At 69.1% G+C, this 56,056-nt stretch carries 55 protein-coding genes, 4 tRNA genes and 1 pseudogene (1 of these 60 cut by a window edge); 17 read left to right on the forward strand and 43 right to left on the reverse strand.

What is annotated here, in order from left to right; all coding sequences use genetic code 11:
• The 3 genes in view from aspS to E9934_RS10295 are tightly spaced (each overlapping or abutting the next) and all read right to left on the reverse strand, a layout consistent with a single transcriptional unit that may run on beyond the window.
• On the reverse strand, nt 1–1,331 hold the 5' portion of the coding sequence (gene aspS / locus E9934_RS10285; protein WP_136562805.1) for an aspartate--tRNA ligase. It extends 436 nt beyond the left edge of the window; the window shows 1,331 of its 1,767 coding nt (coding positions 1–1,331); its start codon is at nt 1,329–1,331; its stop codon lies beyond the left edge, outside the window.
• Entirely contained in the window at nt 1,328–2,689 is a 1,362-nt protein-coding gene (gene hisS, locus E9934_RS10290; protein WP_136562806.1) for a histidine--tRNA ligase, read from the reverse strand. The genes aspS and hisS overlap by 4 nt, the downstream gene beginning before the upstream one ends.
• Nucleotides 2,689–3,411, reverse strand: coding sequence for an MBL fold metallo-hydrolase (locus E9934_RS10295; RefSeq protein ID WP_136562807.1), 723 nt, complete (start codon nt 3,409–3,411; stop codon nt 2,689–2,691). The genes hisS and E9934_RS10295 overlap by 1 nt, the downstream gene beginning before the upstream one ends.
• Before the next feature lie 67 nt (nt 3,412–3,478).
• On the opposite strand from E9934_RS10295, the gene E9934_RS10300 reads away from it, so the two are divergent.
• On the forward strand, nt 3,479–4,717 hold the full coding sequence (locus E9934_RS10300) for a DUF349 domain-containing protein (protein ID WP_136562808.1): 1,239 nt from the start codon (nt 3,479–3,481) through the stop codon (nt 4,715–4,717).
• Here the strand turns inward: E9934_RS10300 and E9934_RS10305 are convergent.
• The 21 genes from E9934_RS10305 to thrS all read right to left on the reverse strand — a co-directional run bounded on the left by E9934_RS10305 (nt 4,714) and on the right by thrS (nt 25,040).
• Nucleotides 4,714–7,053: a RelA/SpoT family protein gene (locus tag E9934_RS10305; protein ID WP_136562809.1), complete on the reverse strand. Its 2,340-nt coding sequence runs from the start codon at nt 7,051–7,053 to the stop codon at nt 4,714–4,716. The two genes, E9934_RS10300 and E9934_RS10305, sit on opposite strands and share 4 nt — an antisense overlap.
• 30 nt (nt 7,054–7,083) lie before the next feature.
• Complete coding sequence (locus E9934_RS10310; protein WP_136562810.1) at nt 7,084–7,641, reverse strand: adenine phosphoribosyltransferase; 558 nt, start codon at nt 7,639–7,641, stop codon at nt 7,084–7,086.
• Between the two features lie 7 nt (nt 7,642–7,648).
• The gene (gene secF / locus E9934_RS10315; RefSeq protein ID WP_136562811.1) at nt 7,649–8,920 is read right to left on the reverse strand and encodes a protein translocase subunit SecF; all 1,272 of its coding nucleotides are present in this window, start codon (nt 8,918–8,920) and stop codon (nt 7,649–7,651) included.
• A complete protein-coding gene (gene secD, locus E9934_RS10320) occupies nt 8,920–10,755 on the reverse strand; it encodes a protein translocase subunit SecD (RefSeq protein ID WP_136562812.1) in 1,836 nt (611 codons plus the stop codon). Before secD ends, secF begins: the two co-directional genes overlap by 1 nt.
• A gap of 3 nt (nt 10,756–10,758) precedes the next feature.
• On the reverse strand, nt 10,759–11,130 hold the full coding sequence (gene yajC, locus E9934_RS10325) for a preprotein translocase subunit YajC (protein ID WP_238694880.1): 372 nt from the start codon (nt 11,128–11,130) through the stop codon (nt 10,759–10,761).
• Between the two features lie 122 nt (nt 11,131–11,252).
• Complete coding sequence (ruvB, locus tag E9934_RS10330; protein ID WP_136562882.1) at nt 11,253–12,332, reverse strand: Holliday junction branch migration DNA helicase RuvB; 1,080 nt, start codon at nt 12,330–12,332, stop codon at nt 11,253–11,255.
• Nucleotides 12,333–12,334: 2 nt separating this feature from the next.
• Complete coding sequence (ruvA, locus tag E9934_RS10335) at nt 12,335–12,931, reverse strand: Holliday junction branch migration protein RuvA (protein WP_136562813.1); 597 nt, start codon at nt 12,929–12,931, stop codon at nt 12,335–12,337.
• A complete protein-coding gene (gene ruvC / locus E9934_RS10340; protein ID WP_136562814.1) occupies nt 12,928–13,485 on the reverse strand; it encodes a crossover junction endodeoxyribonuclease RuvC in 558 nt (185 codons plus the stop codon). The genes ruvA and ruvC overlap by 4 nt, the downstream gene beginning before the upstream one ends.
• Before the next feature lie 93 nt (nt 13,486–13,578).
• Entirely contained in the window at nt 13,579–14,346 is a 768-nt protein-coding gene (locus tag E9934_RS10345) for a YebC/PmpR family DNA-binding transcriptional regulator (RefSeq protein WP_136562815.1), read from the reverse strand.
• A gap of 56 nt (nt 14,347–14,402) precedes the next feature.
• The gene (gene pdxT, locus E9934_RS10350) at nt 14,403–14,978 is read right to left on the reverse strand and encodes a pyridoxal 5'-phosphate synthase glutaminase subunit PdxT (RefSeq protein WP_136562816.1); all 576 of its coding nucleotides are present in this window, start codon (nt 14,976–14,978) and stop codon (nt 14,403–14,405) included.
• Nucleotides 14,979–15,005: 27 nt separating this feature from the next.
• Entirely contained in the window at nt 15,006–16,382 is a 1,377-nt protein-coding gene (locus E9934_RS10355) for a signal peptidase I (RefSeq protein ID WP_136562817.1), read from the reverse strand.
• Complete coding sequence (locus E9934_RS10360) at nt 16,379–16,975, reverse strand: SipW-dependent-type signal peptide-containing protein (protein ID WP_136562818.1); 597 nt, start codon at nt 16,973–16,975, stop codon at nt 16,379–16,381. Before E9934_RS10360 ends, E9934_RS10355 begins: the two co-directional genes overlap by 4 nt.
• A complete protein-coding gene (locus E9934_RS10365; protein WP_136562819.1) occupies nt 16,968–17,657 on the reverse strand; it encodes a hypothetical protein in 690 nt (229 codons plus the stop codon). The genes E9934_RS10360 and E9934_RS10365 overlap by 8 nt, the downstream gene beginning before the upstream one ends.
• Nucleotides 17,658–17,695: 38 nt before the next feature.
• Complete coding sequence (locus E9934_RS10370; RefSeq protein ID WP_136562820.1) at nt 17,696–18,400, reverse strand: signal peptidase I; 705 nt, start codon at nt 18,398–18,400, stop codon at nt 17,696–17,698.
• A gap of 23 nt (nt 18,401–18,423) precedes the next feature.
• Nucleotides 18,424–18,948 (reverse strand): alternate-type signal peptide domain-containing protein, encoded by a 525-nt coding sequence (locus E9934_RS10375; protein WP_136562821.1) that lies wholly within the window; start codon nt 18,946–18,948, stop codon nt 18,424–18,426.
• A gap of 172 nt (nt 18,949–19,120) precedes the next feature.
• Complete coding sequence (gene pdxS, locus E9934_RS10380) at nt 19,121–20,047, reverse strand: pyridoxal 5'-phosphate synthase lyase subunit PdxS (RefSeq protein WP_136562822.1); 927 nt, start codon at nt 20,045–20,047, stop codon at nt 19,121–19,123.
• A gap of 31 nt (nt 20,048–20,078) precedes the next feature.
• Nucleotides 20,079–20,741 carry a phosphatidylinositol phosphate synthase gene (pgsA, locus tag E9934_RS10385; RefSeq protein ID WP_136562823.1) on the reverse strand — a complete coding sequence of 221 codons (663 nt, stop codon included), beginning with the start codon at nt 20,739–20,741 and terminating at the stop codon, nt 20,079–20,081.
• A gap of 22 nt (nt 20,742–20,763) precedes the next feature.
• Entirely contained in the window at nt 20,764–21,255 is a 492-nt protein-coding gene (locus tag E9934_RS10390; RefSeq protein ID WP_136562883.1) for an HIT family protein, read from the reverse strand.
• A 41-nt stretch (nt 21,256–21,296) separates the two neighbouring features.
• On the reverse strand, nt 21,297–22,025 hold the full coding sequence (locus tag E9934_RS10395; RefSeq protein WP_136562824.1) for a TetR/AcrR family transcriptional regulator: 729 nt from the start codon (nt 22,023–22,025) through the stop codon (nt 21,297–21,299).
• A gap of 35 nt (nt 22,026–22,060) precedes the next feature.
• Complete coding sequence (locus E9934_RS10400; RefSeq protein ID WP_136562825.1) at nt 22,061–23,056, reverse strand: glycoside hydrolase family 25 domain-containing protein; 996 nt, start codon at nt 23,054–23,056, stop codon at nt 22,061–22,063.
• Nucleotide 23,057: 1 nt separating this feature from the next.
• A complete protein-coding gene (thrS, locus tag E9934_RS10405) occupies nt 23,058–25,040 on the reverse strand; it encodes a threonine--tRNA ligase (RefSeq protein WP_136562826.1) in 1,983 nt (660 codons plus the stop codon).
• Between the two features lie 154 nt (nt 25,041–25,194).
• Here thrS and dps point away from each other — a divergent pair, with 154 nt between their 5' ends.
• Nucleotides 25,195–25,749 (forward strand): DNA starvation/stationary phase protection protein Dps, encoded by a 555-nt coding sequence (gene dps / locus E9934_RS10410; RefSeq protein WP_136562827.1) that lies wholly within the window; start codon nt 25,195–25,197, stop codon nt 25,747–25,749.
• 30 nt (nt 25,750–25,779) lie between these two features.
• Here dps and E9934_RS10415 read toward each other — a convergent pair whose 3' ends face one another.
• Nucleotides 25,780–26,475, reverse strand: coding sequence for a carboxypeptidase regulatory-like domain-containing protein (locus tag E9934_RS10415; protein WP_136562828.1), 696 nt, complete (start codon nt 26,473–26,475; stop codon nt 25,780–25,782).
• Nucleotides 26,476–26,540: 65 nt separating this feature from the next.
• Nucleotides 26,541–27,326 carry an HNH endonuclease family protein gene (locus tag E9934_RS10420; protein ID WP_136562829.1) on the reverse strand — a complete coding sequence of 262 codons (786 nt, stop codon included), beginning with the start codon at nt 27,324–27,326 and terminating at the stop codon, nt 26,541–26,543.
• A gap of 474 nt (nt 27,327–27,800) precedes the next feature.
• On the opposite strand from E9934_RS10420, the gene E9934_RS10425 reads away from it, so the two are divergent.
• The 11 genes from E9934_RS10425 to E9934_RS10465 all read left to right on the forward strand — a co-directional run bounded on the left by E9934_RS10425 (nt 27,801) and on the right by E9934_RS10465 (nt 36,531).
• Complete coding sequence (locus E9934_RS10425; protein WP_136562830.1) at nt 27,801–28,973, forward strand: tyrosine-type recombinase/integrase; 1,173 nt, start codon at nt 27,801–27,803, stop codon at nt 28,971–28,973.
• Nucleotides 28,970–29,215, forward strand: coding sequence for a hypothetical protein (locus E9934_RS10430; protein ID WP_136562831.1), 246 nt, complete (start codon nt 28,970–28,972; stop codon nt 29,213–29,215). The genes E9934_RS10425 and E9934_RS10430 overlap by 4 nt, the downstream gene beginning before the upstream one ends.
• Nucleotides 29,216–29,333: 118 nt before the next feature.
• Nucleotides 29,334–29,549, forward strand: a complete 216-nt coding sequence (locus tag E9934_RS10435) for an excisionase family DNA-binding protein (RefSeq protein WP_136562832.1) — start codon at nt 29,334–29,336, stop codon at nt 29,547–29,549.
• Entirely contained in the window at nt 29,546–29,986 is a 441-nt protein-coding gene (locus tag E9934_RS10440; RefSeq protein ID WP_136562833.1) for a hypothetical protein, read from the forward strand. Before E9934_RS10435 ends, E9934_RS10440 begins: the two co-directional genes overlap by 4 nt.
• Nucleotides 29,986–30,588 (forward strand): hypothetical protein, encoded by a 603-nt coding sequence (locus tag E9934_RS10445; protein ID WP_136562834.1) that lies wholly within the window; start codon nt 29,986–29,988, stop codon nt 30,586–30,588. The genes E9934_RS10440 and E9934_RS10445 overlap by 1 nt, the downstream gene beginning before the upstream one ends.
• The gene (locus E9934_RS10450) at nt 30,585–31,061 is read left to right on the forward strand and encodes a hypothetical protein (RefSeq protein ID WP_136562835.1); all 477 of its coding nucleotides are present in this window, start codon (nt 30,585–30,587) and stop codon (nt 31,059–31,061) included. The genes E9934_RS10445 and E9934_RS10450 overlap by 4 nt, the downstream gene beginning before the upstream one ends.
• Nucleotides 31,031–31,477 carry a helix-turn-helix domain-containing protein gene (locus E9934_RS20570; protein WP_379191656.1) on the forward strand — a complete coding sequence of 149 codons (447 nt, stop codon included), beginning with the start codon at nt 31,031–31,033 and terminating at the stop codon, nt 31,475–31,477. Before E9934_RS10450 ends, E9934_RS20570 begins: the two co-directional genes overlap by 31 nt.
• On the forward strand, nt 31,474–32,460 hold the full coding sequence (locus tag E9934_RS10455) for a hypothetical protein (protein WP_136562836.1): 987 nt from the start codon (nt 31,474–31,476) through the stop codon (nt 32,458–32,460). Before E9934_RS20570 ends, E9934_RS10455 begins: the two co-directional genes overlap by 4 nt.
• 1 nt (nt 32,461) lies before the next feature.
• Complete coding sequence (locus E9934_RS10460; RefSeq protein ID WP_136562837.1) at nt 32,462–32,977, forward strand: hypothetical protein; 516 nt, start codon at nt 32,462–32,464, stop codon at nt 32,975–32,977.
• The gene (locus E9934_RS20455; RefSeq protein WP_275106626.1) at nt 32,974–33,105 is read left to right on the forward strand and encodes a zinc finger domain-containing protein; all 132 of its coding nucleotides are present in this window, start codon (nt 32,974–32,976) and stop codon (nt 33,103–33,105) included. The genes E9934_RS10460 and E9934_RS20455 overlap by 4 nt, the downstream gene beginning before the upstream one ends.
• Nucleotides 33,106–33,108: 3 nt before the next feature.
• The gene (locus E9934_RS10465) at nt 33,109–36,531 is read left to right on the forward strand and encodes a phage tail tape measure protein (protein WP_136562838.1); all 3,423 of its coding nucleotides are present in this window, start codon (nt 33,109–33,111) and stop codon (nt 36,529–36,531) included.
• A gap of 149 nt (nt 36,532–36,680) precedes the next feature.
• Here the strand turns inward: E9934_RS10465 and E9934_RS10470 are convergent, their stop codons facing one another.
• From E9934_RS10470 to E9934_RS10480, 3 genes are all read right to left on the reverse strand, one after another.
• Complete coding sequence (locus E9934_RS10470; RefSeq protein WP_136562839.1) at nt 36,681–37,028, reverse strand: hypothetical protein; 348 nt, start codon at nt 37,026–37,028, stop codon at nt 36,681–36,683.
• A gap of 101 nt (nt 37,029–37,129) precedes the next feature.
• Nucleotides 37,130–37,201 (reverse strand) — tRNA-Val (locus E9934_RS10475).
• Between the two features lie 71 nt (nt 37,202–37,272).
• A complete protein-coding gene (locus tag E9934_RS10480) occupies nt 37,273–39,117 on the reverse strand; it encodes a flavin-containing monooxygenase (RefSeq protein WP_136562840.1) in 1,845 nt (614 codons plus the stop codon).
• A gap of 93 nt (nt 39,118–39,210) precedes the next feature.
• Here E9934_RS10480 and E9934_RS10485 point away from each other — a divergent pair, with 93 nt between their 5' ends.
• Nucleotides 39,211–40,434 carry a GAF domain-containing protein gene (locus E9934_RS10485; protein WP_136562841.1) on the forward strand — a complete coding sequence of 408 codons (1,224 nt, stop codon included), beginning with the start codon at nt 39,211–39,213 and terminating at the stop codon, nt 40,432–40,434.
• Here the strand turns inward: E9934_RS10485 and E9934_RS10490 are convergent.
• Nucleotides 40,415–41,242 (reverse strand): aminotransferase class IV, encoded by an 828-nt coding sequence (locus tag E9934_RS10490; protein WP_136562842.1) that lies wholly within the window; start codon nt 41,240–41,242, stop codon nt 40,415–40,417. The genes E9934_RS10485 and E9934_RS10490 overlap by 20 nt on opposite strands.
• Nucleotides 41,243–41,366: 124 nt before the next feature.
• On the opposite strand from E9934_RS10490, the gene E9934_RS10495 reads away from it, so the two are divergent.
• The 3 genes from E9934_RS10495 to E9934_RS10505 all read left to right on the forward strand — a co-directional run bounded on the left by E9934_RS10495 (nt 41,367) and on the right by E9934_RS10505 (nt 41,677).
• Nucleotides 41,367–41,439, forward strand: a tRNA-Gly gene (locus tag E9934_RS10495).
• A gap of 64 nt (nt 41,440–41,503) precedes the next feature.
• Nucleotides 41,504–41,577 (forward strand) — tRNA-Cys (locus E9934_RS10500).
• Nucleotides 41,578–41,602: 25 nt separating this feature from the next.
• Nucleotides 41,603–41,677 (forward strand) — tRNA-Val (locus tag E9934_RS10505).
• A 99-nt stretch (nt 41,678–41,776) separates the two neighbouring features.
• Here E9934_RS10505 and E9934_RS10510 read toward each other — a convergent pair.
• From E9934_RS10510 to E9934_RS10570, 13 genes and pseudogenes are all read right to left on the reverse strand, one after another.
• Nucleotides 41,777–41,974, reverse strand: a complete 198-nt coding sequence (locus tag E9934_RS10510) for a helix-turn-helix domain-containing protein (RefSeq protein WP_056756787.1) — start codon at nt 41,972–41,974, stop codon at nt 41,777–41,779.
• Nucleotides 41,967–42,263 (reverse strand): hypothetical protein, encoded by a 297-nt coding sequence (locus E9934_RS10515; RefSeq protein WP_136562843.1) that lies wholly within the window; start codon nt 42,261–42,263, stop codon nt 41,967–41,969. Before E9934_RS10515 ends, E9934_RS10510 begins: the two co-directional genes overlap by 8 nt.
• A 113-nt stretch (nt 42,264–42,376) precedes the next feature.
• Complete coding sequence (gene mobF / locus E9934_RS10520; protein ID WP_238694882.1) at nt 42,377–45,073, reverse strand: MobF family relaxase; 2,697 nt, start codon at nt 45,071–45,073, stop codon at nt 42,377–42,379.
• 862 nt (nt 45,074–45,935) lie between these two features.
• Nucleotides 45,936–46,601, reverse strand: a complete 666-nt coding sequence (locus E9934_RS10525) for a lysophospholipid acyltransferase family protein (RefSeq protein WP_238694883.1) — start codon at nt 46,599–46,601, stop codon at nt 45,936–45,938.
• Nucleotides 46,602–46,704: 103 nt separating this feature from the next.
• Nucleotides 46,705–47,280: a PaaI family thioesterase gene (locus E9934_RS10530; RefSeq protein ID WP_082606256.1), complete on the reverse strand. Its 576-nt coding sequence runs from the start codon at nt 47,278–47,280 to the stop codon at nt 46,705–46,707.
• Between the two features lie 74 nt (nt 47,281–47,354).
• Nucleotides 47,355–48,380: a BtrH N-terminal domain-containing protein gene (locus E9934_RS10535; protein ID WP_200958932.1), complete on the reverse strand. Its 1,026-nt coding sequence runs from the start codon at nt 48,378–48,380 to the stop codon at nt 47,355–47,357.
• An 84-nt stretch (nt 48,381–48,464) separates the two neighbouring features.
• Nucleotides 48,465–49,298, reverse strand: coding sequence for an SDR family oxidoreductase (locus tag E9934_RS10540; protein ID WP_110205675.1), 834 nt, complete (start codon nt 49,296–49,298; stop codon nt 48,465–48,467).
• Nucleotides 49,295–50,800, reverse strand: coding sequence for an aldehyde dehydrogenase family protein (locus E9934_RS10545; protein WP_238694884.1), 1,506 nt, complete (start codon nt 50,798–50,800; stop codon nt 49,295–49,297). Before E9934_RS10545 ends, E9934_RS10540 begins: the two co-directional genes overlap by 4 nt.
• Before the next feature lie 20 nt (nt 50,801–50,820).
• Nucleotides 50,821–51,543: a transglutaminase-like domain-containing protein gene (locus tag E9934_RS10550; RefSeq protein WP_136562845.1), complete on the reverse strand. Its 723-nt coding sequence runs from the start codon at nt 51,541–51,543 to the stop codon at nt 50,821–50,823.
• Nucleotides 51,540–52,940 (reverse strand): cytochrome P450, encoded by a 1,401-nt coding sequence (locus E9934_RS10555; protein WP_374587354.1) that lies wholly within the window; start codon nt 52,938–52,940, stop codon nt 51,540–51,542. The genes E9934_RS10550 and E9934_RS10555 overlap by 4 nt, the downstream gene beginning before the upstream one ends.
• 122 nt (nt 52,941–53,062) lie before the next feature.
• Nucleotides 53,063–54,280, reverse strand: a complete 1,218-nt coding sequence (locus E9934_RS10560; protein WP_056756823.1) for an NAD(P)/FAD-dependent oxidoreductase — start codon at nt 54,278–54,280, stop codon at nt 53,063–53,065.
• 11 nt (nt 54,281–54,291) lie between these two features.
• A pseudogene (locus tag E9934_RS10565) lies at nt 54,292–55,665 on the reverse strand (cytochrome P450); the annotation flags it as partial.
• 22 nt (nt 55,666–55,687) lie between these two features.
• Nucleotides 55,688–56,008 (reverse strand): 2Fe-2S iron-sulfur cluster-binding protein, encoded by a 321-nt coding sequence (locus tag E9934_RS10570; protein WP_056756828.1) that lies wholly within the window; start codon nt 56,006–56,008, stop codon nt 55,688–55,690.
• Nucleotides 56,009–56,056 lie beyond the last annotated feature (48 nt).

Below are 56,056 nucleotides of genomic sequence, written 5' to 3' on the forward strand. Positions count from 1 at the left end.
GTCCACGCGCCGGCGCCGACGGCGACGTCACCCGCGGCGGTCGCGTCGTCGGCCGGCTCGAAGAGCGGGGCGTCGACCACCCACAGGAAGCTCCAGGCCTCCTCGTCGAGCAGGCCGGTGCGGCGACCGATCTCGAGGCGCGCGGCACCGAGGAGCGCGCGACTGGACTTGACGGCGCCGGCGCCGAAGAAGACACAGTCGCCCGGCTGGGCGCCGACGTGGGCAGCCAGCCCGGCCTTCTCCTCGTCGGTGATGTTCTTGGCCACCGGGCCGGTGAGCTCGCCGTCCTCCTGGATCAGGACATAGGCGAGGCCACGGGCGCCGCGCTGCTTGGCCCACTCCTGCCACGCGTCGAGCTGCTTGCGCGGCTGACCCGCGCCGCCCGGCATCACGACGGCGCCCACGTAGGGCGCCTGGAACACGCGGAAGGGCGTGTCCTTGAAGTAGTCGGTGCAGTCGACGAGCTCCTGGCCCATCCGGAGGTCGGGCTTGTCCGAGCCGAACCGCGCCATGGCCTCGGCGTACGTCATCCGCGGGAAGGGCACCGGCAGCTCGACGCCGATCAGGCGCCACAGCGCCGCCGCGATCTCCTCACCCAGGGCGATGACGTCGTCCTGGGTCACGAAGCTCATCTCGATGTCGAGCTGGGTGAACTCGGGCTGGCGGTCGGCGCGGAAGTCCTCGTCGCGATAGCACCGAGCGATCTGGTAGTAGCGCTCCAGCCCGGCGACCATCAGCAGCTGCTTGAAGAGCTGCGGGCTCTGCGGCAGGGCGTACCAGCTTCCGGGCTGCAGCCGGGCCGGCACGAGGAAGTCGCGCGCGCCCTCCGGCGTGCTGCGGGTCAGGGTCGGCGTCTCGACCTCGATGAAGTCGTGCGCCGCGAGCACGTCGCGGGCCGCCTTGTTGACCTGGCTGCGCAGGCGCAGCGCGTTGCCGGGGGCGGTGCGGCGCAGGTCGAGGTAACGGTGCTTGAGCCGCACCTCCTCCCCCACGTCGACGTGGTCACTGATCGGGAACGGGAGCGGGGCCGCGGCGCTGAGCACCTCGACCTCGGACGCGACGACCTCGATCTCGCCCGTCGGGAGGTTGGGGTTGGCGTTGCCCTCGAGGCGTGCGATGACCTCGCCGACGACCTTGAGGCAGAACTCGGCACGCAACGAGTGGGCAACCGTCTCGTCGCGGATGACGACCTGGACGACGCCGCTGGCGTCACGCAGGTCGATGAACGCCACGCCACCGTGATCGCGCCGGTTGGCCACCCACCCGGTGAGGGTGACGGTCTGGCCGACGTGCTCGGCACGGAGGGTGCCGGAGCCATGGGTGCGGATCACGAGGATTTCCCTTCGGTGGTTTCGGTGTCGTTGCTGGTGATGACGACCTGCGGACGCAGGTCCTCAGTGGGAGGCTGCCATGTCGCCGGGTCAGCGGCGACCTGGTTTCCGGAGCGGATGTCCTTGACCTCGCTGCCGAACCAGACGTAGGGAATCCCACGGCGCTCGGCATGGCGGATCTGCTTGCCGAACTTCGCCGCGCTGGGAGCGACCTCGCACGGGATGCCGTTAGCACGCAGCGAGGTGGCGACGGCGTCCGCCTCAAAGCGGGTGTCCTCGTCGGCGACCGCTACGAGCACCACGCTCGGCACCGAGCGGTCGGCGCTGAGGACGCCGCGCTGTACGAGCGGGACCAGCACCCGGCTGACACCGAGTGAGATCCCCACCCCGGGGTATGTCGTGCGGCCGTCGGACGCGAGGGCGTCGTACCGGCCACCGGAGCAGATCGACCCCAGCGACTCGAAGCCGTCGAGCCGCGTCTCGAAGACCGTGCCCGTGTAGTAGTCGAGGCCGCGTGCGATCGACAGGTCCGCCTCGATCCGGACGGTGTCCGTCGCGAGCGGTCCGCAGGCGCGCACGAGGGTCGCGAGCTCATCCAGGCCCTCGTCGAGGAGCTCGTGCGTCACGTCGAGCGCGCGCACCTGCTCGACGAAGGTGTCGTCGGTTGTGCGGATGGTCGCGAGCGCGAGCGCCTTGTCGGCCTGCTCCTCGCTGACGCCGGCCTCGTCGAGCAGCAGCTGCCGCACCGTGGCCGGGTCGAGCTTGTCGAGCTTGTCGACCAGGCGCATGACCTCGTCGATGGCGTCGCCCGTGACGCCGAGCCCGGCATAGAAGCCCTGGATCAGCTTGCGGTTGTTGACCTGGAGGCGGAAGCCCGGCAGGAAGGTCAGCCGGGCGAGGGCCTCGAGCATGACGCGGGCGACCTCGACGTCGTGGTGGAACGGCAGGTCGTCGCGTCCGACGATGTCGATGTCGGCCTGGGTGAACTCGCGGAACCGACCCTCCTGCGGCCGCTCGCCGCGCCAGACCTTCTGGACCTGGTAGCGGCGGAACGGGAACTCGAGCTTGCCGGCGTTCTCCAGCACGTAGCGGGCGAAGGGCACCGTCAGGTCGAAGTGGAGGCCGATCCCGGCATCCTTGCCGCCGTCGATCTCCTGGAGCCTGCGCAGGACGTACACCTCCTTGGAGGTGTCCCCCTTGCGGAGCAGCTGGTCCATCGGCTCGACGGCGCGGGTCTCGATGTTGGCGAAGCCGTGCAGCTCGAAGGTGCGCGCGAGTGTCGCGATCACCTCCTGCTCGACGTACCGCTGGGCAGGGAGCAGCTCGGGGAAGCCGCTGAGCGGCGCGATGCGGGCCATCAGAGCCCTCGCGTGACGCGGCCGGCGTCACCGCCCTGGAGGAGATCGAGGAGGAAGGGGTTCGTCGCGCGCTCGCGCCCGATCGAGGTCTGCTCGCCATGGCCAGGCAACACCACGATGTCGTCCGCCAGCGGCAGGACCTTGGTCTCCAGTGAGCGGAGCATCGTCGGGTGGTCGCCCCCGGGGAGGTCGGTGCGTCCGATCGAGCCGGCGAAGAGCAGGTCACCCGAGAACATCACCTCGGAGATGTCGGGACCGCCGGCATCCCCCGTCCACGGCGCCCGGAACGCCACCGAACCCGCCGTGTGGCCGGGCGTGTGGTCGACGACGAGGCGCAGACCAGCCAGCTCGAGCTCCGCACCGTCGGACAGCTCCGCGACGTCGTCGGGCTCCGTGAACTCGTACTTCCCGCCGAGCAGCATCGAGGCCGTCTCGCGGGACATCCCCTGCATCGGGTCGGCGAGCAGGTGCCGGTCGCCCGGGTGGATCCACGCCGTGGCGTCGTAGGTGCCCGCGACCGGGGTCACGGACCACATGTGGTCGATGTGACCGTGCGTCAGGAGCACCGCGACCGGCTTCAGCCGGTGCTCCCGCACCACGTCCGCGACGCCCGGTGCAGCGTCCTTGCCCGGGTCGATGACCACGCACTCCGAGCCGGGGCCGGTCGCCGCGACATAGCAATTGGTGCCCCACGGTCCGGCGGGAAAGGCGGCGATCAGCACCACCACAGCCTATCGGGCGGGGCGTGCGGGCAACCCAGCCGGGCAGGGCCTACTAGGATCGGCGATTGTGACTACCTCCGACTGGGGCCGCGTCGGCGACGACGGCACCGTCTATGTGAAGACAGCCGACGGCGAGCGCGCTGTCGGGCAGATGCCCGACGCGACGCCCGAGGAAGCTCTGGCCTTCTACACGAAGCGCTATGACAACCTCGCACTCGAGGTGGACCTGCTCCACCGGCGGGTGCTGACGGGTGTGCTCTCGCCGGAAGAGGCCGCACAGTCGGTCCGACTGGTCCGTGACCAGCTGGCCGACGCGCACGCGGTCGGTGACCTGACCGTGCTCACCGGGAAGCTCGACGAGCTCGGCCCCGTCATCGCCACGCAGCGCGACGCACGCAAGGCGGCCAAGGCCCAGCGCTCCGCCGAGGCCCGCGAGCAGAAGTCCCAGCTCGCCGCCGAGGCGGAGAAGATCGCCTCCGGCCGCGACTGGCGCAACGGCGCCAACCGGCTGCGCGAGCTGTTGGACCAGTGGAAGCAGCTCCCCCGCATCGACAAGGCGGCCGACGACGAGCTCTGGAAGCGGTTCTCCTCTGCTCGCTCGGCCTACACCAAGGCACGCAAGGCTCACTTCGCGGAGCAGGACGAGCGCCGCGAGGGCGCCCGGGGCGTGAAGGAGCGTCTGGTCAAGGAGGCCGAGGCGCTCGCCGACTCGACCGACTGGGGTCCGACGTCCGGCCGCTACCGCGACCTGATGCGGGACTGGAAGGCCGCCGGACCGGCACCGAAGGCCGTCGACGACAAGCTCTGGCAGCGCTTCAGAGGTGCACAGGACCGCTTCTTCGGCGCCCGCGACGCCGCCAACGCCCCGCTCGACTCCGAGTTCGCCGCCAACGCGGAGGTCAAGCAGCAGCTCCTGGTCGAGGCAGAGGCCCTCCTCGCTCCCCTGGCCGAGACGGGCGACATCGCCGCCGCCAAGGCCGCCTTCCGTGTCGTCGCCGACAAGTGGGACGAGGCCGGCAAGGTCCCGCGTGATCGGATCAAGGACCTCGAGGGCCGGATGCGGGCGGTCGAGCAGACCATCCGCAAGGCCGAGGACGACCAGTGGCGTCGCTCCGACCCGGAGAAGTCCGCCCGCGCCGACGACATGGTCTCCAAGCTCGAGGCCGCGATCGCCGAGTCCGAGGCAAAGCTCGAGGGTGCCCGCTCGCGCGGCGACGACAAGCGCGTCCGCGACCTGGAGTCCAGCATCGAGGGACAACGCTCGCTGCTCGAGATGGCGAAGCGGGCGTCCGCCGACTTCAGCTAGCTGGTCACTCGGTAGGCGTCGAAGACGCCGGGCACCGACCGGACGACGCTGAGGACGGTGTCGAGGTGCTTGGCGTCGGCCATCTCGAAGCTGAAGCGCGACTTGGCGACGCGGTCGCGTGACGTCGTCAGGTTGGCCGACAGGATGTTCACGTGGGCGTCTGAGAGCACCATCGTGATGTCGGAGAGCAGCCGCGCGCGGTCGAGCGCCTCGACCTGGATGTTGACGAGGAAGGTCGACTGTCCGGTGGGGGCCCACTCGACGTCGACGAGCTTCTCGGGCTGCGAGAGCAGGTCCTTGGCGTTGGTGCAGTCCTGGCGGTGGACCGACACGCCGCCGCCCTTGGTCACGAAGCCGAGGATCGTGTCGGGCGGCACCGGCGTGCAGCACTTGGCGAGCTTGACCCACACGTCGGGCGCCCCGGTGACGATGACTCCTGCGTCTCCCCCGGCCAGGCTCCGCGGACGACGGGACCGACCGGTGATCGTGACGGCCTCGGCCAGGTCCTCCTGGGCACCCTGGTCGCCGCCGTGCAGCTCGATCACCCGGCGTACGACGGCCTGCGCACCGAGATTGCCCTCGCCGACGGCGGCATAGAGCGCCGAGACATCGGCGAGCCGCAGGGCGTCTGCGACGACGCTCAGGGAGTCGTGCGTGAGGAGGCGCTTGAGGGGCAGGCCCTCCTTGCGCATCAGCTTGGCGATCTCGTCCTTGCCGCGATCGATGGCCTCCTCGCGGCGCTCCTTCGTGAACCACTGCCGGATCTTGGAGCGAGCGCGCGGCGACTTCACGAAGTTGAGCCAGTCCCGCGAGGGACCCGCGCCTTCCGCCTTGGACGTGAAGATCTCGATCACGTCGCCGTTCTCCAGCGTCGACTCGAGCGGCACCAGCCGGCCGTTGACGCGAGCACCGATGGTCCGGTTGCCCACCTCGGTGTGGACGGCGTAGGCGAAGTCGACGGGCGTCGAGCCGGACGGCAGGGCGATCACGTCGCCCCGCGGCGTGAACACGTAGGTCTCGGTCTGGTTGATCTCGAACCGCAGCGACTCCAGGAACTCGCCCGGGTCCTCGACCTCGCTCTGCCAGTCGAGGAGCTGACGCACCCACGACATGTCGTCCCCGGACAGGCCACCGCCGGCGCGCTCCTTGCTGCCCGCGTCGCTCCCGGCGCGCCCGTCCTCCTTGTACTTCCAGTGGGCGGCCACGCCGTACTCGGCCCGGCGGTGCATGCCGAAGGTCCGGATCTGCATCTCGACCGGCTTGCCCTGGGGGCCGATCACCGTGGTGTGCAGCGACTGGTACATGTTGAACTTCGGCATCGCGACGTAGTCCTTGAACCGGCCGAGGACCGGGTTCCAGCGGGAGTGCAGCACGCCGAGCACGCCGTAGCAGTCGCGGTCCTCCTCGACGAGGATCCGGATGCCGACCAGGTCGTAGATGTCGGAGAACTCGCGGCCGCCGACGATCATCTTCTGGTAGATCGAGTAGTAGTGCTTGGGTCGCCCGGTGACGGTGGCCTTGATCTTCGCCTCGCGGAGGTCCTTCTCGACCTGGGAGATCACGCCGGCGAGGAACGAGTCGCGTGACGGCGCACGCTCGGCGACGAGGCGGACGATCTCGTCGTAGATCTTCGGGTGGAGGGTCGAGAACGCAAGGTCCTCCAGCTCCCACTTGATCGTGTTCATGCCGAGGCGGTGGGCCAGCGGCGCGTAGATGTCGAGGGTCTCCTTGGCCGTGCGCTCCTGGCTCTTGGGTGGCACGAAGCGCAGCGTGCGCATGTTGTGGAGACGGTCGGCGAGCTTGATGACCAGCACCCGGATGTCGCGCGACATCGCCACGATCATCTTGCGGATGGTCTCGGCCTTGGCGTTGTCGCCGTAGACCACCTTGTCGAGCTTGGTGACGCCGTCGACGAGCTGCGCGACCTCGTCCCCGAAGTCGCGGCGGCACTCCTCGAGCGTGTAGGGCGTGTCCTCGACCGTGTCGTGCAGCAGCGCCGCCACCAACGTCGGCTCGGTCATGCCGATGCCGGCGAGGATGGTCGTCACCGCCAGCGGATGGGTGATGTAGGGGTCGCCACTCTTGCGCATCTGATCGCCGTGGAGCCGCTCCGCGGTGACGTAGGCGCGCTCGAGGAGCGCGACGTCGGCCTTGGGATGGTTGGCGCGCACCGCACGGAAGAGCGGATCGAGGACCGGGTTGGCGACCTGCGTCCGCGTGCCCATCCGGGCCAGACGGGCCCGCATGCTGCGGCCGCCAGCCGGCTCGGTCGCCGAGGGCCCCGGGGCGCTCGCGTCCGGCGCCATCGGGCGGGACTCGGTGCGCTCCTCGGTCATTGGCCCAGTCTAGTGGCGCGGTCGCGGGCGCTACACCGTCAGGAGGGCAGTCAGCGGTACGTCGCCCAGCGCCGCACGACCATCGAGGAAGCCGAGCTCCATCAGCACCGCGAAGCCCGTGGTGGTCGCGCCGCACCTGGCGACCAGGTCCGCGGTGGCACGGGCGGTACCGCCGGTGGCGAGAACGTCGTCGACCAGCAGGACCCGGTCGCCGGGCGCCAGGGCGTCCTGGTGCAGCTCGAGCACCGCTTCGCCGTACTCCAGCTCGTAGGCGACGTCGTAGGTGGCGTGCGGGAGCTTGCCGGCCTTGCGGACAGGGACGAAGCCGACACCCAAGGCCAGGGCGACCGGAGCCGCGAGGATGAATCCGCGTGCCTCCATGCCGATCACCTTGTCGACGACGACCTGACCGTCGCGGTCCCGCCCCGGGGAGGCGAGACCTGCGACCACGTCGGCGAAGCCCGTCGGGTCCGCGAGCAGCGGGGTGATGTCCTTGAACACCACACCGGGCTCGGGGAAGTCCGGGATGTCACGGACCAGCCGCGACAGGGCGTCCGCCGCCCGATCGATCTGCGCCGGGTCGCCCATCCCTCGGCTACTTCTTGCCGCGCTTGGAGCGGGCCTGGCGCACGGGCTGGCTGCGACCGCTGCTGCCGCCGTCGGTGACCGGCCGGCTGGCCTGCGGCACCGTGCGGCCCTTGCCGAAGGGGTCCTTCGACGTGACCGTGCCCGAGCCGGGTCCGCTTGCGGGTCGCTCGTCCTGGTCGTCCAGGTCGCGCAGCTCATCGGGGTCCTCGAGGTCGGCGCCGCCCGCCCCCGGGCGGCCGACGGCGGTGCCCTCGTCCTTGAACACCGGGACCGCGGCGTAGCGGTCGGCGAGCGCCCGCTGCTTCGCCCGGGCACGCCGGGCCTGCAGCTGCACCTCGGTCTCGCGCATCTTCATGTGCACGAGGATGCGCGGCGCGAGCACGACGGAGGAGTAGACACCGACCGCCATGCCGACGAACTGGACCAGGGCCAGGTCCTTGAGCGAGCTCGCCCCGAGCTGGACGCCGGTGAAGTACAGGATGGTCCCCAGCGGGATCAGCGCCACGATGCCCGTGTTGATCGAACGGACCAGGGTCTGGTTGACGGCCAGGTTGGCCGCATCGGCGTAGGACTGCGTGTTCTTGCGGAGGACGGTGGTGTTCTCCTTGACCTTGTCGAACACGACGACGGTGTCATAGAGCGAGAAGCCGAGGATGGCCAGCAGACCCGTGACCGCGGCCGGTGTCACCTGGAAGCCGGAGAGGGCGTAGACGCCGACGACGAGCGCGATGTCGTGGAACAGTGCCAGCAGGGCCGCCACGGACATGCGCCACTCGCGGAAGTAGGCCCAGATGAAGAACACGACGGCGACGAGGAAGATCACGATGCCGGTCAGTGCCTGCTTGGCCACCTCCGCGCCCCAGCTCGGACCGATGTCCTGCTCGGAGATGTCGCTGTCGCTGATGTCCGGGAAGACCTCGAGGATCACGTCGCGGACGGCGGACGATCCCTCGGAGTCCAGGTCGTCGGTCGTCAGGGTCAGCGCCCGGTCGCCCTCGGTGGTGACCAGCGGCGTGCCGACCTCGGCGTCGGACTCGCCGACGGCGTCGCGCAGCTCGTCCGCCGCGTCCTGGTCAGCATTCCCGGAGCCCACGGACACGGTGAACGTCGTGCCCCCGGTGAACTCGACGCCCATGTTGAGCGGCTTGACGTAGAGCACGAGAGCGGCGAGTGCGATGACCACGAGCGAGATCGCATACCAACGCCACGGGTTGCCCACGAAGTCGACCGACCTACGCCCCTGGTAGAGGTCGTTGCCGAGACGAGACATCTTGCCCATCAGGCGTCCCCTCCTGCCGAGACGGTCGATCGCGACGGCGCCGCATCGATGCCGAGGGTCTCCTTGCTGAGACCCGAGAACCGGTGACCCGAGTTGAACGCCTTGAACTGTGCCAACCACGAGACGGCCGGCTTGGTGAACCAGAACAGGACGGCGAGGTCGATGAGGGTCGTCAGGCCCAGCACGAAGCCGAAGCCCTTCACCGCGCCCGTGGCGAACACGTAGAGGATGAAGGCCGACAGGAGCTGCACCGTGTTGGCGGCCACCCGGGTGACTCGCGCCCGGGCCCAGCCGGTCTCGACCGCCACCCGCATCGACTTGCCCTCACGCATCTCGTCGCGGATGCGCTCGAAGAAGATGATGAACGAGTCGGCGGTGACACCCACGGCGATGATCAGGCCCGCGATGCCGGGCAGGGTCAGCGTGAAGCCGGCCGCCTTGCTCAGCAGCAGCACCATGCCGTAGGTGATCACGGCCGCGACCAGCAACGACGCCACGACGACGAGGCCCAGGCCGCGGTAGTAGAGCAGGCAGTAGAGCATGACGAGCCCGAGGCCGAAGCCGAGAGCGGTCAGGCCGACGGTCAGCTGGTTGCCGGCGAGCGAGGGGCCGATCTCCTCCACGGAGGTCTGGTCGTCGTTGAAGGTGATCGGCAGCGCGCCGAACTTCAGGCTGTTGGCCAGGTCGAGCGCTTCCTGCTCGGTGAAGTCACCCTCGATCTGCGAGCGGCCGTCACTGATGATGCTCGTCATGCGCGGGGCCGAGAGCACCTGGCCGTCGAGCACGATCGCGAAGAGCTGCGGCTCGCTGCTCTCCGAGGACTGCACCAGCTGGCTGGAGATGGTGCGGAAGTCGTCGGCCGCACCGGGCGAGCCCTCGGGCCGCGCCTCGTCCTTGTCGTTGCCCATTTCGATGGCGACGACCCAGCCGATGCCACCCTGCGGGGTCTGGGCACTGGCGTCGTCGAGCTCGGTGCCCTCGATGACGGAGCCGCTCAGCAGGTACTTGGTGGAGACGCCGGTCTCCTTGTCGGGCTGCGAGCAGGCGACGGTCGGCTGGTCGGGGTCGTCCGCGAGGTTCGCCGGCTGGCCGGGCGAGCTCGGGTCGTCGGGGTTGATCGAGTAGAGGACGCCTGCGTCGCAGTAGTAGCTGCTGAAGGAGGCGATCGCCTCCTGGTCGGGGCTCGAGATCCACGCGATCGCCTCGTCCGCTGTCCACTCGGCGTTGTCGTCCGCGGCCGGCCCCTCGGCCGGCGTCCCGCCGTCCGTTGCTCCGTCGGTCGGCGTGGCGCCGTCGGTCGGCGTGGTCGCCGCGGCGGTGTCCGTCGCGGTGTCGGTGGCCGTGTCCGTCGCGGGAGCGGTCGGCTCGGCGTCGTCCGCAAGGGTCAACGGCGCGCGACCCAGGCCGAGCCCCCCGCCGCCGGACGCCGCGAGCGCGCACGGGTCGCTCGAGCGACCGTCAGCGCAGGCCACCAAGCGGAACCGCAGCTGGGCCTGTCGCTTGACGGTCTCCTCGAGCTGCTCGCGGTCGGTCTCCTTGCCGGGGACCTCGACGACGATGTTCTTGTCGCCCTGCGTCGTCACCGCGGCCTCGGCGACGCCGGAGCCGTTGACGCGCTGGTCGATGATGCGGCGGGCCTCGTCGAGGTTCTCCTGGCTCGGCGCCTCCTCCGCGGTCAGCGTGATCCGCGTGCCGCCCTGCAGGTCCAGTCCGAGGGTCGGCTTCCACGGGGTCGCCGAGGAGTTCTGGGCCAGGGCGACCAAGCCGTAGATGATGGCGACACCGAGGAAGAAAATGACCAGGGCGCGGCCCGGCCGGGGACGGCGTGACGCCATGGCTCAGCGCTCCTCGGTGGTGTTGTCGGTGCTGGCGCCAGCGTCCTTGGCGAGGCTGATGCCCTCGTCGGACGAGCCGGCGGCGTCCTCCTCGACCTCGCCGACCTCGTCGACGACGTCACGTCGGACGGAGGCGACCGCGCCACGCATGACCTGGATGACGACGCCGGGGGCGATCTCGAGCTCGAGGTGCTCGCCGTCGGTGCCGACGATGCTCCCGAGGATCCCGGACGTCAACATGACGTCGTCGCCGACGGACAGCGCCGCCTGGAGGTCGGCGGCCGCCTTCCGCTGGCGTGACGCCGGGCGGATGATCAGCAACCAGAAGATCACTGCGATCGCCACGATCGGCAGCAGTGATGCAGCGTTCTCCACGGACACACCTCTCCAGCGGGGCAGACGGAATGGTCCGCCCGTACGACGGCACGGCGGACCGACGGGCAAGTGTAGCCACGACGCCCAGCCGATCGCGGATCGGCATCGGTCCGTGGCCGCGCCTACTCGTCGAACAGGGTCGGCGGGCCGCTGTCGACGGCCGGAGGCGGCGCGTCGAGCCCGAGGTGGGCCCAGGCCGCTGCCGTGGCGACCCGGCCGCGCGGCGTGCGCGCGAGGAACCCGTTGCGGACGAGGAAGGGCTCGGCGACCTCCTCCACCGTCTCCCGTTCCTCGCCGACGGCCACGGCCAGCGTCGACACACCCACCGGGCCACCACCGAAGCGGCGGCAGAGCACGTCGAGGACGGACCGGTCGAGCCGGTCGAGGCCCAGCGCGTCGACCTCGTAGAGGTCGAGGGCCGCTTCGGCGACCTGGCGGGTGACCACGCCGTCCGCTCGCACCTGCGCGTAGTCACGCACGCGCCGCAGCAGTCGGTTGGCGATGCGAGGCGTGCCCCGCGAGCGTCCCGCGATCTCGGCCGAGCCCTCCTCGGTCAGCTCGACGCCGAGGAGTCCCGCCGAGCGGTGCACGATGAGGTCGAGCTCGTGAGGCTCATAGAACTCCAGGTGCGCGGTGAAGCCGAAGCGGTCCCGCAGCGGCCCCGGCAGCAGCCCCGCGCGTGTCGTCGCACCGACGAGGGTGAAGGGAGGGATCTCGAGCGGGATGGCGGTCGCACCCGGCCCCTTGCCGATGATCACGTCGACCCGGAAGTCCTCCATCGCGAGATAAAGCATCTCCTCGGCCGGCCGGGACATCCGGTGGATCTCGTCGACGAAGAGCACCTCGCCCTCGTTGAGCCCCGACAGGATGGCGGCCAGGTCGCCGGCGTGGGTGATGGCCGGCCCGCTGGTGAGTCTCAGCGGGACACCCATCTCGTGGGCGATGATCATGGCCAGCGTCGTCTTGCCGAGTCCGGGAGGACCGGACAGCAGGACGTGGTCGGGCGCACGGCCGCGCTGCCGCGCCGCCTCGAGCACGAGCCCCAGCTGGTCCCGCACCCGCCCCTGCCCGACGACCTCGTCGAGGCTGCGCGGACGCAGGGCCGCCTCGACCGCCCGCTCGTCGCCCTCCGCCTCGGCGGCGGTCAGGGAGCGGAGATGACTGTCCTCGGCGGCAGCGAGATCGTCCTCGTGGAATCCCATCGTCACGCCTTGGACAGTGAGCGCAGCGCGGCGCGCAGCAGGGCGCGAACGTCGGGCACCGGACCGGCCTGGTCGGCGACGGCATCGACGGCCTTCTCGGCGTCACGGGTGGCGTAGCCGAGGCCCATCAGGCCCTGGTGGACCTGGTCTCGCCACGCGGTTGCCGCAGCCGGCACGCCGACGCTGCCGGCTCCGCGGGGGGCGCCGATGCGGTCCTTGAGCTCCAGGATGATCCGCTGGGCGCCCTTCTGGCCGATGCCGGGGACCTTGGTCAGGGTCTTGACGTCGTCGGAGGCGATCGCCGCCCGGACTCCGTCGGGTGAGAGCACCGCGACGATGGCCTGCGCCACCTTGGGCCCGACGCCCGACGCGGTCTGGACGAGCTCGAAGACCGCCTTCTCCTCCTCCTCGGCGAAGCCATAGAGGGTCAGCGAGTCCTCACGCACGACCATCGAGGTCGGCAGGGTCGCCTGCTGGCCGGTCCGCAGCTGGGCCAGGGTGCCGGGGGTGCACAGCAGCTCCAGCCCCACTCCCCCGACCTCGACGACAGCACTGGACAGGGTCAGGTCGGCGACGGTGCCGCGGACGAAGGCGATCATCGGACTCCTCCGGGGAGACGGCTGCGCAGGGGCGAAGCAGCGGGACGGGCACGGGCGACGGCAGCGTCGAGCCTGGCCTGCGCTCCGCCGCGCCAGATGTGGGTGATGGCCAGGGCGAGGGCGTCGGCGGCGTCGGCGGGCTTCGGCGGCGCGTCGAGCCGCAGGATCCGCGCCACCATCGCACCCACCTGCGCCTTGTCGGCACGCCCGTTGCCGGACACCGCTGCCTTCACCTCGCTCGGGGTGTGCAGCGCGACCGGGATGCCGCGACGGGCCGCGCACACCATGGCGATGCCGGCCGCCTGGGCGGTGCCCATGATCGTGCTGACGTCGGAGCGGGCGAAGACCCGCTCGATCGCGACCGCGTCGGGCTGGTATTCATCCAGCCGGGCATCGATGCCCTTCTCGATCGTGACCAGCCGCTCGGGGACGGCGAGATCGGAGGAGGTGCGGACCACGCTCACGTCGACCAGCGTCAGGGGACGGCCGATCGAGCCCTCCACCACGCCGAGCCCGCAACGGGTCAGCCCCGGGTCGATCCCGAGCACGCGCACGTCGTCACCTTCCGTCCGAACATGTGTTCGTACGGAACGTTAGACGACTGTCGCGGAGATGTGGACGCGACACGCGCGAGGCGCCGGAGGCACTCACTCCTCGATCTGGTCGAGGACCTCGTCCGGGATGTCGGCGTTGGAGAAGACGTTCTGCACGTCGTCCAGGTCGTCGACCGCGTCGACGAGCTTGAACACCTTCCCTGCGGCGACGGGATCGGCGACAGGGATGTCCATCGAGGCGACGAACTGGACGTCGGCCGACTCGTAGTCGATGCCGGCGTCCTGCAGGGCGCTGCGGACCGCGACCACGTCGGTGGCCTCGGACTGCACCTCGAAGGCCTCGCCGAGGTCGTTGACCTCCTCGGCGCCGGCGTCGAGCGTCGCCTCGAGGATGTCGTCCTCGGAGACGTCCTTGCCCTCCTGCGCCTTGGCGACGATGACGACGCCCTTGCGGGTGAAGAGCCGCGAGACCGAGCCGGGGTCGGCCATGGTGCCGCCGTTGCGGGTGGCCGCTGTGCGGACCTCCATCGCAGCGCGGTTGCGGTTGTCGGTGAGGCACTCGACGAGCACAGCGACGCCCTGCGGTCCGTAGACCTCGTACATGATCGTCTCGTAGTCGACGCCGCCGCCCTCGAGGCCGCCGCCGCGCTTGACCGCGGAGTCGATGTTCTTGTTGGGGACCGACTGCTTCTTCGCCTTCTGGATGGCGTCGAAGAGCGTGGGGTTCCCGGACGGGTCGGGGCCACCCATCTTCGCGGCGATCTCGATGTTCTTGATCAGCTTCGCGAACAGCTTGCCGCGCTTGGCGTCGATCGCGGCCTTCTTGTGCTTGGTGGTCGCCCACTTGGAGTGGCCAGACATTTCCCGTCCCTCTATCTACCTCGACGACATGCGGCTGCCGAAACAGCCCTGCAACTCTATCCGGCGACCATCTCGAGGAAGATCCGGTGCACCCGACCGTCGCCATCGACCTCCGGGTGGAACGAGGTGGCCAACAGGTGCCCCTGTCGTACGGCGACCGGGTGGCCCTGCGCGCTGGCGAGCACGTCGACCCCCGGCCCGGTTCGCTCGACCCACGGTGCGCGGATGAAGACGGCGTGCACGGGCTCGGCCAGCCCGGCGAACTCGAGATCGTCCTCGAACGAGTCGACCTGGCGACCGAACGCGTTGCGGCGCACGGTGACGTCGAGCCCGCCGATGGTCTCCTGGTCGGCCGTGCCGCCCTCGATCCGGTCGGCCAGCAGGATCATCCCGGCGCAGGTGCCGAAGGTCGGCATCCCGCCGGAGATCCGCTCCCGCAGCGGCTCCAGCAGCTCGAAGGTCCGCGCCAGCTTGGCCATCGTCGTCGACTCGCCACCGGGCAGGACCAGGGCGTCGCACCGATCGAGCTCGCCCGGCCGCCGGACCGGGAAGGCCTCGGCCCCGAGGGCGCTCAGGGCGTGGAGGTGCTCACGAACGTCGCCCTGCAGGGCGAAGACTCCGACGGCTGGCACGGGCCGAGCCTAGGGCCCGGGCCGTGCTCACTCCGCACCGCAGTAGGCGCGCCAGTCGTTGCCGCCCGACAGCGGGTCGCGGTGGACGGGCGTCGTGGTGGCCGTCCCGACGTTGACGCCTCCGGGTGTCGTCTGGGTCTGGACGATGACGTTGAAGTTGCCGTTCTGTCCAGAACCGCCGCTGGTGTCGGGCACGTCGTAGGTGACGGTCTGGCCGACGTTGGTGGTGCTGCCGAGGATCGCCATGTGGGTGAGCGCGTTGTTGTCGGCGCGTCGGACCTCGACGCGGTACTGGTAGCCGTTGCTGGTGTCGATGAAGCTGATGCGGGCGCTGCCGTTGATACCGGTGTTCGTGCAGCCCGGCTGTGCGTGAGGCGCAGCAGTCAGGGTGAAGCCCGACACGAGCGGTGTGGCGGCGTTGCCGGCGGCGTCGGTGGCGGTGAAGGTCAGCTGGTAGGTGCCGGCGGTCATCACCGCGGCGGTGAGGCCGGTGGTGGCGTACTGCGTGCCGGACACCACGGTCATCTGCTGCGGCTGGCACGCGGTGCCGGCCACGAAGACGCTGCCGTTCCAGCACTCGTTACCGTTGCGGACGACCTTCACGAACACCGTCGCGACCCCGGAGCCGCCGGTGTCCGTCGCGGTGACGCAGATCTGGCTGGCCCGCGACGTGCAGGCCACCGGCGCCCAGCCGGCACCGCTCGCGTTGTTCGCGGGCACGGGGGCGGAGAGTACGGGGGGCGTCGTGTCGAGCGGCACCGGGACGCTCGCGGTGGTCCGAACGGACGCGGTGTCGGTCCAGTACGCCGAGGTGAACGCCCAGGGCGCCTGGCCGCCGGCGCCGAGCAGGCCGCCGACGACGATGGCGCCGACGGCACCGGCCGGGACGAGCAGCCGGGCACGGCGCGGGGCGTCCGGGCCGGTGCGGTCCCTGCGCCCGAACCCGAGCCACAGGGCGATGAGGACGACGACGGTGGCGACGACCAGGCCGAAGGGGCTGGTGGCGGCGTTGACGACGTAGCCGAGGTGCGGGATGCCGAGGTCGACACGGTCCGCGGAGCTCACGAGGTAGCGGTCGGCGTCGGGGACGTTGTTGGTGTCACCCTGGAGCGTGAGCAGGAACTGCTCGCCCGCGGGCGCGACGTCGACGATGCGGTGGGTGACCAGGCCGCCGTCGGACGTCGGGACGCTGACGACGTCGCCGACCTCCAGCGATGCGGCAGGCACCTCGCGGGCGACGCCGAGGTCGCCGGCCTCGTAGGCCGGGCTCATCGAGCCGGACCCGAAGACCAGCGGGGTCACGTTGAGGAGCCAGCCGGCCGCCAGCACCAGCAGGCAGAGGGCGCCGAGCGCGCCGGCCACCCAGAGGAAGGTCTCGCGGACGATGCGGGTCGTCGTCGTCATGGCTGCACCTGTGTCGCGGGGAAGGTGAAGGTCACGTCGGACGTCGCACCGGTGGTCAACGCGGTCGCCGACCGCGTGACCTGGATGCACAGGTCGTGGGACGCGTTGGGCGCGAGGACGGGGCTGGCGGCGACGGACAGCGCGTTGATCGCCACCGGGCCGGCGACGACGGTGCCGTTGGTGCACTGCTGCCCCGACAACTGGCCGGCGCGCCTGATGGTGACGGTGAGGTTGCCGCCGAGGGCGCCGGGGTTGGTCGCGGAGCCGGTGATCCGGTAGGTGAGGCTCACCGGTCCGACGGAGTTGTTGCGCACGTTGAGGATCGCGGCTCGTGAGCCCGACGCGGGGATGCCGGTGAGGTCGAGCCCCGACCACGCGACGGCGTTCTCGGGCTTGACCTGCTGACGTCCGTCGAGGTCGATGTGCAGCGCGCCGGCCGTCACCGAGCCGGGGACGACCGTGCCCTCGCTGGTCCAGTACGCCGAGGTCACCGTGGCACCGGTCCCGACGAGCAGTCCGACGGCCAGCAGGGCACGCGTGCGACCGCGTCCGAACCAGCTCCTCCTGCTCCGCTCGACCAGCTGCTCAGCCACGGGACGCCTCCTCGCGCCGGCGCGAGGGGCGCAGCAGCGCGATGCCCGCGCCGATCAGCCCGGCCGCGACCCACAGGGTCGTCCCGGCGATGCCGTTGCCGGTGTCGGGCAGGGCGTCACCGTCGCCGTCACCCTGTCCCCCGGTGCCGTCGCCGTCGCCCTGGCCGTTCCCGTCGCCATCGCCGTCACCCTCGCCCTCGCCGGCCACGTCGCCGTCCTCGGAGAGGGTCAGCTCGACGCGGAAGGGGATGGACTGCAGCTCACGGGTCGACTCCCAGGCGAACGTCGCCCGCAGCCGCACCCGGGTGATGGCGTCCTCCGGGACCTTGAGCTCGGTGACGGCTCGGGTCTCGCCCTCGTCGACCGGCACCCAGGGCCGGTTGCCGACCTTCGCCTCGAGGACGATGTCGCTGTCGGCGAGCAGGAGGTCGGGGTCCTCGGCCACCACGTCGACGGTCAGCACGCCGGCCGACGGTCCGTCGTTGCGGACGAGGAAGGATCGCTCCTCGACGTCTCCCGGCACCACCCGGAAGTCCGGGTCGAACAGCGGCGACGTCAGCTCGTTCGACCAGGTCAACCCGTCGGTGCTGAGCCCGATCTCGTCCGCCGCGTGCGCCGGCGCGGCGCCGACGACGACCACCGCGACTGCGGTGGACGCCATCAGGGCGAGGCGACGGATCACGGTGGACTCCTGTCAGGGCTGGTGGGGCGGATCGGTTGTCAGGTGGATCGGCGCCCTCGGCGCCGGATGTAGGCAAGGAGCAGGATCGAGATCGCCACTCCCCCGGCGACGAGTGCCGGGACCGGCAGGGACGCTGCCGGCGGGGCCTGCGGTGCTGGTGTCGGTGGCTCCTCCTGCGGGGGTTGCTCGTGGAGCTGGGGCTGCTCGTCCTCGGGGCCCTTGCGCCGCCCCCTGCGATCGCGCAGGGAGCCGACGAACATGTAGGCCGCGTAGCCGATCAGGAGGGCCGAGACCCCCCAGACCGCGGTCTGGCGCTGTCGTCCCGACAGTGCCGTGTTCACGTGTCCGAGCCAGGGAACCGCGTACCAGAGCCGGCCCCGGACCTGGACCTCCTCGACCCCGTCGGGGTCCTCGCTGTCGTTGGCGTCGCCCTGGGTCGTGAGCACCGTCTCGCCGTCGAGACGGGCGGAGACCTCGGTGACCCGGTGGGTCACGACGGCCGCCTTGCCCGACTCCAGCTGGGAGGTGATGACGTCCCCGACGGCGATGTCCTCGATCGCGACGGGCTTGACGACGACCAGCGTGCCCGGAGGGTAGTCGGGCCTCATCGATCCGGTGAGCACGGTGTAGGGCGCTGCGCCGGCGAGTCGCGGAATCACCACCGCGACCGCCAGCACAGCCACCACACCGAGGATCACCAACCAGGACAGGACCTGTCCCGTCCAGCCGATGACGTCACGCATGGGCCGTCGGACCGACCGAGGGATCAGGGGCTGTGGACCTGGACCGCGTTGAGCGTGATCGCGTCGAGGTCGGCCGTGGCGAGCTCCGAGTCGATGTTCTCGTCGCCGTACGGGTAGGCCACCGTGATGGTGATCGACACGGGGGTCGGGCCGTCGACGTCGACACCCGTGTCGGCACCCACCGGCTCGGTCAGCACGGCCGAGACGTCCAGGACGTCCGAGCCGAGCGAGATGTCGGCGACCGAGGCCTGGTCGATCTCGACCGTCGCGCGGAGGTGGTCGCCGGTGCCGTCGATCGATGCCGTGCAGGTCTTCTCGATGGTGTCGCCCGGGACGACGAGGTTGACGGTCTCGCCGGGGCCGAGCACGTCGGCGTCGGCGTAGACCCAGTCCTCGCAGGAGCCCGTGGTCAGGCTCAGGTCGCCCGCCGTGACGGACCCGCCGTCGACGACGTCCGAGTCGGTCCAGAACGCCAGCGTGCCGGCGCCGCCCATCAGCAGGACGGCCGCGGAGCCGGCCGCGAGGGCGCCCTTCGTGGTCTTCTTCATCGTGCTTCTCCATTCCCCATGTCCAACGACGCGGTTCGCTCGGTGTGCAGGTGTGGACGAGTGCCACACCTCCTCAACGGAGGGGAACACGAGGCGACACGGAGCGTCCGGAGAATCGGGACTTTGTCCCGCTGGACCATCGGATCCGATAGTCGACCGTCGGATCAGATGGTCACCAGCCGCGCTCGGCGAACTGGATCGACCGCGCCGGCTCGTCGACGTTGATGCCGACCATGGCCTCGCCCAGCCCGCGGGAGACCTTGGCGACCACGTCGGGGTCGTCGTGGAAGGTCGTCGCCTTGACGATGGCCTCGGCACGCTGCGCGGGGTTGCCGGACTTGAAGATGCCGGAGCCGACGAAGACGCCCTCGGCGCCGAGCTGCATCATCATCGCGGCGTCGGCGGGCGTGGCGATGCCACCGGCGGTGAACAGCACGACGGGCAGCTTGCCCGAGCGCGCCACCTCCACCACCAGGTCGTACGGCGCCTGGAGCTCCTTGGCCGCGACGTAGAGCTCGTCGTCGGAGAGCACGGTGAGGCGCCGCAGCTCGCCACGGATCGTGCGCATGTGGGTCACGGCGTTGGACACGTCACCGGTGCCGGCCTCGCCCTTGGAGCGGATCATCGCCGCGCCCTCGGTGACGCGTCGCAGGGCCTCGCCCAGGTTGGTCGCGCCGCACACGAAGGGGACGGTGAAGTCCCACTTGTCGATGTGGTTGGCGTAGTCGGCCGGGGTCAGCACCTCGGACTCGTCGATGTAGTCCACGCCGAGCGACTGCAGCACCTGAGCCTCGGCGAAGTGACCGATCCGGGCCTTGGCCATCACCGGGATGGACACGGCCTCGATGATCCCGTCGATCATGTCGGGGTCGCTCATCCGCGACACGCCGCCCTGGGCGCGAATGTCGGCGGGGACCCGCTCGAGGGCCATGACGGCCACGGCGCCGGCGTCCTCGGCGATCTTCGCCTGCTCGGGGGTGACCACATCCATGATCACGCCGCCCTTGAGCATCTCGGCCATGCCCCGCTTGACCCGGGTCGTGCCCTGGCCGTTGCTCTCTGGCGTGGCGGTGGCGCTGAGGTCCTGCTGCTCGCTCATGGCGTCGATCCTAGACCGACCCGAACGGTGTTCAGGAACCGGTCCCGGGGTCGGTCGTCCCGGTCGCGGCCGCGGCGTCGGCGGCATCGAGGGCGATCGCCTGGCGTCGTACCTTCAGCACGCGGAAGGCCACCGTGTAGGTGCTCGCGAAGGCCAGCGCCCAGAGGGTGACCTCCATGAGGATCGGCAGGTCGAGGAGATCGCCCAGGCCGGTCATCACGAGGATGGAGACGAGGCGGTCGGACCGCTCCGCGATGCCGCCCTTGGCGTCCATGCCGAGCGACTCGGCGCGGGCCCGGGCGTAGGAGGTCACCGAGCCCATGACCAGGCACCACAGCGACAGGTAGAGGTAGATGTCGCTGTCGCCGGGGCCGGCGAAGTAGAGGACGAGCCCGCCGAAGATGGCGCCGTCGCCGAAGCGATCGAGCGTGGAGTCCCAGAACGCACCGAACCGGGAGACCCGGCCCATCTCGCGCGCCATCCGCCCGTCGATCAGGTCGCTGAAGACGAACGCCGTGATGAACAGCACCCCAGCGAGCAGCTCGCCGCGCGGGAAGAACGCGAGGGCGCCGACGCAGACGCCGACCGTGCCCACCAGGGTCACGGCGTCGGGGCTGATGCCGAGGCGGATGAACAGCCGCACGAACGGGTGCAGCAGCGTCCCTGCCCAGAACTCCTTGAAGCGATCCAGCACGGGGACCGAACCTACTGCACCGTCACGGCCGCCACGCACTCGCGAGCAGGTCGCGGGTGTCGCCGAGCAGCTGCGGGAGCGTCTTGGTGCCGCCGATGACGGTCATGAAGTTCGCGTCGCCCGACCAGCGCGGGACGACGTGCTGGTGCAGGTGGCCCGAGAGCGACCCGCCCGCGGCCCCGCCCAGGTTGAGGCCGACGTTGAAGGCGTGCGGCTGGGAGACGGCGCGGATCGTGCGCAGCGAGGCGCGGGTGAGGGCGTTGATCTCGGCGTTCTCCTGATCGTCGAGGTCGAGCAGGTCCGGGACGTGGCGATAGGGCAGCACCATCAGGTGCCCCGGGTTGTAGGGGTAGAGATTGACCACGACGTAGGCGCACTCCCCCCGTACGACGACCAGCTCGTCGTCCGACGAGGTCGACGCATCCGGGGTGATCCGGCAGAACGGGCAGGCCGGTCGCGGGTCGGCGTGGGCCGGCTCCTCCTCCTCGTCACCGGCGGCGCGGACGTAGGCCATCCGGTGCGGCGTCCAAAGCCGCTCCAGCCCGTCGGGACCGCTCACTCCCCCCGCTCCTCGTCGCTGCGGAGCATCTGGAAGAACTCCGCGATGGGCAGGTCCGGCAGACTCACCCCGCGGGTCCGGGCAATCCCGTCGATCTGCACCCAGACGGATTCGCTGAGCACCGCCGCGAAGACCTCGGGCGCGGGCGCGCGGGTGTCGCGCTCGAGCCACCGGCGGACCGCCGCGAAGACGGCCCCGATCAGCCCGAACACCCAGGGGTCGAGGGCAGCGAGGTCGTCCTCGCTCAGCTCGACGCCCAGGGCCATGACGACGACGGTCATGATCCCCTCGATGGCCTCTGCCACCTGTTCGATGGCCTGGCTGAGCGGGCTCGGCCCCCAGTCAGCGACGTCGCGGCCGACGAACCACAGCAGGCTGGGCTGCGCGACAGCCCAGTCGATCAGGGCCCGGATGATGCGGCTGATGACCTGGTCCGGGGTGCCGTCATGGGCCAGGGCGGGCAGGAGCTGCTCCCACAGCTCGTCGCAGATCCGCCGCTGCACGGCGCGGTCGAGGTCGGCACGGTCCTCGAAGTGGCGGTAGACGACCGTCCGGCTCATCCCGGCCTGGTCGGCGACGGCCTGCACCTGGATGTCCTCGCCCGGCTCCTGGCGCATCAGCACCGCGAGCGCAGCGTCGATGATGAGTTGGCGCCGGACCTGGTTGTGCTCCTGCCAGCGACGTCGCCGACCGTCGAGCTCCGGCTCGTCCTCGGTGGCGGTCATGGGTCAAACCTTCTCACGGTCATGGGCGGGGCGCGTCAGCCGAACCGATGGAACCACTTGCCGAGGTCGGCGCCGATGCCGTCGCAGGTGACGTTCTTGTCCCGCTCGCTCTCGACCCACTGGCCCATCACGGCCGGCCCGCCCTGGATCGACCAGTCGTCGCCGCACCGGTTCAGGGCCTCCGCGCGGGAGGTCTGGCCGGCGGCCCGCCACTCCGGGATGCCGCCGAGGCTGAGGTTGCCGACGACGGTCTCGTAGAGGTGCGGCGTGGAGTAGACCCCGATCCGGAAGCCCGCGTCGACGTAGCCGCGCGCCACGCCCTCGATGACCGCGGCGTTGGCCTGCTTGTCGCTGCTCCACTCGAAGGACGGCACCGGCTCGACGTCGATCCACACGATCGGGCTCAGGAGGCCGACCTGCCCCATCGTCCCGATGTTGTAGCGCGCCTCCTGGTAGCCGGCATTGCGCAGCTGCCCGAGTCGCGTGGAGGCGTCGTAGGGGCCATCGGCGCCGTACTCCTGGAGCTGGGCGCGGCTGGGATAGCTCGAGACGGCGTAGACCGCGACGAGCACGTCGTTGTCCTTGGCCCACTGCACCTGACTGGCCAGACAGGGGTTGGGCGTGAACGCCGGGCCATTGGTGAGGCCGAGGATCACGTACTCCGCCTCGGCCTCCGGCATCGGAAGGCCCTTGCCCTGCTTCTCGGGGATGCCGGTGCCGATCGGGCACTGCGGCCAGCTCACGTCGCCGCCGAGGACGTTGCCGTCGCGGGGCGCGATGTTGCTGGTCGGTCCCCCGCTCTCACGGGCGAGCTCCTCGGCGAGATCGGCGAGGTCGCTGGCATCGGCCCCGGGGTCCCCCGCGTCTCCCCCTGGTACGACGCCCGCACTCGGCGACGCCGTCGTCGGCGTGGGCGCCGGGGGCCGGGCGGGGGCCCCTGCGCCGGTGTCGGATCCGCCGCCGCAGGCCGTCAGCGCGAGCGGGCCCAGCAGCGCGACCAGCGCGCCGGCGATGGTCCGCCGCGTCGTCATCTCAGACCTGCGCGCGACTGGCGACGGCCTCGACCACGCGCTCGATCGCCTCGGCGATCGGGACGCCGTTGTCCTGGCGACCGTCGCGGTAGCGGAAGCTGACCGCCCCCTTCTCGACGTCCTCGCCACCGGCGATGAGCATGAACGGGATCTTCTGCAGCTGGGCGTTGCGGATCTTCTTCTGGAAGCGGTCGTCGGTCTCGTCGACCTCCACGCGGACGCCGCGCGCCTTGAGCTGGTTGGTGATCTCGTACAGATAGTCGGTGAACGCATCCGCTACGGGGATGCCGACGACCTGCACCGGCGCGAGCCACGGAGGGAAGGCGCCTGCGTAGTGCTCGACGAGGACGCCGAGGAAGCGCTCGATCGAGCCGAACTTCGCCGAGTGGATCATCACCGGCTGTTGCTTGGAGCCGTCGGAGGAGGTGTACTCCAGCTCGAAGCGGGCCGGCTGGTTGAAGTCGTACTGCACGGTGCCCATCTGCCAGGTGCGACCGATAGCGTCCTTGGCCTGGATGGAGATCTTCGGACCGTAGAAGGCGGCACCACCGGGGTCGGGGACCAGGTCGAGCCCGGACTCGGTGGCGACCTGTTCGAGGATCGAGGTCGCGGTCGCCCAGTCCTCCTCGCTGCCGATGAACTTGTCCTTCTTCGCCTCGTCGCGGGTCGACAGCTCGAGGTAGAAGTCGTCGAGCCCGAAGTCGCGCAGCACGCTGAGCATGAAGTCCAGCAGGTGCTTGACCTCGGCCGGGGCCTGCTCGGGGGTGCAGTAGGAGTGGGAGTCGTCCTGGGCGAAGCCGCGGACGCGGGTCAGCCCGTGGATGACACCGGACTTCTCGTAGCGGTAGACGCTGCCGAACTCGAACAGGCGCAGCGGCAGTTCGCGGTAGGAGCGGCCGCGGCTGCTGAAGATGAGGTTGTGCATCGGGCAGTTCATCGCCTTGAGCTGGTAGTTCGCGCCCTCGAACTCCATCGGCGGGAACATCGTGTCCGCATAGTGCGGCAGGTGTCCGGAGGTGTGGAACAGCCCGTCCTTGGAGATGTGCGGAGTCCCGACGTAGGAGAAGCCCTCCTCGATGTGCCGACGTCGGACGTAGTCCTCCATCTCCCGCTTGATCACTCCACCCTTGGGGTGGAAGACCGGCAGGCCGGAACCGATCTCGTCGGGGAAGGAGAAGAGGTCGAGCTCGCGACCCAGCTTCCGGTGGTCGCGCCGCTCGGCCTCCTCCAGGCGGTGGAGGTGCTCCTCGAGCGCCTCCTTGGTCGGCCACGCGGTGCCGTAGATGCGCTGGAGCTGCTTGTTCTTCTCGTCGCCCCGCCAGTAGGCCGCCGCCGAGCGCATCAGCTTGAACGCGGGGATGCGCTTGGTGGTCGGCAGGTGCGGGCCGCGGCAGAGGTCCTTCCAGGCGACCTCACCCTTGCGGTTGATGTTGTCGTAGATGGTCAGCTCGCCGGCGCCGACCTCGGCGCTCGCGCCCTCGGCCGCATCCGCCGCCGAGCCCTTGAGACCGATCAGCTCGATCTTGTAGGGCTCGTCGGCGAGCTCGACGAGGGCGTCCTCGTCGGCGGTGACCCGACGGTCGAAGCGCTGGTTCTCCTTGATGATCTTGCGCATCGCGGACTCGAGCTTGACGAGGTCCTCGGGCACGAAGGGCACGTCGACGTCGAAGTCGTAGTAGAAGCCGTCGGTGATCGGCGGACCGATCCCGAGCTTGGCCTCGGGCCAGAGCTGCTGCACGGCCTGGGCCAGCACGTGGGCGGTCGAGTGACGCAGGATGTCGAGACCGTCGGCGCTGTCCATCTCGACGCCCTCGACCTCGTCACCATCGGCGAGCGCGTAGGAGAGGTCCTTGAGCTGCCCACCGACGCGCGCCGCGATGACGTCGGACTGGTCGCGGAAGAGCTCCCACGCCCTGGTCCCGTCCGTGACCGTCGACTCCTGACGTGCGTCAGGGGTGAGTACGACGACCTTGATGTCGGGCACGACGAGGGCTCCTTCTGAGGTGTGGTTGCTCCCCGGCTGAGGGCGCGACTCGATCGTATCGGCCGGACCGTCCGCTGACGCAGTCGATTCCCGCGGCGGCTCGGGAGCGGGACCCATCCCTCATGAAATGGCCGGAAGCGGGCACCGCACGGCCATGTCCACTCAGCAGAAGCTCCAGTACACGACTCCCGGACTCGACGAGACCAGCGCCCAGCGGGTCGTCGAGCTGTTGCAGGGCCGCCTGCACGCCGCCAACGACCTCCACCTCACCCTCAAGCACGTCCACTGGAATGTCGTCGGTCCGCACTTCATCGCCGTCCACGAGATGCTCGACCCCCAGGTCGACGCCGTGCGCGGCTTCGCCGACGACCTGGCTGAGCGGATCGCCACCCTCGGCGGTTCTCCGCAGGGCACGCCCGGCTCGATCGTCGATGCCCGGACGTGGGACGACTACTCCATCGGCCGTGCCACCACCCAGGAGCACCTGGCCGCGCTCGATCTCGTCTACCAGGGCGTCATCACGACCTACCGCGATGGCATCAAGGAGCTCGACGACCTCGACCTCGTCACCCAGGACATGTTCATCGCCCAGACCGAGCAGCTCGAGCTCTTCCACTGGTTCGTCCGTGCCCACCTCGAGGACAAGGGCGGATCGTTGGCGACGCAGGGCGCCACCACTGAGGCGGAGGCGGCCCGCGCCGCCTCCTGATCGTGTGTGCCGTCGGGCGGGCTCCGACTGTCAGCGACGCTGCAGGAAGACCCGTCCGATGGCGCCGATCGGAGAGCCGCAGGCTTGACCGATCGTCGCGACGACCTGGGCGTTGCAGGCGCGGAAGCCACGCTCGTAGCCGACCGCCCGGCCGTCGACCCGCAGGTTGAAGTCCTCGCCCACGAACGGCCGGAGGGCGAAGACACCCTCGGCGTTGGTCCGCGCGGTGCGGACCAGCCTGTTGTCACCCGCCCGCAGCAGGGCGACGTCGACGCCCCGGACGGGGCGGCCGGTGCGGGCGTTGACCACCCGACCGCGGATGTAGGCCGGCGTCGCGTTGATCCGGCCGAGCGACGTGCCGTCGGCGACCTCGTCGGCGAAGTCGGGTCCGAACTGCACGTAGCCGCCGCCGATCCAGCCGCCCTGCACCCGGCCGTTGGAGATCACCCTGACGAACGTCGGGCCGCCGATCAGGATCTCCGGGTTGCGCGCGACCGAGAAGCTGCCGTCGCTCCCGGTCGTGGTGCTGCCCAGCAGCGTTCCGCCGGGCTCATCCCAGACCTGGACTCCGACGCCGGCCTCGTAGGTACGCCCGACGTAGTCCCAGATCCGACCGGTGATCGGCGCGGGCGGAGCGACGCCACGCTCCGCGGAGGCACTGACGGGCAGGAGGCCCGGCGCACAGGCGACGGCGAGCAGCAGGACGAGACCGAGGAGTCGCTTCATGCTCACATTGGACGCCCTTCGTCCCCACGGTCGCAGGCGAATCGACAACTTTCCCCAGGCCCTGGTCAGCCACAGTGGTCAAGCAACTCGCCGAGGGCGCGGATCTCGCTGCTGTCGGCGGCAAGGCCCCACCTCGACTTGGTGAGGGTCCACCGGACGCCGTAGGCGCACTGGTAGCCCTGACGGGGGCGCCACGCTGCCGGATCCTCGTCGCCCTTGCTCGCGTTGGTCGGGCCGTCGACCGCGAGCAGGGCGTCGAGGTCGTTGGCATAGGCAGCGCGGCGCTCGGCCGTCCAGTCGCTCGCACCGGAGCGCCAGGCCTCCGCCAGCGGGACGACGTGGTCGATCTGGATCGCCTGGGCCTGCGCGCCGTCCTTGAGGTCGTCGAACGTCAGCAACACCCCGGTGTACGGGTCGAGCCACGATCCCGCCAGCACGTCGTGGTCGCAGGAGTCCTGCCGCTGGACGACGACGGTGCCGGGCAGCACGTCGCGGAGCAGCACGTCGTCACGCTGGTTGCAGCCGTTGCCGTCCGTGTCGGCCCACGGCTCGCCGAAGGCGTCCCGGTCGTACGGCGGCAGGCCGGCCGGGTGGCGCTCGACCACTCGCAGCGTGTCCAGCGCGGCCCGGGCGACGGCGACCTCGGGCTCGGGCTCGGCTCGCGTGGAGGGCGTCGTGGGCAATGTCGGCGTACTCGTCGGCGTCGTAGTCGTCGGCGGCGTCGGCGTCGTGGTCGCCGTGACCGTCCGCTCGGCCGGAGTGTCATCGTCCCGGTGCGGCCCCCGGCTGCACCCGCCCGTCGTGGCGACGATCGCCGCCAGCAGCAGCGCGGCCGTCCTGTCCACTCCCACGGGCGGAGGCTACGTCGGCACTCCGAGCCTGTCCGGCGAACAGCCCGCCCGGCGCGGGCCGTCGTTGGAGACGGCACCTCGGTTCCGATGGAGAGCGCCCACGGCCCCTGCCGTCCGGCTACCGTCCGAGTGGGTCCGGTCAACTGTGCAGTGTCCCCCACACCTGGACCCCGCCAGCCGCCCCGCCGTCCCGAGACCGATGGGGCGGCTGACGCAGGTGGCCGCCCTCTCGCCGTACCCGAAAAGCACTCAGGTCCCGCGCCTGCTCGGCACGGGACCTGCTCCGGATGGTGGGCGATACTGGGTTCGAACCTGTCTCGCTGGTTTCGGTACGTCACTGGGTTGACCAGCGAACTCAAGCGGTTGACCTGCAGAAACGCCGCCCAGTGACGTAATCAGAACGTATCACGATGTTTCAGGATTACACTCTGATTCCGTCCTGATTCCGCACGTATTCCGCACAGAGGACCGCCCATGGCCCGCCCGAAGCGCACGTTCGGCAGCATCCGCAAGCTCCCCAGCGGCCGTTACCAAGCGACCTACTCCGACCCGCGTGGCACCCTCAGCCCGACCACCGGCCGGACAATGCAGCACAACGCGTCGACCACCTTCGACACCCGCGAGGATGCCGAAGCGTGGCTCACCGACGTACGCCGGTCGATCTCCCGCGGAGAGTGGACTCCCCCCGGCGAAGCGGGCGCCGCCCGCAAGGCTCCTGTCACCTTCGCGTCGTACGCCGATCGGTGGCTCGAGCGCCGCACATTGAAACCACGCACCCGCCAGCACTACCGAAAGTTGCTCGACCAGCACCTCGACCCGACGTTCGGCGCAACGGCACTCCGGGCGATCACATCAGAGGACGTCGCAACCTGGCACCACGAGATGGGCAGCGGGACCCCCACTGTCCGAGCACACGCCTACGGCCTGATGCGGACCATCCTGGGCAGCGCACTCCAAGACCAGCTGATCCCCCACAACCCGTGCCACATCCGCGGGGCCGGCAACGCGAAGCGTCAGCACCGCGTGAAGCCGGCAACGCTGGCCGAGCTCGAGCAGATCGTCAGCGCGATGCCCGCCAACCTCCGCGTGATGGTGCTGTTGGCCGCTTGGTGTGCGCTTCGATTCGGCGAGCTCGCCGAGCTGCGGCGCAAGGACATCGACCTGACGAACCGGGTGATCCACGTCCGCCGCGGTGTTGTGCTCGTCGACGGCACCCGGCTCGTCGGGACGCCGAAGTCCGACGCCGGCCTACGAGACGTCGCGATTCCACCGCACCTGGTGCCGCTGTTGAAAGAGCACGTCAAGGAGCACGCACAGTGGGGCCGCGACGGCCTGCTGTTCCCGGGCAAGAGTGGCGAGCAGCTCGCACCCTCGACGCTGTACGGTCGCGCGCCGACCAAGCAGCGGTCGGGAAGCGGGTTTTACGGTGCCCGCGCGGCCGCTGGGCGCCCCGATCTCCGATTCCACGACCTCAGGCACACCGGCGCGGTGCTCGCCGCGCAGACGGGCGCCACGCTCGCCGAGCTCATGGGTCGACTCGGCCACTCCACCCCCGGCGCCGCGATGCGCTACCAGCACGCCGCGCAGGACCGAGACCGAGCGATCGCCGAGGCCCTGTCCGCGCTCGCCACAGGCGCCAGCTCGTGAAGGTCCTCGACGCCAAGATCGTCTGTGATCGGTGTGACCGGCTCCTGGCCCGAATCGGCCACGTCGACGGCCGCGGCTGGGCGTTCTCGGTGCGGCGCCACGCGATCGTCGACCGCTCCACCGTTGACGGCGAGCCGCGCGTGACGTTCGAGTGCCCGCGCTGCCGAAGGACCAACATCCGGTGGAGAGTCGCGACGCTCCACCGACGCGCCGACGCGGGCGAGCGGATCATTGGTGTCTGATCCTGATAGATTCTGACCACTCAAAGTTCATGGGTTGGGGCACAACCTCGAAGGCCGCCCACGCGCAAGCGTCACGAAGCTGATCCGTCTGGGCGGAGCGGCAGCGGAGCCGTACCCGATGAGCACCTCACCCGGCCAGCGCCGTCTGGTCAGCCTCGACGAGGCCGCCAACTACCTCGGTGTCAACGTTCTCACCATCCGCCGACGCATCGCTGCTGGCGAGCTCGACGCGTTCCGTGTCGGCCGAAGTCAGAAGGCGCCAATTCGCGTCGACCTGGCGCAGATCGACAACGAGCTGCTTCGCCCCATCCCGGCCGCGGAGGCCGGGAAGTGACCGGCCCGGACAGCGGCGCGGCCCCCGACCATGCCGAGGTCGAGGACCGCCAGGTACTGCCACCAACCGACAGCGTAGACGCGACCGACCAGCCCTGTCCCCACTGCGGACACGACCCCATCGACGACGTCAGCGCGCTCGAAGCGATCACCGCCGCGAAGAACATGATCGTCCGCCGGCAGGCCACCATCGACGCCTACTACGACGCGTTCGACCAGGTCTGGACGCTCAGCGCGCCGTCGAACTGGCGGCGATCGCTGCGGGGGCTCCTGAACGCAGGCCTCCCCCGCAGCGCCATGGTCGACGCCGCGCGGATCGCCCTGGACGCCGACCACGTCCCGACCAGCCGCCGGTTCGTCTACTTCATGGGCGCGGCCCGGAACAGGCTGCGCGACATGGACGGCTACGCCCTCGAGCGCATGCTGCGGGAGCTCTGATGGGCGCCGCCAACGTCAAGGCCGTCTACCACCTGTGGGGACACCTCGACGGCCTGCCGTTCCGCGTCCTCGTCTACATGGCCCTCGTGGCGAAGGACAAGGACGATCCCCCGCTCTACTTCGCCGGCCACCGCGCGCTGCAGGAGGAGGCACTGCGCCGCTCCGACGTCGGCTCCACGGCGGCCGAGCAGGCGACCAAGCGGGCCGTCCGCGCGCTGACGAAAGAGAAGGCGATCACCCTCCGCAACGACCCCACACGCAGGACATCGACCTACGCCCTGAACCTCGTGCTGGGGGGACGCTCAGCGACCCCCCGAGAGGGGACGCTCAGCGACCCCCCGAATGCTGACACCCCGGTCACTCACCGACCCCCCACCCCCGACGCTGAGCGACCCCCCACCCCGGTCACTCACCGACCCCCCGGGGGGACGCTCAGTGACCTCCCCCAAGAGGAGGAAGAAGGTGAGGAACCACCTGAGGAAGTCACAGAAGGAACCAAATCACCAGACGTAGACACCGTCACCAGGTGCGTCCACTGCCACGGCCGGACGACGATCGACGGCGAGTGTGTGAGCGGATGCGACAGGCGGGCAACCGCATGAAACCCAGCACCCGCCGACGCCGAGAGAACGAGCAGCTCCGTCCCCTCGTCGCCGAGCTGCGAGCAGAGGGCTTCACCTGGGCAGCGATAGGCCGCCAGCTCGGCGTCGACCCACGCCGCGCCCAGACCATCGGCCGACAGACACCGCCACCCACTCCCACCCCACCCAGCCACATCGACTACCCGGACTGGCTGGACGACGACACGGCCAACGACGCCGTACGCCGAGTCATCGAGCGCAAACTGCGCGCGCTCCGCACCACCCGAACCGACGTCCTCGCATGGGCCACCGACCACGGCATACCTACGCCCGACGAACCTGGCGCCGTCAGCCTCGAGCTCCTCGAGCTCTACGCCGAGCGCCACGACCTCGACATCTACCCAGCACAGGCCGCCCACCGATCGCAGCTCGCTGACGCCATGCACTGGGCCCACAAGCACGCATGGGAGCGCGGCAGCCGGGAGGACCGGTGACCCGCCGAGATCGCCCCGTGCGCGGAATCGGGCAAGACCCAGACCGTTTTGGCTCCGGCCTCGGCCGGGAGCCGGCGCCACTCGCGCCGAGTCTCTCTCTCCCCGACCTGGCGGCGCTCGAGCGGGTGCTGCGGATCGGGGTGCAGGAGGCGACCGCGCATCGCCTCGACACCACGGCGGCTATTTCGGTGCTGGGGAGAATCCGCGCACTGCAGGCGCGCGGTGCGCGAGTTTCTGGCGCGGAGCCTCGTGAGTTGCTCAGTCTGAGAGAGGCAGCTCGCCGCGCCGGCGTCTCTGAGTCAACGGCTCGGGGGTGGGTGACGACCAGGGGACTTGAGCCCATCGGTCGGTGCGGCGGGCGGCTCCTGTGGACAGCGGAGGACGTCGTGGAAGCGGCGGAGAGGTTGGGGCGATGACCGGTCTGATGGATCACCTGCGGAGCCAGGTGCGGAGCGTGCTGGATCCGTCCGCGTCGGCGTCGGTTCGGGCGTCCCACGCCCACACGGCGGCCGAGACGGCGTCCGACATCCGTGACGCGATCCGTGCCGGCGAGCTGGTGCTGCGTGGCGCTCGGGTGATGCAGATGCTCGACGGCGGCGAGGGTGCGCGGGATCCGTTGCACGCGCTCGCCGAGTACCGCGACCTGGCCGACTTCCCGGGGCTGCTCCCGACGCACGTGCTGAACGACGGTCTGACCGGTTACGGCCCGGTCCCGCTGGTTCGTGGGTTCGCGCGTCCGTGGCAGACCGGCGACCTGAAGGGCACGACCCCGATCCTGCCGGGGTTCACGACGGCCGGCCCGTTCGCCGGCATCGACCCGACGCTGCCGCTGACGCCGGACACGGACGGGTGGGCGATCGTCGACGTCGCGGCGGGCGAGGCGCGACACTGGTCGATCCTCGGGTTCGACGTGTCGCGGCAGCTGGCCGACTGGATCGGGCCGACCGGGAACGCGCTGCTCGACCAGCTGGTGCTGGACGACGTCGACCTGGCGGCGGAGACGTTCGTGGCCGCGGCGATGGTGACCGCCGCCGGCGGCACCCGGGCCGCCGGTGCGGACCTGGGCGCCGCGCTCGACGAGGCTGAGGGCGCCGCCGGCGTCCGGGGTCCGGTGCAGGCCCTCGTCGTGAACGCGGTCGACTGGCCGGCGGTGCGGCGGGCGGTGGCGTCGACGTTCTTCGACGGTCCACACCCGCAGGTGCTGGTGTCGGCCGGGCAGGCGGCGGGGACGGCGACGTACGTTGGGTACGGCGCGGTGCGGTTCATTGTCGACGGCTACGAGCGCCAGGAGGTCGAGGCGCCGCGGTCGTTCGGGAAGACGGCGGCAGTCGCGCGGCCGTTCTACTTCGAGGTCCGGGACGCGGCGGGCCTGCAGACCGTGACGGGCATCGGAGCGTGACATGCCGATCGTCGTGGAGACCACCGCCGGAGCGGACCCCTACGCCGGGATCACCAGGGCGTCGTCGTACCTCGACGTCGTCAAGGCGCGGGATGCCCTGCTGCGCATGGCTGAGGAGCGGCGGCACGCGCAGACCGGGCGGCGGATCGTGGACAACAGCGAGGCGATGCTGCGGACGCTCGAGCTCGCGAGCGATCTCGGTGTGGCCGGCCCGGTGATGCATCGTGCGGTGACCGGCACGCCGTCTGACATCGCGACGACCGTGGCTCTGGTCCGGGTGCACGTCGAGGAGCATGGGGCCGGCGCCGTCCGTGCGCTCGAGGATCTCGCGATGTCGACCACCGACCGGGCGCAGCGTCTGAACTTCGCCAGGGCTGCGGCCGCGCTACGGGACGTCGACCCGACACGGCTGCGGGCCCTGTCCCTGGCTCACCACCGGCGCCAGTTGCACGCGTTGGCGCCGGACTCATCCCCGACGCCGGCACCGGTGTCGACATCGCGGAGGCGCCGCCGATGAACGCGACCAGCATCCCTTGCCCGCAGTGTCACGCGCCGGCCGGCGAGCCGTGCACGGCAGGCGGCGACCACTTCGCACGCGTCGTCAAGGCCGAGGCGCTCGCGGTCGGCAACGTCACCACGGAGTAGCTCATGGATCCCAGCATCGTCGTACGCGCGACCGGGGACTTCCGGCGCCTGACCAGCGATCTCAAGCAGGCCGAGGGCAACGTCAGCAGCTTCGGGTCGAAGGCCAAGGCCGCGATCGTCGGTGCGGGCCTCGTCGGCACGGCCGCGCTGGTCAAGCTCGGCGCGGCGTCGGTGTCGGCCGCGTCCGACGCGCAGCAGTCCATCGGCGCGACCGAGTCGGTGTTCGGGAAGTACGCCGACACCGTCATCAAGCGGAGCGCGGAGGCGTCGAAGGCCGTCGGTCTGTCGGCCAACGAGTATCGCGAGCTCGCGAACGTCACCGGAGCGTCGCTGGCGTCGACCGGGCTGCCGATGCGGCGAGTCACCGACCTCACCGACCAGCTGACGCGCCGCGCGTCTGACCTGGCCGCGACGTTCGGCGGGACCACGAAGGAAGCGATCGAGGCTGTGTCGTCGCTGCTCCGCGGTGAGGCTGACCCGATCGAGCGGTACGGCGTCAGCATCAAGCAGTCCGACGTGAACGCGCGGCTGGCGGCGAAGGGGCTCGACGAGCTCGAGGGGTCGGCCCGGAAGCAGGCCGAGCAGCAGGCCCGGCTCGACCTGCTGTTCAAGCAGACCAGCAAGAGCGCCGGCCAGTTCGCGTCGGAGTCGGACACCCTCTCTGGTCAGCAGCAGCGGCTCAATGCGCAGGTCGAGGACCTCGAGGCGTCGTTCGGTGAGCTGCTCCTGCCGATCCTGACCGACGTGACGGCGTGGGCGTCGGACAACCTGATCCCGGCGCTGCAGGACCTGCAGGGGTGGGTCGCGGACAACAAGGACGAGATCCGCGAGTTCGCCGGCGAGCTCGAGGACCGGGCGCTGCCGCCGCTTGAGGCGACGGTCGACGTCGTCAAGGAGGCGGTGGGCTGGTTCTCTGAGCTTCCCGGGCCGGTCAAGGAGGTCGGCATTCAGGCCGGCATCGCCGCGCTGGTCCTACCGAAGCTCGCCGCCGGCGCGACCGCCGTCTCCGGCGCCATGCTCGGCGCCTCCGCGGCCACCGGCGGGCTGGCCGCCCGGCTGGCGCAGAACCGGGCCGCGATGTCCTACCAGACCACGGTCATGGGCAAGGCCCGGGAGGCGATGGTGGGATTCGGTGGCGCGGCGCGGACCGCCGCTGGCGTCGGCGGCATGGTCGCGCTGATGCAGTCGACGCAGCAGACCGACGACAAGCTGAAGGTGCTGACAACGACCGCCGGCGGCGCGCTCCTTGGGTTCTCGCTGGCAGGCCCGATCGGCCTGGCGATCGGCGCGGGCGCGGGCGCCCTGGTCGGACTCGCGAGCAGCGTCGACAAGGCCGCCGACGCGGCGACGGCATCGCTGACCGAGTGGAGCAACTACGCCGACACGCTGAATAAGGTCACCGGCGCCGCGACGAAGGTCACGCGCGAGAAGGCCTTGATGGACCTGCAGTCCAAGGAGGGGCTGATCCCTGCAGCGCAGGCGCTCGGGATCGCGCAGCGGGACCTGGTGAGCGCGATGCTCGGCCAGGAGGGCGCACTGGCGCGGGTGAATGCCGCGATCGAGGCGAACATCGGCGTGACCGGGGTGTCGGTCGACGCCTACGGCAACTTTGTTGCGACGCAGAGCCTGCTGGGCGAGGAAGCGCGGACCGTCCAGGAGGCGCTGACCAACCTGTCGGGCACGATCGACGCGAACGCGCAGAAGGTCCGAGACGACGCACTCGCCACCCAGACCCTCGCGGACCTGTTCAAGGGCTTCCCGAAGGCCGTCATCACCGACATGCAGACGGTCGGGATCCCGGACTCCATGCAGGAAGTGCGCCGCATGACGCGGGCGTACAACCTCACCCCGAAGCAGATCAAGACGCTACTGCAGGTCACCGGCGTGGGCGATGCGGTGAAGAACGTCAACCGCGTGAGTCACCGACTGGCCGAGGTCGACGACACCAAGGTGACCCTCAAGGGCTGGCTGACCAGCCTCGAGACCGCGATCGAAGAAGGCGCGCACATCAGCGATCGTGAGCAGAAGCTCATCGGGAAGAAGCTCAAGGCGATCGAGCAGACCAACCCCAACCTCAAGCCGAACGTCGAGAACCTCCGCACGGCCATGCGGGAGTCGAAGACGACGGCGGCCGGCGCGACCCAGGTCGGTACCCAGCTCAAGACGGGACTGCTCAACGGCATGGCCGGCACCGGGCCTGCGCTGACGGCGATCATGACGAGCGCGGTCCGGAACGCGATCGCGGCAGCCCGCGCCGAGGCCGACATCAACTCGCCGTCTCGCGAGACCGAGTACATCGGGCGGATGCTCGGCGACGGCCTGGTGGGAGGGATGCGCCGGACGGCGCCGAAAGCACGCACGGAGGGCGCCAAGCTGATCCGCGCGGTGCTGGGCGGGATCGACGACGGCGCCGAGGGGATCGACCGGTCCCTCGAGCGGATCACGAAGGCAATCCGGAAGCACATCACCGGGAAGAACGAGGGCGCCCGAGAGGCCCGCTACCTCAAGTCGCTGCGGAACGAGTTCCGCGCGCTGAACGACAACGGCCGCGCGCAGGACCGCATCACCCGCAAGCTCGAGGCGCAGCGTGACAAGCTCCGCGAGCTGCGCGACGAGTACGCCGGCTACGCGACGATGATCAAGGACGCCGTGTTGGCGACTGGTGACGTCACGCAGATGGGGCGGCTCGACGACGGGACGGTGTCGCTGTCGGCGCTGCTCAGTCAGGCGGACTCTGCGGTGATCGACGCGGAGCGGTTCACGGTCCTGATGGAGCAGCTGGCCGACGACGGGCTGTCGGAGTCGCAGATCCAGCAGATGCTCGCGGCTGGTCCGGCGGCGGCGTTGGCGACGGCGGAGGCGATCGCGTCCGGTGGGGACACGGCGATCGCGCAGCTCAACGCGTACGCCGACCGGCTGGCGGCCACGGGACAGTCGCTGTCGAAGAACATGGCGGACCGCTACTACGGCGCTGGGGTGGCGGCGCAGCAGGGCATCGTGGCGGGGCTCGAGTCGGAGGCCGCGAAGCTCGACCGGGCGGCGATCCGGCTGGCGAACCGGCTCGTCAAGGCGGTGAAGACCGCGCTCGGGATCCGGTCGCCGTCGCAGGAGTTCCGCGACATCGCGGACGACATCACCGGCGGGCTGACGATGCAGCTCAAGGCGAACGACACCTACGTGCACCGCACCGGGCAGATCATGGCGTCGTCGTTGGTGAAGGGGTTCGGACAGCCACAGCTCGGGGCTGACGCAGTGCACTGGCAGCGTGCGACCCGTGTCGAGTTCCCGGAAAAGCTCGAGGTGTCGCTCCACCTGTCGGCCGACAATCTCGGCCGTATCAGCCGCGGCGAGCAAATCGTCCAGGACGCATCGGCGTACTTCAGGAGCGGCGGGCGCGCGTTCAGCCGGTGGGGTGGTCCTCTTTGAGCCCCGAGGAACGGCGTGCTGCACTCACCGAGCTCACCGCATGCCGCGACTACATCACCACGCTCTGCATGACCGCCCACGAAGCAGAGCGGCCCGACCCCGACGCTGCAGGGGTCGGGCCGCTCCACCCGGGCGAGGTCCTCGCCGAGCTACTCGTTCACGTCCACTCCCTCGCGACCATCCTGACTCGCATGCTCCTCAAGCCAGCTGGCCGCCCGCAGGAGTGACTCCGCAAGCCCGCGGAGGTCCCGAGGTGTCTCCGGGGCGCCCGGCTCGTACGCCGCGACGTCGGGGCTGATCTGCACGATCGGCGGGTCCATCCGGCCGGCGAGGATCTCGTGCCGGGCGGCGCCCCACACGTGCTCACCGAGCTCGATCGTGTGGTCGACGAGCGGGGCGCCGGTGGTCGCGTCGATGTCGATGTCGTGCACGGCGGGGTCGCTGGCGTGCTGGCACCAGGACGGGCAGGTGATGGTCGTGCTCAGTGTGTCGGGCATCTGGACTCCTTCGATCGGGAGCCAGGTCCATTCCGCACGTCTACCGCACGATCCCCGCAGGTCAGGGCCGGGATTCCGGCCCTGACCTGCGGGTTCTTCGGTGGGCGATACTGGGTTCGAACCAGTGACCTCTTCGGTGTGAACGAAGCGCGCTACCACTGCGCCAATCGCCCGGATGCGGATCGACATGAACCGCGGTCGGAGACTCTAACGCATCTCCGGACCGCGGCTCTCATCGGGAGGCTCAGCCGAGGTGGTGCACCTCCTGGAGCCGGTGGACCGGCGTCTCGATGCCGGCGTGCCGCGCCTTGAGCTGCAGCGCGAGGTAGAGCGAGGAGTGGCGCGACTGGTGCAGGTTGCCGCCGTGGAACCAGAGGTTCTCCTGCTGGGTCGGCTTCCACATGTTCCGCTGCTCGCCCTCCCAGGGACCGGGGTCCTTGGTCGTGCCCGAGCCCAGGCCCCAGACCTTGCCGACCCGGTCGGCGACCTGCTGGCTGATCAGGTCGGCGGCCCAGCCGTTCATCGAGCCGTAGCCGGTTGCGTAGACGACGAGGTCGGCGGGCAGCTCGGTTCCGTCGGCCAGCACGACCGACGTCTCGGTCAGGCGGTCCACCTGCCCCTTGGCCAGCTTCACGTCACCGCTCGCCACGAGCTCGGCTGCACCGACGTCGATGTAGTAGCCCGAACCGCGACGCAGGTACTTCATGAACAGGCCCGAGCCGTCGTCGCCCCAGTCCAGGTCGAAGCCAGCGGCCTCCATCCGGTCGTAGAAGTCCTGATCGCGCTCACGCATCCGGTCGTAGAGCGGGATCTGGAACTCGTGCATGATCCTGTAGGGCAGCGACGCGAAGATCAGGTCGGCCTTCTCCGTCGTCACACCCGCCTCGAGCGCACGCTCGGAGTAGAGGTCGCCGAGGCCGATGTCCATCAACGTGTCGCTCTTGACGATGTGCGTGGACGATCGCTGCACCATGGTCACGTCGGCGCCCGTCTCCCAGAGCGCCCCGCAGATGTCGAAGGCGGAGTTGTTGCTGCCGATGACCACGACCTTCTTGCCCGCGTAGGCGTCCGGTCCTGGGTGTTGCGACGAGTGGTGCTGCTCGCCCTGGAACACGTCCTGACCGGGCAGGGTCGGGATGTTGGCCTTGCCGGACATCCCGGTCGCCATCACGAGGTGCGTCGGCTTCAGCACCAGCGGCTTGCCCTCACGCTCGAGGTGGACCGTCCACTGCCCTGCCTCGTCGTCGTAGGCGGCCTTCGTCGCGACGGTGTTGGACCAGTACGGCACCTCCATCACGCGGGTGTAGAACTCCAGCCAGTCCCCGACCTTGTCCTTCGGCGCGAAGACCGGCCAGTTGTCGGGGAACTTCAGGTACGGCAGGTGGTCGTACCAGACGGGGTCGTGCAGGCAGAGCGACTTGTAGCGGTTGCGCCACTGGTCCCCCGGTCGCGGGTGCTTGTCGATGACGAGCGCTGGTACGCCGAGCTGGCGCAGCCGGGCGCCGAGGGCGATGCCGCCTTGTCCGCCGCCCACGACCAGGACGTAGGGCTGGGTGTCGACCCCGAGCGCGGCGTCCTCGGCCTCGCGGCGCTCCAGCCAGGTCACCCGCTCCCGGGTCGCCCCGTGCTCGGCACCCATCGGGCGTCGTACGCCGCGGGGCTCCTCGTGGCCCTTCAGCTCGTACAGCGTCGTGAGGAAGGTCCATGCCTTCGGGCCGTCTCCGTCACCAGGATCGATGATCCGCGCCAGTCCGCGGCCCCGGCCGATGGCGGTCTCGAACTCGAACCAGGCCGTCGTCACGCCGTCGGCGGTGGCGGCGGGCTCGGTGAGGCGGAAGCCGCTCGGGTCGACGCGGTCGAGGGTGGCCTCGAGCAGGCCGGTGACGCCGTCGGGGTTCTCGACGGTGGTGAGGTTCCAGGAGAAGGCGATCAGGTCGCGCCAGAAGCTGGTCGCGGCGAACAGTCCGGCGGCACGGGTGACGTCACGGGCGGCGAGGGCGTCCTCGAAGGCGGCGAACCAGGCGGTGGCGGGGTCTGCAGTTGCGGTGGTGGCGGCCGTCCGGACGGGCCGTTCATCGAGCTGGGTCATGCCACGAAGTCGACCTCCCGGCAGTACGAGGCGGGAACCGTTGCACGGTGTTGCATGTGGCCCCGGTCACATCGACGTGCCTATCGTGGAGTCATGGCCACGCACGACCTCGCGCTGCGGGCCCGCGACCTGGTGCGGATCCACGACGCGGTGCTCGCCGGCACCGCGCCGCCGGAGCGTCCGCGGGCCGTCGTGTCGCGGTCGTGGTCGCGGGTGATCGGGATGGGCGTGGATCCCGACGGGCGCAACGGGCGCGACCCGTTGCTGCCGGGCGAGGTGGACGAGCGGCGTCGTACCTCCCGCCTGTCGTTGGTGATCGACGAGATCCGCGAGCTCCTGCTCAGTGCCGCCGACGCCTCCAACTACCTGGTCGTCGTGACGGACGCCGACGGCATCGTGTTGTGGCGCAGCGGATCGCCGCGGGTGAAGCGTCAGGCGGACGGCCTCGGCTTTGCCGAGGGCGCGCTGTGGACTGAGGGAGCCGTCGGCACGAACGCGATCGGCACCGCGCTCGAGGAGGGCGCCCCGGTCCAGCTGTTCTCCGCCGAGCACTTCGAGCGCGCCCAGGTGCCCTGGTACTGCACGGCCTCCCCCATCCACGATCCGGTCGACGGCTCGCTCCTCGGGATCGTCGACGTCAGCGGTCCCGCCCTGACGCTCCATCCCGCGATCGAGGCGCTCGTGACCGCGTCCGTGCGTCTGGCCGAAGCGCGGCTGTGGCGCCACCACGGGGAGCGACTCGAGCAGCTTCGGCGTTCCGCCGAGCCGCTGCTGTCCGGGGCCAACGGTCCGCTGCTGGTCGTGGACGACCACGGCTGGGTCGCGGCCCATCAGGGAGTGGCCGTGCGCGACCGAGTCGAGGCGCCCCGTGCCGACCGTGCCCTCGCTGTCCCGGGACTCGGGCTCTGCTTGCCCGAGCGGCTGCGGGGCGGCTGGCTGATCCGGCCGCGAACCAGCGCCGCGAGTCTGCGGGCGACCCTCGATCTGTCGACGTCGCCGGCGACGCTGGAGGTCCGCGGTGGCGATGCCCCCTGGCGGGTGGCCCTGTCGCCCCGGCACGCCGAGATCCTCACCGCGCTGGGAGCCGCCGGACGCGGAGGTCTGACGGCGAGCGTGCTCAGCCACCGGCTGTACGGCGATGGGGAACACCAGGTCACGGTGCGGGCCGAGATCTCTCGGATGCGCCGCGCCCTCGGTGCGCTGCTCGCCACGAGCCCCTACCGGCTCGGCGAGGGCGTCGACCTGAGCGTCGTCGGCGACCCCGCCGACCCCGCCGACCCTGCCGACCCCGGCGATCTCAGCGGTCGAAACCGATGAGCGAGTGCTCGTTGTCGCGCCAGGCCTGAGCGGCGGCCGTGGTCACCGGCCCGGGGGCGACCAGCTCGCGATCGTCCCAGCGGTGCACGCCCTGCACGTCCCGGGTCGTGGAGACGAGGAAGACCTCGTCTGCCGCCTGCGCCACCTCGATCGGCTCGTCCACCTCGACTCCACCGAACCAGTCCAGGACGAGGTCGCGGGTGACGCCCGCGAGGCAGCCGCTCGCCAACGTCGGGGTCCGTAGCTCTCCGTCGATGACGTAGAAGACGTTGGTGCCGGTGCCCTCGCACAGGTGACCGGCCAGGTTCGCGAAGATCGCCTCGGTGGCGCCGGCCTGCCGCGCCGCGGCCAGGGCGACGACGTTCTCCGCATAGGACGTGGTCTTCAGACCAGCCAGCGGCCCGCGCTCGTTGCGCGGCCAGCCGACCGTGACGGCGCTGGTGGTGGGGGCGGCCGGCTCCATCGGCGCCGCCACCACGATGTGGGTCAACGGCTCGTCCCCACGGCCACTGCCCAGCGGCGCATTGCCGCCGGTCACGGTGATGCGCAGACGCCCCAGCGGCATCGCGTCGCTCTCGAGCACGGCGAGCACTCCTCGTCGTACGGCGTCGAGGTCGAGACCGATCAGACCCAGCCCTGCCGCGGACCGGGCGAGCCGGTCGAGGTGACGCTGCAACGCGAACGGTTGACCGTCGACGACCTTGACCGCCTCGAAGACGGCGTCGCCCACCGTCAGGCCGTGATCGGTCACTGGCACCGCGGGAGCGCTCGCGTCGGGCAGCAGCTCACCGTTGATCCACACACGCATGACGCCCACCCTAGAGGCCCCCGACATGCCCAAGTGGACCCCCATTTTGGCGCCGTTCACCGGATCGGCTAATGTTCTCAACCGCACCACAGAGCGGCCGGAAACGGCGGCAAAGCGGTGCGATGCGGACATAGCTCAGTTGGTAGAGCGCAACCTTGCCAAGGTTGAGGTCGCGAGTTCGAGTCTCGTTGTCCGCTCGGAGAGGTCAGGCCCCTGGCTGACCAGGTCAGTCCAGCGTGATTGTCCTGGGCAGGCCTCCGCGGTGGGTTGGCCGAGAGGCGAGGCAACGGACTGCAAATCCGTGTACACGGGTTCAAATCCCGTACCCACCTCCACCACACAACTCCACAGCACCACCTCGGGCGATTGGCGCAGCGGTAGCGCGCTTCCTTGACACGGAAGAGGTCACTGGTTCAAACCCAGTATCGCCCACCAGTAAAGCCGCAGGTCAGAGGCCCTTTTGGGGCCTCTGTTCTGCTTTTCGTGCAACATACGTGCAACAAGGATTCGGCGCGCGCACCTCGTCAGCGGCACTCAGAGTTGCGCTGTGGGCATCTTTTGCGGAGTGGCTTCTAGGTCGTCGAGCTTGATCCGGATGGCCCGCTTTCCGCAGCGGTACGCCGGAAGCGTGCCGGCTGCGATCCAGCGCCGGATCGTCCTGACCGAGACCGACATGGACTCGGCCGCCTCCTCGAGGCTCACGTAGACCGCGATGGCTCGTCGCTCAGCCATCGGAACGCACCTCGACCTGGGTGACCTTGGCGGAGGCCAGGAAGCAACGGGCCTCCGCGACCGTCACGTAGAGCCGGCCAACGCCCTGAAAGCGCGTCCATCGCGGGCCGATGCCACGGCGACGCCAGTCACGGACGGTGCGTTGCGGTGTGCGGATGAGTTCGCAGAACTCCTCGAACAGGATCAGGCCGTTGTCGTCCCAGTCCTCGGGGATCCCGATGGGTGTCACCATCACGTCGCCTTTCGTTGCTGGCCGCCGACGGGTTCGGCGACTCTGGTTGAGAAGCACCGCCCCTCGTGTGGGTCGGACGTCCGCTGACCGCTCGTGTCGAGACCGGCTGCTCCTTGGTCACCTAAGTCGTCTCAGGTCCCGCGAGCGATCACCTGAACGATGGGACTTGGTCAACGACCGATTCCCTGCCCCCGCGGAGGGGTGCTCAGGGGTTGCCGCTCTTCAAGCCGCCGCGGGCGCTCGGCCAGTCCGTCGGTCAGGGCGGCGGCCTGCAGTGATTCGGAATGCGCCAGCGCCCGTGTGCCGTAGCGCTCGATGTCCTCGTCGACGCGGGTCGCTGCGTGTCCTGGGCCGAGGTCGGCTCGATTGCGACTGAACACGCCCGCCCATTGCTCGCGGGCGTCCTCGACAGAATCGGCGACCATGTGGGCGACGTTGCTGTGGCGGCCGCGGGTCATGGCGACGTACGCAGATGCTGCTCCGGTGGTCTCGCCCACGACGAGGTGGGCGGAGTCGACGGTCTCGCCCTGGGCGCCGTAGACGGTCGAGGCGAAGGCCAGTTCGACGTGCCGGTCGGCGTAGGCGGCGGGCAGTTCTCGTTGACCGGCGCGACCGGTGACCAGCAGGCTCCCGTCGTCGCCGATACCGGCGACGGTCCACACGTCGCGGTTGGCGACGCCGAGCTCGCGGTCATTGCGACGCGTCGCGACACGGTCACCGAGGCCGATCCGCTCACCACTGCGGGTGACGGGCTCACCGTTCCGCTCATCACGGGGCTGGCGGTGGTCGCGGATGGCGGCGTTGAGCGCGCCGACCTGTTCGCGGGTGTCGGCGATGATCAGGTCCTCGCTTGCGGCGCCGATGTCCGCGAGGGCGGCGGTGCGTTCGACATCGGTGGCGTGAACGCTGATGAGTCCGCGCTCGAGGAGGGCGTCGAAGACGTCGGCTGGGTGGTCGCCTTCGCGCATCTTCAGGCTGAGGTCGGCGTACTCCGGATCGACGAATCGATGCACGGACTCGAGCTCGAGATGTGCGGTTGGTGGTGTCCAGCGTGCGGCGATGTCGAGTAGCCCGCCGCGACCGACGGCGGGCAGTTGGTGGCGGTCCCCGAGAAGCGCAACAGTCGCGCAGGCGCGGTCGGCGATCGCAAACAGTGCGCGGGCAGTGTCCTGGTCGAGCATCCCGGCTTCGTCGATGAGCAGGACGTCGCCGGGTGACAGCCGTGCGGCGACGTTGATCTGTTCGCGGGCGAGGTTGATGCGTGACCAGTGGCCGTCCTGGTCCCATCGGAAACCATTTTGGTGGATGAGCCAAGCCGCGGAGAACGCATCGGTGCCGACCTGCTGTCGCGCAGCCTGTGCTGCTTTGAGGGTCGGTGTGACGACAAGAAGTCGGCGGTACTGCGCATCGAGGGCAGCGCGGGCGGCGGCGAGGGTGGTGGTCTTTCCGGTGCCGGCCGCACCCTCAATGACGAGGAGGCCGGCGTCGCCGGCAAGTGCCGCGACGACCGCCCGTTGCGCGGCATCGAGGTGGTCGCTGTTCGTGATCCGGCCCGGACGTTGGACCGGTTGCAGTACGCGCGTTGCGATGGCGTCGATGAGTTTCGCTTCGACGTCGAGTACCCGGTCGGAGGTGAGGTTCCTGATGTGGTCCGGCACGTCACCGCGTTCGCGCAACGGCCGGCAGCAGGCGACCGCGCGTGCGGTGAGGTCTTCGGCCAGCTCCGTGCGTGCGGCTCGGTCGGCGATGATGCCGACCGCGGGGATCAGTTTCTCGACTTCGCCGCGAATGTCGGCGGCGTTCCAGGCCGAGCGTTTCGCTCCGAGCCGGGTGAGGACGAGATCAACGGCAGCGTCGCGACGCAACCGACCGATAGTCGTCGCTCGAACCTCGACGGGTTCTATCGGTAGACGGAAGCCGAGGTCGTGCAGCTCGACGTTCCACCGAGTGACAAGGTCGACGCCGTCGGCCGGTACAACCTTGTCGGGACGTGCATCAGCCCACGCGCGACGATCCCACGACTGTCGCAGCTTCGGCCCCGGCTCCTCGCCGGGGTGCTCGGTGCGCCATGCGGCTTCGTAGCGGTCGACGTTGCGGTTGATCTGCGAGGTTCGTTGGCTGAACCGACCGGCGTACGGCGCGAGCTGCTGAATCTCGCCGGAGTCGTCGAGCGTGTAGCCATGTTCGGCGAGCGCGGTGCGGAACTCGGGGTCGCACATCACGGCGGCGTGACCGATGCCATTGAGCGCCTCGATGGAGTCAACAACTCCGACGGAGTGCAAGCCACGCCATGCACCTGCCGCGTGCACGCGCGCGTTTATCTGAACGTGCAGGTGACGGTGCGGGTCACCGGCACGCGATGTGTAGTGCCGCACGACCGCGGCCTCGATCTTCTCGACGGGTACCTGGACCTGGCGTCCGCGCGGACCGACGCGTGTGGTTGCGTGCTGGGCAACCCACCCGATGACCTCCTCGGCCGCGCGGGTCTGTGCCGCTTCGTAAGCAGCAGCGAGATCCGGATGGAGTGCGGCCGCGAGCGACCAGGTCTTGGGTCCATTGACGACCACCTCGACGAACCTCAACGCGCGATCGTCATCGCGCAACCGGCCCTTCGGCTGACCGGTGGACACGTCGTACCCGGCCACCCACTTTTCGTACGTCGGGCCGTCGAGATCGGGACGCCGATCGATGACAGTTCCGTCGCCGCTCACGTTGACGGCGTAGTGCTCGGCAACGCCGCTTCCCTCGGCGAGGTAGTAGTCATCGCCACGTGAGTGGTCGGCCTCGACATAGGAGCGTGCGGCGGCTGCCGAGCCGCGGTAGAACTTCACCCCACCGTGCATGATGTCCTCGTCACCGCCCGTCACGTCTCGTCAAAGACCCCTGAAATGACACCGGTCCGTCCCCCCGGGGGACGGACCATCTACGAACCTTCGTAGCATGCGTGCCGCCCGGTTTCGAGCCTTCCAATCACCTGGTGGGGATCGGGTTTTGGGACTCGCCAGCGTCCGTCAACAATCGTCATTGGGGCTCACAGCTGAATGCAGCAATGAGATGTACTCAGTGATGTCCTCGGGGTCGCACAAGGTGCGACTGCAGGGGCAGACGACCACCAAGCGGGACGTTCCCGGAGGCACAGGGCCGACGGTTCGCGGGCTGCGCGGGCGCCGCGGCAGAAGCTATGTAGAGCTGCCGCGCATGCCGATCGACGACAGCACCGGAGGTCGTCTTGGCGTCGATTTACGTTGACCCAGTCGATCCTCGACGATGAGAATCGATCTAGCGGATGCCGAAGATGTTGGGACCCCGCACCGTCTTCTATCAGCAGTCCCCTGGGCTGCGAACAGCGTGGGTTGTGTAGGCGTTGCGTTTCGCTTGGCCGCCTTCGCCGAGCGCGACCCGCACGATCATGCCAGCGCTCTCAACTGGTCTTTGCGCACTTCCTTGAGTTCAGAGGACGTTCGTTGTCCTGGCTGCTCGGGGACGAGCCGGGAGTCGGCGTCCACCAGATCGGCCCGAATGGGCTCCCCGCGGCTTGCGCATCATCGTGAGTGGCGGTGCTGGCCGGCAGTTTCCACATCTACGACGACATCAGGTCCAGAACTGATCGAGTGACTCACATTCAGTCGCCGATGGCCCCAGGACTTCTCGGGGCCATCGCCATTTCGGACGCGGAGATCTCGCCACCAATCCCGTCTATTCTTCACCGGGCTGTCACGAGGACGTTGCTCATGACCGGCAGCGTGAGGATTGGTCGCTCGCGCCGTGTCGCTCTGCCAGTTGATCCAGCATCTGAGCCAGAGCGTCGGCAAGTCGGCGCGTACCGGCGATCGCCGCTTCGGGACCGGGCCCGAGCTGCCTGAGATCGGTCAGGTCAAGCGGCGGACCAATGTCGATGGTGACGGTGGGCCGTTTGAACAGTTTCGGGCGGCGGCTGTAGGCCGGCAGGATCTCTTCGGCGCCTCGTTGGGCAACGGGAATGAGCGGCGCTCCTGATTCGATTGCCAGCCGCACAGCGCCTGTCTTGAGTTCCATCAAGCCGCCGTCAGGGTCCTTGGTGATCGTTCCTTCGGGATAGACCACGAGCAGTGCACCGCTGCGAAGTGCCGTCAGGGCGGCGCCGAATCCGTCGGCACCATGAGATCGATCCACCTCCACATGTCCGGCCGCACGGAACCACCTCCCTACGATCTTTTCTTCGAACAGGCTGCTCTTCGCAAGAAGCGCCGGGATCCTTCCGTTGGCGAGGACCATCTCGGCGACGAGTAACGGGTCCAGTTTGGAGATGTGGTTCGCGGCGAGTACGGCTGGGCCGCGTGCGGGTATCCGCTCGACTCCACGCCAGTCGCGCCGGCGCACCAGAATCAGAACCGGCTTGCAGATCACGACGGCCACCCACCAGGCAACGCCCCAGTCCGTGTGCCCTCCAGGAGACGTCACAGGATGATTGCCCGGGCCCTGCGAACCACGCGCCGCGCACGTCGCGCATCTGCGGAGGTCATTGTCCTTGGCTCTGCTCTTGTTCGGCGCCGGCGGCGAAGTGACCGGGATCGACCACCACGAAGGTGGCGTCGGCTGATCCGGTCTTCTTGCCGGTTGCATCAGACGCCTCAGCGTGCAGCAGGAGCCGGCGTCCTGTGCGATTCGTGACCTGTACCCGGAATGTGTAGGGATGGTGCAGTAGGAACGGCGCGTGATATTCGACGGTGAGACTGCGCGTGACAGCCAGTGCTCCGACGGTGTAGAGCGAGAAGCCGAAAAGGTCGTCGAAGGCGAGGGCCACAGCTCCACCGTGAGCGATGCCGGGAGCGCCGACCTGGGCCTCGTCGAACGAGTGCACCGCTTCAACGCCTGAGGCGGTGCGAACCGCGCGAAGGTGCAGACCGGCGGAATTGTCTGGCCCGCACCCCGCGCAGTGCGGGGAATGTGGCGGCAGCACCTGGCCGACCTCCACAGTGACCTGACCGGCGAGATGCGCCGCCCATCCAGCGATCAGACCCCCATCGCGGTAGTCGAGCTCTTCGTGCCGGACAACAGATGCGTAGTCGTAGTCGTGGTCCCCCAGTGTCGCCATGTGCGTCGCTCTTTCTTCTCCACGGACTTGATATCGCTCTTGATGCGATCGGTCATCGTGACGGCAGGAGTCGATCAGTGATCACCAGCCAACGACCTGGCAGCAGCCTCCAAGGACTCGACCAGATGCAACTCCAGCTCTGGTAGACGACCAGCGATCAGGACCAGTTGCTCGATCCGAGAGCGTGGTTCGGCGTCGCGTTTGGCCGCGGCGCGCGCGGCGTCGGTCCAGGTCTGCGCACAGCGGGCGGCTTTGGTCGCAAGGTCTGTGGTCGCGGCGTCGCCGGTCAGCCGTGCGACCTCTGCGCAGCCGTCGGCGACCAGACGGCGGAACAGACCGCCGCCGGTTCCTGCCTTTTCAATGAACGCGCCAACGCTGAACAGAAGTATTCCGAGTTCGTCGTCCGGGAGTTCTGCCCAGGTCGCGACGTCTGCGGCGAACAGATCAACGGCCTCCAGGCCTTCAGTACCGAGGGCCGCCGTCGTCGGATCGGCGATGCTGTGGGGCGATGGTTCACGCATGTTGGCGGCGGATTGCCTGAACGCCCCTGCGGCGACTTCCTCGAGGGCGGGAAGCGAGCGGGGCCAGGTGATGCGGTAAGTGCAATGGCGGGTGGGTTGCGGGAACGCCGTGGAGGACCGTGCCCGGGCCAACGCTTCGAGCGGAACTTCCTGGACGTCTGCGCGGTCGTTGTCCACGACGAAGGCGAGCTCCCTCTCCTCGTCGTAGCCGATCACCACGATGTCGTGGCGGCTCATCTGCAGTTGGACCCGCAGGTACGGCAGTTCCGCGATGTCGCCCCACACAAGGCTGGGTCGTCCGGCGTCGAGCTCGTCTCGGACCCACGACCACCCCTCCTCGGGATCATCGGTGGTGAGGACCTGCACCTGCCCACCCAGACGTAGCGGTAGATCTACTTCGAACTCGGCGCCGCGCCCGACCAGATACAGCGGGGGAAAGAGGTCGGTCGATCGGAGGTAGGACAGCCCCAGGGCGCCGCCGAGCGCGAACACCAGACCCTCATCGGGCGGTCCGTCCCATCCCAAGCCGTTCCAGTGCAGCAGGTCGCGCATCGCACCCGAACCGCAGTGCCCTCCCATTCGGTGGGGGTAGTTCTGGATCAGGGTTCTTCGGGGCACGGGACGTCCTTCTCGTATTTGCCGGTTGGTTCAGAGATGCGGGGGTTAGCTGTTCCGGATTCGCTCCAGGTAGGCCTGGCGGGCCCCCATGTCGACGTCGTCGAGGAATACCGAGTCCGTGCCAAGGGCGGAGCCGAGCGCGGTGGCAAGTCGTCCGGGCACGAACTTCATTGCTGCGACCATGCCGCCGGCAACGCGGGTGACGCGTACGAACGGACGGGGTTGCTCGATCAGATCGGCCGTCGCCCGCGCGATCTCCTGCGGCTCGGCGTTACGCAGACCCTTCGCCCCGGACGTTCCAGCGACCAGTTCGGTGTTGGTGAAGGTGGGCCGAACGGTTGACAGGCAGACTCCGGACTTGCGGTACTCCTGGCGGGCCGCCTCAGTGAACCCGATGACGGCGAACTTCGTGCCGCAGTAGGTGGCCAAGCCGGGCACGGAGAGCTCGCCGGCCAACGACGCAGTGTTGATGATGTGCCCGGCGCGCCGCGGCAACATCCGCTGGAGGGCCAGCTTGGTTCCGAAGATCACGCCAAGGACGTTGATCTCCACCTGCCGCCGGGTCACGGTGTCCTCCTCCTCGTGCACGTGCCCGGTGGGCATGATGCCCGCGTTGTTGATCAGCACGTCGATGGGACCGAGTTGCGTCTCGACCATGTCGAGGAAGGCCCGAAAGGAGTCGGGATCGGTTACGTCGAGTCGGGCGACGGAGGAGATGCCGAGCTCATCAGCGGCCTCCTTGGCACGGGCCTCGTCGATGTCGCCGATGGCGACGCGGTGGCCGCGTCCGATCAGTTCCTTGGCCGTCTGGTAACCGATACCGCGGGCTCCGCCGGTGATCGCGATCGTCTTGGCGGGAAAGAGTGTGGGGCGAGTCATCTGATGTGCTCCTGGTGCAGGCCCAGGCGTTGACGCAAGCCGCGACCGGCTACCGTGCGCAACACTCTTCGGGCGATGGCCGTACGCCGGGCGGAGTACGGGTACCACGTGAGTTCTCGTGTCAAGACGGGGAATCGCGGCTCGGTCACCGCTTGCACCCGGCAGTACTTGTGGAGCCCGTCGGCTCCCCCGAGCCGCGCGCCCGTCCCCGACGACTTCCACCCGCTGTGCGGCAGCGTCATCGCGAACAGGTTGCTGAAGACGTCGTTGATGTTGACCGCTCCAGCATCCAGGCGTCGTGCGATGCGCTGGGCCCGAGCGTGGTCACGAGTCCAGACCGTGGCCGACAATCCGTACGGCGAATCGTTGGCCAGTCGGATGGCTTCGTCTTCGTCGGCGACGCGCATCACGGGGATCGTGGGGCCGAAGGTCTCTTCGGTCATGCACGCCATCGTGTGATCGACATCGATCAGGACTGTGGGCAAGTAGTAGTTCCCGGCCTCGCCTCGTCGTCCGCCGGCCACTGCGTTCGCGCCGGACGCTACCGCCTCGCTGACGTGGCGATCGGTGATCTCGACCTGCCTTGCGGTGACCATGGCACCGACATCGTCGCGCGCGCCCACCCCCTGGGTCAGCGACTGCACGCGCTCGGTCAGCCGAGCCACGAACTCCTCGTACACCTGGGCAACCACATAGACGCGCTCGACGGAAATGCAGACCTGCCCTGCATTGAACAAGCCACCCCAGGCGATGCCCTCGGCCGCACGGGCGAGGTCGGCGTCTTCCAGGACGATTGCTGGATCCTTGCCGCCAAGTTCGAGACTCACCGGCTTCAACTGCTCAGCGCAACGAAGTGCGACCGCACGCCCTGTCACTGTCGAGCCTGTGAACTGGACGAAGTCAGCGGCATCCACGACGGCGGAGCCAGTGTCGCTGGCCCCCGTGACATGTGCCAGAACGGGCGGGGCGCCGATCTCGTGCCAGCCTTCGATGACCCGTGCGCAGGTCAGTGGTGTCTCTTCCGAGGACTTCACCAGGACCGCGCACCCGGCAGCCAGCGCGGGAGCTGCGTCCATGAGAAAGAGAGTGATCGGGAAGTTCCAGGGGGTGATCAGGCCGACGAGAGGATGGGGCCGGTAGGTCTTGGAAAGTCGCTTCGGCAGGCTCAGCAGTCCCGCGGACCTGACCCTTTCGTCGGCGAGAAAGTCCTCGGCGTGGTTGGCGTAGTAGGTGATGAATTCGCAGGACGCGGTCGTCTCCACGAGGGCGTCAGGACGCACCTTGCCGGTCTCGGCCTGAAGCAGGTCGGTGAGCTCGTCGGTATGAGCAAGGATCCAGTCCCGCCACTGGTGCAACCATTGTGAACGCTGCCGTGGACCATCCTCGGCCCAGGTAACTTGGGCGAGGCGAAGCTCGGTAGCGATGCGCGTCACGGCGTCACGATCATCTACGGAGATGGTCTCCACCAACCGGCCGTCGGCTGGGTTGCGCACCTCAAGCATGGTCGCTGTGGTTGTTGGGCTCATCGGTCCTCCTGTGGGTGCGCAGACCCGGGTGAAGCGTCAGTTTGGATCTGGCTCGTCGACTTGATGGTGAAAGCGTCGCCAACCGCAGGCGCGGAGGAATCCACCATCGAGCCATAGGTGTGGCGAAGCTCGCTCAGGATCTCGGCCAAGGGCAGGTCGTCGAAGAGGCCACGCTCGTGGACGTACTCCATGTGCTGGATTCCGTCTGCCGTGAAGGCGTGCATGAGTGCGTGGTGCTCACCGTCGAACTCCACCGGAGGAACACCGAAACGAGCACACAGCTCGACGTTGAACGCCGGCGTCGCCTTGAGCCACCTGCCGTCGATGTGGAGACTGCTGTATCCGTGGTAAACGAACAGGTCCGTGCCGCCCATGAGTGTTCGCAGGGTCTGGGTTTGCAGATGGTTGCGGACATCGGCGAAACCCAAACGCGCCGGAATGCCTGCCGCGCGGCACACCGCAGTGAGCAGCACGGCTTTCGGGACGCAGTAGGCGCGACCGGCCTGGAGCACGAAGCTCGCGCGGTAGTGCGCAGGGTCGGCCGACACCGTGTAGGGGTCGTACCAGACCCGGTCGCGGACGGCGGCGAACAGTCGTCTCGCTTTCTCGGTGTCGGTCCTCGCGTCACCGACCGTGGCCGCGGTGAAGTCGCGGACGTCCTCGTGCTCGAAGTCGAGAAATTCCGTCGGCTCCAGGTGGGACGCAAGGATCTGACTCATCGGCGCTCCAGGGTGATCGGCAACCCGTCGACGGGAATCGGTAGTGAGGTGTTGTCCCATCTGACTTCGTAGCCGTCGGGGACCGTCCAGCTGTAGGTGCGCAGCATCTGGTGCAGGATGGCCTTGACCTCCAGGGTCCCGAAGTGGAGACCAATGCACTTGTGCACCCCGCCACCGAACGGGATCCACCCGAAGCGGTGGTGCTGGTCTTCCCGACGCGGCTCACTGAAGCGTCCAGGGTCGAATTTGTCGGGGTCGGTCCAGCATGTCTCGTCGAAGTGATTGGCGGCCGGAGCGATGGCAACCAGCGTGTCTGCTGGAATGTGGCTCCCGGCAATCTCGACGTCCTCGACGGTCTTGCGCATGACGATCGGCACTGGCGCCACCAGGCGCAGCGTTTCCTTGATCACCAGATCGAGAGTCGCCAGCGACTCCAGGTCGACGATGTTCGGGGTCCGGTCGCCGAGTCGGTCGGACTCGGCCCTGGCCTGCTCCTGCCACCCCGGGTGCTTGGCGAGGAAGTAGGCGGCCGCCGCAGTGGTGATGGTCGAGGTGTCGTGGGCGGCCATCATCAAGAAGATCATGTGGTTGATGACGTCCTCATCGGTGAAGGCGTCCCCTTCGGCGGTCTGCGCATGGCACAGTCCCGCGAACAGGTCGCCGCCCTGACCCTCGCGGGCAGCAGGCAGATGTTGTGCGAAGTAGGCCTCCAGCACCGCTCGCCCACGCACACCAGCTCGCCAGCGTGTCCCGGGCAGCGGTATCCGCACGATCGAGCTGGCTGCCCGTACGGTCGACACGAAGGCGTCGTTGATCGCATCGGTGTCCTGGTTCCCGCCGCGCCCCGCCATGAAGACGTCCGTGGCAACGTCGAGAGTCAGGCTCTTGAGCAGGGGGTAGAGCCGGTTGGACGTGCCGGCGGTCCAGCCTTGGATGTTCGCCTCGACGGTCGGTCCGAGTTGGTCGACGTATCCGGCAAGCCGGTCACGGGTGAACGCCTCCTGCATGATGCGTCGATGCATCTTGTGTTCGTCGAAGCTCATCAGCATCAGGCCACGGTGGAAGAACGCGTCGATGAGATAGGTCCAACCGTCCTGGGAAAAGGACCTCGCTTTGGTGGTCAGTGCTTCTTGTGTGGCGTCGGGGCCGGCCACCGCCACCACCTTGGTGCCGAACGCCCCCATCCAGGACACCGGACCGAAGCGCCTGTATCGGGCACGCGTGAAGTCCGACCCGAAGCGGATGTAGTCGACGGTGTGTCCGAGGAGAGGGAGTCCGGCGGTCCCTCGGACGGGCTTGAGTCCGGAGCCTTCCGGAACTGGGGCGAGCTCGTGGACCGGCCACCGGTCGCTGGCCTCGCGCAGGGCCGCGTCCCATCTACTCGGTAGCGACGCCAGGAGCAACGACGAGAGCCGGTCGCGCCTCTTCGTGATTGCTCGTGGGAGGAGGTTCGTCACTTGATGTCCTGTCTATGAGCGTTCCCGGTGGTCAGCAACGGAGGCGTACTACGCCGCTCGGCCTACCCGCGTATGTCGGTCAGATCTGGGACAACCAGCTCCGCCCGTCCCAGCAGCGGAGCACCTTGCGCCAGGAGCCGCTTGGTCAACATGAAGTCACGGGGACGGTTCACGCAGTCCGCGGCGATCAGCACACCGTGGCGGAGGTAGAAGCAGGTGAAGTCGCGGTCTTGACGGGGATCACCGCTGAGCACGACTTCGTCGTAGCCGGTGTTGAGTCCGGCGATCTGGAGCTTGACGTCGTACTGATCTGACCAGAACCACGGAAGCGCAGTGATTTCTTTGGCCTTCCCGCAGAGGGTGGCGGCGGCCACCTTGGCTTGCTCCCCCGCGCTCGGTACGCACTCGAGACGAACTCGACGACCGTGACTGGCCATGGTGCGGCTCGTGCAATCGCCGGCCGCAACGATGCCGGGGTCGCTCGTGCGGGCTCGATCGTCAATCGCGATGCCGTTGTCGACAACCAGTCCTGATGCCGAGGCGAGTTCGGTGTTCGGCTCAACACCGATGCCCACGATGACGAAGTCAGCAGGAATTGATTCGCCGCTCGACAGGAACACTTCGCGGACCTGGGTGTCCCCGGCGATGGCCTCGACAAGTGCATTCGTCCGAATGGAGACGCCCGCATCTCGGTGGATCCGCTCGAAGAATGCTGAGACCTCGGGGGCCGTCACTCGTTCGAGGACACGCCCGGTCGCCTCGAGCACCGTGACATCGAGCCCCAACGCGCGCAACGACGCGGCTGTCTCCAGCCCGACGTAGCCCCCACCGACGATGACGGCTCGCCGTCCGGGCGAGGCGGCTCCACGGATCAGCTCGACGTCCTTGGCGGTGCGCAGGTAGTAGACACCGCCAAGTAGGGCGCCCGGCACGAGAAGTCGTCGCGGCCGAGCACCGGTGCACAGGGCAAGCTTGTCGTAGCCCAGCGACTCGCCGTTGCCCAGCACCAGGTGACCAGCGGTGCGGTCGATCGACTTGATCGTTGCATCCAGAAGCTGGATCTCCTGCTTGGCGTAGAACGCTGCGCTACGGATCGCCAGATCCTCAAGGGTGCTCTTGCCCGCCAGCAGGGCCTTCGACAGGGGCGGGCGTTGGTAGGGCAGCGCCGACTCATCGCCCACCAGGACGACCTCCCCGGTCCACCCCTCCTGGCGCAGACTCGCCGCGAGCTGCGCGCCGGCATGGCTTGCGCCGACGATCACCGCTCGCTGCCCGGTCATGCGCCGGCCTTCGGGGTGAGACGGACCATCAACTCACTGATGCCACGTACGAAGTTTGACTGCACGTACTCCGGCTCGCCCACCACCTCGATCTCCTCGAAGCGCGGAAGCAATTCCTCCCACAGGACCCGCAACTGCAGCTCGGCCAGCCGGTTCCCCATGCAGCGGTGGACGCCGAACCCGAAGGAGATGTGGTTGCGCGCGTTGGCACGGTCGATGATCAGCTCATCAGGCCGATCGAAGACGGCGGCGTCGCGGTTGCCCGAGGCGTACCACATCACGACCTTGTCGCCCTCACGGATGAACTGGCCGTTCAGGATGGTGTCGACCTTGGCGATCCGGCGCATGTAGGCGAGCGGAGTCTGCCAACGGATGACCTCCGAGACCATGTTGGGGATAAGGTCAGGGTTGGCCTTCAGCTTCTCGAACTGATCCGGGAACTGGTTGAGCGCAAGGACACCACCACTCATCGAGTTGCGGGTCGTGTCGTTGCCTCCGACGATCAGCAACACCAGGTTTCCGAGGAACTCCATCGGGCGGTCGATGAGGTCCTTGGTGTTCTCGTTGCTCTGCAACATGGTGATCAGGTCGAAGCCGGGTTCCTCCCCGGCAGCAGTCCGGGCGGCCTTGTCGTGCCAGAGGGCGCTCAGACCTCCCGCCATGTCACGCATGCCACGGAAGACCTCATCGTTGTCCGAGGGACCACCGTTGGCTTGCTCCATCGAGGACGCAAGATCTGACCAGTAGACGAGCTTGTCACGCTGCTCGTAGGGGAAGTCCAGCAACGTGGCCAGCATGCGCGCAGTCAACTCGACCGAGACGCGCTGCACCCAGTTGAACGGCTCACCCACCGGGAGTTCGTCCAGCACCTCGCGAACGCGCTCTCTGATGAGCCCCTCCATCTCGCGCAGATTCTTCGGTGCGACGACGCCTTGGACCGCCTGCCGCTGCAGGTCGTGCCGCGGCGGATCCATCGCGATGAACATCTCGATGTCGAGGAACCGTGGTGGCACGCCGATGACGATCAGGGGTTCGGCAGAGAACGAGTCATGGTCCTTGTCGACCGCGATGATGTCGGCGTGCCGGGTGACAGACCAGAACGGGCCGAAGGGACTGTTGGGCTGGTAGTGCACGGGGGCTTCGGTGCGCAGACGCTCGAAGTAGGACTTCCAGCGACCCTGCCGGTACATGAACGGATTGCTCATGTCGATGTCGGCGAGGTCGATCTCCTCGACCGGCGGGATGGGGCGCTCGACAAACATCTTCTTGCCATTGGTCCCCGTGACCCACCTCCTGGTCTTGTCGTAGAGATGTGCGCCCTGAATCTGCCGCTCCATCGGGATGGTTGCCTGGACCTTGGCGGTGACCGCCTCAGGAATTTTCATCACTTCTGCCCGTTCTCGCTGGTCACATCTGGAATTCGGGGAGTCGGACGGTCAGCCCGTCCCATGCGTCACAGACCGCCATTTGGCACGACAGTCGGGAGGTCGGTTCACGCTCGGGGTTCATCGCGAGCATCTGCTCCTCATCGGGGCCGGAGAGCCCGACCCGCTCGGACCACTGAGGGTCGACAATGACGTGACAGGTTCCGCAGGCAGCTTCCCCACCGCAGTCGCCGTCGACGCCGGGCACCGCGTTGTTGGTCGCGACCTGCATCAACGACTGCCCCGCGTCCAAGGACGCCGTGTGCGTCTCGCCGTCGTGCGACACGAACATCACCACTGCCATGATCAACTCCTGATGCGTCGTAGGGAGGGCACAAGGCCTTGGGTCAAC

It is taken from the genome of Nocardioides caeni (assembly GCF_004912195.1).
Taxonomy (GTDB): domain Bacteria; phylum Actinomycetota; class Actinomycetes; order Propionibacteriales; family Nocardioidaceae; genus Nocardioides; species Nocardioides caeni.

Excerpts from the sequence above, each read along its gene's own strand:
- hisS (WP_136562806.1), bottom strand. The coding sequence starts at position 2,689 with ATGGCCCGCATCGCGCCGCTCAGCGGCTTCCCCGAGCTGCTCCCTGCC.
- E9934_RS10305 (WP_136562809.1), bottom strand. The coding sequence starts at position 7,053 with ATGACCGAGGAGCGCACCGAGTCCCGCCCGATGGCGCCGGACGCGAGC.
- E9934_RS10310 (WP_136562810.1), bottom strand. The coding sequence starts at position 7,641 with ATGGGCGACCCGGCGCAGATCGATCGGGCGGCGGACGCCCTGTCGCGG.
- secF (WP_136562811.1), bottom strand. The coding sequence starts at position 8,920 with ATGGGCAAGATGTCTCGTCTCGGCAACGACCTCTACCAGGGGCGTAGG.
- secD (WP_136562812.1), bottom strand. The coding sequence starts at position 10,755 with ATGGCGTCACGCCGTCCCCGGCCGGGCCGCGCCCTGGTCATTTTCTTC.
- ruvB (WP_136562882.1), bottom strand. The coding sequence starts at position 12,332 with ATGGGATTCCACGAGGACGATCTCGCTGCCGCCGAGGACAGTCATCTC.
- ruvA (WP_136562813.1), bottom strand. The coding sequence starts at position 12,931 with ATGATCGCCTTCGTCCGCGGCACCGTCGCCGACCTGACCCTGTCCAGT.
- E9934_RS10345 (WP_136562815.1), bottom strand. The coding sequence starts at position 14,346 with ATGTCTGGCCACTCCAAGTGGGCGACCACCAAGCACAAGAAGGCCGCG.
- E9934_RS10355 (WP_136562817.1), bottom strand. The coding sequence starts at position 16,382 with ATGACGACGACGACCCGCATCGTCCGCGAGACCTTCCTCTGGGTGGCC.
- E9934_RS10370 (WP_136562820.1), bottom strand. The coding sequence starts at position 18,400 with ATGCGTGACGTCATCGGCTGGACGGGACAGGTCCTGTCCTGGTTGGTG.
- E9934_RS10375 (WP_136562821.1), bottom strand. The coding sequence starts at position 18,948 with ATGAAGAAGACCACGAAGGGCGCCCTCGCGGCCGGCTCCGCGGCCGTC.
- pdxS (WP_136562822.1), bottom strand. The coding sequence starts at position 20,047 with ATGAGCGAGCAGCAGGACCTCAGCGCCACCGCCACGCCAGAGAGCAAC.
- E9934_RS10390 (WP_136562883.1), bottom strand. The coding sequence starts at position 21,255 with ATGGCCTACGTCCGCGCCGCCGGTGACGAGGAGGAGGAGCCGGCCCAC.
- E9934_RS10395 (WP_136562824.1), bottom strand. The coding sequence starts at position 22,025 with ATGACCGCCACCGAGGACGAGCCGGAGCTCGACGGTCGGCGACGTCGC.
- E9934_RS10400 (WP_136562825.1), bottom strand. The coding sequence starts at position 23,056 with ATGACGACGCGGCGGACCATCGCCGGCGCGCTGGTCGCGCTGCTGGGC.
- dps (WP_136562827.1), top strand. The coding sequence starts at position 25,195 with ATGTCCACTCAGCAGAAGCTCCAGTACACGACTCCCGGACTCGACGAG.
- E9934_RS10415 (WP_136562828.1), bottom strand. The coding sequence starts at position 26,475 with ATGAAGCGACTCCTCGGTCTCGTCCTGCTGCTCGCCGTCGCCTGTGCG.
- E9934_RS10425 (WP_136562830.1), top strand. The coding sequence starts at position 27,801 with ATGGCCCGCCCGAAGCGCACGTTCGGCAGCATCCGCAAGCTCCCCAGC.
- E9934_RS10435 (WP_136562832.1), top strand. The coding sequence starts at position 29,334 with ATGAGCACCTCACCCGGCCAGCGCCGTCTGGTCAGCCTCGACGAGGCC.
- E9934_RS10445 (WP_136562834.1), top strand. The coding sequence starts at position 29,986 with ATGGGCGCCGCCAACGTCAAGGCCGTCTACCACCTGTGGGGACACCTC.
- E9934_RS10450 (WP_136562835.1), top strand. The coding sequence starts at position 30,585 with ATGAAACCCAGCACCCGCCGACGCCGAGAGAACGAGCAGCTCCGTCCC.
- E9934_RS20570 (WP_379191656.1), top strand. The coding sequence starts at position 31,031 with ATGGGAGCGCGGCAGCCGGGAGGACCGGTGACCCGCCGAGATCGCCCC.
- E9934_RS10455 (WP_136562836.1), top strand. The coding sequence starts at position 31,474 with ATGACCGGTCTGATGGATCACCTGCGGAGCCAGGTGCGGAGCGTGCTG.
- E9934_RS10460 (WP_136562837.1), top strand. The coding sequence starts at position 32,462 with ATGCCGATCGTCGTGGAGACCACCGCCGGAGCGGACCCCTACGCCGGG.
- E9934_RS20455 (WP_275106626.1), top strand. The coding sequence starts at position 32,974 with ATGAACGCGACCAGCATCCCTTGCCCGCAGTGTCACGCGCCGGCCGGC.
- E9934_RS10465 (WP_136562838.1), top strand. The coding sequence starts at position 33,109 with ATGGATCCCAGCATCGTCGTACGCGCGACCGGGGACTTCCGGCGCCTG.
- E9934_RS10470 (WP_136562839.1), bottom strand. The coding sequence starts at position 37,028 with ATGCCCGACACACTGAGCACGACCATCACCTGCCCGTCCTGGTGCCAG.
- E9934_RS10480 (WP_136562840.1), bottom strand. The coding sequence starts at position 39,117 with ATGACCCAGCTCGATGAACGGCCCGTCCGGACGGCCGCCACCACCGCA.
- E9934_RS10485 (WP_136562841.1), top strand. The coding sequence starts at position 39,211 with ATGGCCACGCACGACCTCGCGCTGCGGGCCCGCGACCTGGTGCGGATC.
- E9934_RS10490 (WP_136562842.1), bottom strand. The coding sequence starts at position 41,242 with ATGCGTGTGTGGATCAACGGTGAGCTGCTGCCCGACGCGAGCGCTCCC.
- E9934_RS10510 (WP_056756787.1), bottom strand. The coding sequence starts at position 41,974 with ATGGCTGAGCGACGAGCCATCGCGGTCTACGTGAGCCTCGAGGAGGCG.
- E9934_RS10530 (WP_082606256.1), bottom strand. The coding sequence starts at position 47,280 with ATGGCGACACTGGGGGACCACGACTACGACTACGCATCTGTTGTCCGG.
- E9934_RS10535 (WP_200958932.1), bottom strand. The coding sequence starts at position 48,380 with ATGGGAGGGCACTGCGGTTCGGGTGCGATGCGCGACCTGCTGCACTGG.
- E9934_RS10540 (WP_110205675.1), bottom strand. The coding sequence starts at position 49,298 with ATGACTCGCCCCACACTCTTTCCCGCCAAGACGATCGCGATCACCGGC.
- E9934_RS10545 (WP_238694884.1), bottom strand. The coding sequence starts at position 50,800 with ATGCTTGAGGTGCGCAACCCAGCCGACGGCCGGTTGGTGGAGACCATC.
- E9934_RS10550 (WP_136562845.1), bottom strand. The coding sequence starts at position 51,543 with ATGAGTCAGATCCTTGCGTCCCACCTGGAGCCGACGGAATTTCTCGAC.
- E9934_RS10560 (WP_056756823.1), bottom strand. The coding sequence starts at position 54,280 with ATGACCGGGCAGCGAGCGGTGATCGTCGGCGCAAGCCATGCCGGCGCG.
- E9934_RS10570 (WP_056756828.1), bottom strand. The coding sequence starts at position 56,008 with ATGGCAGTGGTGATGTTCGTGTCGCACGACGGCGAGACGCACACGGCG.